This window comes from Cellulomonas sp. P2_F12, assembly GCF_056403775.1.
Window position 1 is genome coordinate 165046 of record NZ_JBFUEV010000003.1, and the last position, 55602, is coordinate 220647.

Genomic DNA, 55602 nt, shown 5'->3' on the forward strand with positions numbered 1-55602 from the left:
GACGGAGCGCCCGACGCGGCAGACGGCCCCCCACAGGCCGTCGGTCGGATGGAGAACCGGCACCTGTGGGTCGACGTGGTGATCGACCAGGCGATCGCCCGCGGGGAGTTCGACGACCTGCCGCTGGCCGGCAAGCCGATCCCCGGCATCGGCACCCAGCACGACCCGGACTGGTGGCTCAAGGCGCTGATCGCCCGCGAGCAGATCACGGGCGTCCTGCCCGAGGCGATCCAGCTGCGCAAGGACGACGCGGCGCTGGTCGGGCGGCTCGACGGGCTGCGGTCCGAGAAGGACGTGCGCGAGGCGCTGGCGGAGTTCAACGCGCGGATCGTCTCCGCGCGACGGCAGCTGATGGGCGGCCCGCCCGTGGTCACCCCGCTGCGCGACGTGGAGCTCGAGGTCAGGCAGTGGCACGCGCGGCGGACGCCGGCGGCGCCGGTGGTGGAGCCGGTCGAGCCGACCGTGCGGCGCCGGTGGTGGCGCCGGGCCGACTGACGGTCAGCGGTCCTCGAGGGCCGGCAGGATCGTCGTGGGGATGGCGAAGGCCAGCGTGATCGACAGGATGCCGCCGGCGAAGACCCACGGGCCCCAGTCGCCGACGTTGAAGGCCACCGTGAACAGCGCGAGCCCGAGCAGGAACAGGATGGCCGGGAAGACGACGGCCAGGGCGCGGCCGCCGGGGGCGCTGGACCCCTCGCGACGCTCGATCACCGGGTAGCTCATGGGACGTCCTCCTGGGGTGCTGCGGCGGCCCCCGGCGTCGGATCCACCGGGGGCCACCAGCGTAGCCAGTGCTAGACGACCTGCGCCGCCTCACCCGCCAGGATCTCGTCCGACGCCTCGTCCGGGGAGCCGTGCGGCGACGGGGCCGCCCGCACGAAGAACGCCGCCGGGATGGCCGCGAGCGAGATGAACGCGCCCACCAGGAACGCCGAGTGGATGCCCCCGGCGGTGGCGTCGAGGACGTCCGCGCCGCCGGCCGCGAGCGTGGCGCTCTGGGCCGTGAGGACCGTGATGAACAGCGCCGTCCCCGCCGCACCGGCGACCTGCTGGACCGTGCCGACGACCGCGCTGCCGTGCGAGTACAGGTGCGCGGGCAGCGACCCGAGCGCGGAGGTGAACAGCGGCGTGAACATCAGCGCGAGACCGATGCTGAGCAGCACGTGGGACGCCAGCAGCAGCCACGACGAGCTCGTCGTGCCCAGCATCGTGAAGCCCCAGGCGCCGGCGCTGACCACGACGGCTCCCGGCACCAGCAACGGCCGCGGGCCGTACCGGTCGTAGGCGCGCCCGACGCTCGGCGCGAGGACGCCCATGAGCAGGCCGCCGGGCAGCAGGAGCAGGCCCGTCTGCAGCGCCTCCAGCCCGAGCACGGTCTGGGCGTACAGCGGGACCAGGATCAGCGTGCCGAACAGCGACATCATGCTGATCGCCATGACGCCGACCGAGACGCGGAACGTCGACGACGAGAAGGTCCGCAGGTCGAGCAGGGCGTCGTCCACCTTCTGCAGCTGGATCTGGCGCCAGATGAACACCGCGAGGGACACGGCGCCGACCCCGAGCGAGACCCACGTGACGGTCGAGATGCCCGTCGTGGCCGCGGCGCCGAGCCCGCTGAGCCCGTAGACCAGGCCGCCGAACGCGAACGCCGAGAGGATGACCGAGCCGACGTCGACGCGCGCGAGCTTGGGCTCGGTGAGGTTCGGCAGGCGCATGGCACCCAGCGCGAGGGCGCCGACCGCGATCGGCAGCACCAGGGCGAACAGCCACCGCCAGTCGAGGACGCTCAGCACCAGGCCGGAGATCGTCGGACCGATGGCCGGGGCGACCGAGATGACGATGGAGATGTTGCCCATCGTGCGACCGCGGCTGGCGGGCGGGGTGACGGTCATGACGGTGGTCATGAGCAGCGGCAGCATGATCGCGGTGCCGCCGGCTTGCACCACGCGGCCCGCGATGAGCGTCCCGAACCCGGGCGCCAGCGCGCAGATCGTCGTGCCGACGCTGAACAGGGTCATCGCGGCGATGAACGTGGTCCGCGTGGTGAACCGCTGGATCACGAAGCCGGTGACCGGGATGACGACCGCCATCGTCAGCATGAACGCCGTGGTGACCCACTGGGCCGTGCTCGCGGGGATGTCCAGGTCGGTCATCAGGTGGGGCAGGGCGACGCCCATGATCGTCTCGTTGAGGATGACGACGAACGTCGAGATGAGCAGCAGGCGCACGGCCAGGCGGTCGCGCGGGCCGTTGTCCGGCACGGCGTCCTCGGGTGCAGCGCCCGACGGCGGATGGGTGGTGGTCAGGGTCTCGTCGGTCACAGCGGTCACCTCAGGGTGCGGGAGGAAGGATGTGGCGCGGCCGACGTGGTCGGCGCGGACGGTGTGCACAGTCTGTGCGGGCCGACCCTGCGGGGTCGACGTCTTTCGCGTTCAGGAGAACTGGACTCGGGGTCGTGCTCAGAGCCCCAACGGCCAGGTCGCCCGGACCTCGATGCGCCCGGCGTGGGCCATCGGGTGGGCGGCGGCCCGCGCCAGCGCCTCGTCGAGGTCCTTGCACTCGAGGACGTCGAAGCCGGCGATGAGCTCCTGCGTCTCGGCGAACGGGCCCTCGGTCACCAGCAGCCTGCCCGAGCGGACCCGGACGGTGCGGGCGTCCTCGACCGGCCGCAGGCGGTCGCCCTCGACGGTCAGGCCGCGCCGGTCGTTCTCGGCCACCCAGTCGCGGATGTCGTCGCCGGGGTCGGTGTCGGGCTCGGTGTCCGTACAGATCAGCAGCAGGAAGCGCATGGGTCCTCCGGTTCGGGGAAGGTCGGGCTGTCATCTGTTGGACGAACCCGGTGCGCCCGGATCGACACTCGCGGGCGACCAATCTCAGTGCAACGGTCGCGCGCGGGGTGCGCGCGGCCCGAAGCGGGGGGCGTTCGCCGCGCCGGTGATCTCGATCAGGCGGATGACGCGCTGCCGATGACCGGCCCACGGCTCGAGCAGGCGGAGCATCCCGGCGTCGTCGGTACGCCGGCCCGTCAGCGCCCAGCCGACCAGGTGGGCCAGGTGGAAGTCCCCGACGGAGACCGCGTCCGCGTCACCCAGCGCGCGCGACGTGATCTCGGCGACGGTCCACGGGCCGATGCCGCGCACCGTGAGCAGGCGTCGCCGCGCCTCGTCGATCGGCAGGTCGACGCCCTCCTGGAGCCGGTGGGCCACGGCGGCGGCCCGCGCGACCGTGCCCGCGCGCTGCTCCTCGACGCCGGCCCGTCGCCAGTCCCACACGGGGACCGCGCGCCAGGTCTCGGCCGTCGGGGGCACCCGCAGCGTCCGCGGGGCGGGTCCGGGAGCGGGCGTGCCGTGCTGCAGGACCAGCCGGCGCCAGGCAGCCTTCGCGTCGAGGCCGACGACGCGCTGCTCGAGCACGGCCGGGACGAGCGCCTCGAGCACGTTCGCCGACCGCGGGATCCGCAGCCCGGGCAGCCGGTGGTGGGCCTCGCGGACGACCGGGTGCAGGGCGGCGTCGAAGCCCGTGGGGTCGTCGTCGGCGCCCAGCAACCCGGGCACGCCGGCCAGGGCACGCTCGGCGCCCGGTCCCCAGGCGGTCGCGTGGATCCCGTCGGCGCGGCGCACCAGGTGCCGGGTGGCCGGGCCGTCGGGGGTCGACGTCGCCTGCCACACGGACCCGTCCGGGGCGAACCACCACGCCGGGTCGCCCGCACCGCGCCGCAGCGGCCCGAGGGTGAGCCGGACGTCGACCGGCGCCGCCGGACGGTAGACCGACGCGAGCCACGCGTGCTCGTCTGTCGGCGCGGGGATCACGCCTCCACTATGCGCCGCCGTCCCCGCGCGACGAAGCACGGCACACTGCCTGCATGACGATCCGCACCGGGATCTCCGGCTGGCGCTACCCACCCTGGCGCGGCGTGTTCTACCCGGCCGACCTGCCGCAGCGTCGCGAGCTCGAGTACGCGTCGCGCGCGCTCACCTCCATCGAGATCAACGGCTCGTTCTACGCGCTCCAGCGCCCCGAGAGCTACCGCAGCTGGGTCGCCGAGACGCCCGACGACTTCGTCTTCTCGGTCAAGGGTCCGCGGTTCGTCACGCACCTCAAGAAGCTCGCAGACGTGCGCGTGCCGGTGGCCAACTTCTTCGCCAGCGGAGTCCTCGCGCTCGGACCCAAGCTCGGCCCCGTCCTGTGGCAGCTGCCGCCGAACCTCGGCTTCCACCCTGACCGGCTCGCGGCCTTCTTCGAGCTCCTCCCGCGCAGCACGGCCGCCGCGGCCGAGCTGGCCACCGAGCACGACGAGCGGCTCGACGACCGGGCGTTGACCAGCACCGACGAGGACCGGCCCCTGCGGCACGTCCTCGAGGTCCGGCACGCCAGCTTCGAGGACCGGCGGTTCGTCGAGCAGCTCCGGGAGCACGGCATCGGGCTGGTGGTCGCGGACGCGGCCGGTCGGTGGCCCGTGATCGAGGACGTCACCGCCGACCTGGTCTACGTCCGCCTGCACGGCGAGACCGAGCTGTACGCCAGCGGGTACGACGACGAGTCCCTCGACCGGTGGGCGGCGAAGGTCCGGGCGTGGGCCGCCGGCGACGAGCCGGCGGGCGCGCGGACGCTCGCCGGGCCCGGTCCCGCGGCGGCCGGACGGGACGTCTTCGTGTACTTCGACAACGACACCAAGGTCCGCGCGCCGTACGACTCGATGGCGCTCGCGCGCCGGCTCGGGATCGCGCCGCAGGTCAGCGGCCCTTGAGCCGCTGGATCAGGCGCCGGTCACGCTTGGTCGGACGGCCCGCGCCGCGGTCCCGCTCGCCCGGGACCACGTGCTCCTTCGGCAGCGGCGCGGGGGAGCGGTCGAGGTAGCAGGCCACCGCCACCGGCGCGCCGACCCGCTTCACCACCGTGCGCTGCACGACGACGATCCGCTCGCGCTCGCCGCCGCGGACGTGCACCTCGTCGCCCGGGACCACCATCGTCGCGGGCTTGGCGCGCTCGCCGTTGACGCGCACGTGCCCGGCGCGGCACGCCGCCGCGGCCGCGGACCGGGTGGCGAACAGCCGCACCGCCCAGGTCCACGCGTCCACGCGCGCACGCGTCACCTCAGCCACGGCCCGAGCCTCTCACGACCGCCGACGGACGCTGAGGCCCCCGTCCGACCGAGGCGGTCGCCGGCCCCCCGTCGGCGCGACACCCGTCGACCATGTCGTTATCGACCTCATTCGGCCCGATGGCGTCGATAGGCACATGCTCGGGCGCTCGGGCGCGCGCGACGGCCGTCCGCCGGTCGTCATACGGTGGAGCGATGACCTCCTCCTCGCAGATCGTCGCCGTGACCGGCGGCTATGTCGTGCCCGTCGCCTCCGAGCCCATCGAGGGCGGCACCGTGCTCGTCGTCGACGGGCGCATCACGGCGGTCGGGGCGGACGTCGAGATCCCCGACGGCGCGCGGATCGTCGACGCCACCGGGCGCTGGGTCCTGCCGGGGTTCGTCGAGTCGCACGGGCACGTCGGCCTGCACGAGGAGGGCGAGGGGGCGGCGGGCAACGACACCAACGAGATGACGACCCCCAACGCGGCAGCGGTCCGCGCGATCGACGCGATCAACATCGACGACGAGGGGTTCCGCGACGCGCTGAGCGGCGGCGTCACGTCGATCGTGGTGAAGCCGGGCTCGGGCAACCCGATCGGCGGGCAGTCCGTGGCCATCAAGGCGTGGGGCGGGCGGACGGTCGACGAGCAGGTGATCTCGGCCTCGGTGAGCGTGAAGTCGGCGCTGGGGGAGAACCCGAAGCGGGTGTACGGGGAGCGCAAGCAGACGCCGTCGACCCGGCTGGGCACCGCGCTGGTCATCCGCGAGGCGTTCACGCGGGCGCAGCACTACCGGGCCGCGCGGTCGGCGGCGGCGACCAAGGGCGAGCCTTTCAAGACGGACCTGGCGATGGACACCCTCGCGCGCGTGCTCGACGGCGAGCTCGCCTGGGACCAGCACACCCACCGGCACGACGACATCGCGACGGCCCTGCGGCTGGCCGACGAGTTCGGGTACCGGCTCGTCATCAACCACGGCACCGAGGCGCACAAGATCGCCGACGTCCTCGCCGAGCGCGACATCCCGGTGATCTTCGGTCCGATGTTCACCAGCCGGTCCAAGGTCGAGCTCCGCGACCGGGCCATCGCCAACCTGGCCACGCTCGCCGCCGCGGGCGTCCGGGTCGCCATCACCACCGACCACCCCGTGGTGCCCATCAACTTCCTGGTCCACCAGGCGACCCTCGCGGTGAAGGAGGGGCTGCCGCGCCAGACCGCCCTGGAGGCGCTGACCGTGAACCCGGCGACGTTCCTGCGCCTGCACGAGCGGGTCGGAGCGCTCGCGGCCGGGCTCGACGGCGACATCGTCGTGTGGTCGGGCGATCCCCTCGACGTGACCTCACGCGCCGAGCACGTGCTCATCGACGGGAAGACCGTCTACACGTGGGACGCCGAGGCCGGCCACGGCGTGGTCGTGGAGCGCTCGGCACGCTTCGCGGAGTAGCCGCGCGCCGCCGGCCGCGCGGGTGCGAGGCAGCGGTTCTCGTCAGTCGCGGAGCTCGAGGTACTTGCTGATCAGCGCGCGGGTCGACGGGTCCTGTGCGGCGAGCGCGGCGGCGTCCCCCTGCACGGCGGGGGCGATCTCGAGCGCGAGCTTCTTGCCCAGCTCGACACCCCACTGGTCGAACGAGTCGATGCCCCACACGACGCCCTGCACGAACGTGATGTGCTCGTACAGCGCGATGAGCTGGCCGAGGACGCTCGGGGTGAGCGACGAGGCCAGGATCGACGTGGTCGGGCGGTTCCCGGAGAACACGCGCGCGGCCACGATGTCCTCGGCGGTCCCCTCGGCGCGGACCTCGTCGGCGGTCTTGCCGAACGCCAGGGCCTTGGTCTGCGCGAAGAAGTTGGCCAGGAAGAGGCCGTGTACGTCGACGCCACCGTCGGTGAGCGGGTGCGCCGGGTTGGCGACGGCGATGAAGTCGGCGGGGATCAGCCGCGTGCCCTGGTGGATGAGCTGGTAGAACGCGTGCTGGCCGTTGGTGCCGGGCTCGCCCCAGAACACCTCGCCGGTCTGCGTGGTGACCGGGGTGCCGTCCCAGCGGACAGACTTGCCGTTCGACTCCATGGTCAGCTGCTGCAGGTACGCCGCGAACCGGTGCAGGTACTGCGCGTACGGCAGCACGGCGTGCGTGTGCGCGCCGAGGAAGTTGACGTACCAGACGTTGAGCAGCCCCATGAGGACGGGCACGTTCTGCGCGAACGGCGTCGTGGCCACGTGCTCGTCGACCGCGTGGAAGCCGGCCAGGAAGTCGCGGAAGCCGTCGGGCCCGATCGCGATGGCCAGCGACGTGCCGATGGTCGAGTCGACCGAGTACCGGCCGCCCACCCAGTCCCAGAAGCCGAACGCGTTCGCGGGGTCGATGCCGAACGCGGCGACCTTGTCGAGCGCCGTGGAGACCGCGACGAAGTGCTTGGCGACGGCGGCGTTGCGGGACTCGTCGTCGTCGGCCGTGCGCAGCTGCTCCCAGAGCCAGTCGCGGGCCAGGCGCGCGTTGGTCAGCGTCTCGAGGGTGCCGAACGTCTTGGACGCGACGATGAACAGCGTGGTCGTCGGGTCGAGGTCCTTGACGGTCTCCGCGAGGTCGCTGGGGTCGATGTTGGAGACGAACCGCACCTCGAGCCCGTCCTGCACGTACGGCTTGAGCGCCTCGTACGCCATGACCGGACCCAGGTCGGAGCCGCCGATGCCGATGTTGACGACGGTCCGGACGCGCGACCCGGTCACGCCGGTCCACTCGCCGGAGCGGACCTTGTCGGCGAACGCGAACATCTTGGTCAGCTCGGCCTGCACGTCGCGGTCGATGTCCTGGCCGTCGACGGCGAGCGACGGCGAGGCGCCGGGCGGGCGGCGCAGGGCCGTGTGCAGCACCGCGCGGTCCTCGGTCACGTTGATGTGGTCGCCCCGCAGCATGGCCTGCAGCCGGTCGGCCAGCCCGACCTCGTCGGCGAGCCGGACCAGCAACGCCAGCGTCTCGTCGGTGACCAGGTTCTTCGACAGGTCGACCGTGAGGTCGGCCAGCGGGAGCGTGAGTCGGGTGGCGCGCTCGGGGTCGGCGGCGAACCAGCCGCGCAGGTCGGGCGACAGCGTCGACTCGTGGACGCTCAGCTCCTGCCAGGCGGTCGTGGTCGTGGCGTCGATGGGCTGCGTGGACACGGTGTTTCCCTCTCGAGCGGGTCGGGGTGCGCGCGCGGTGGTCGCGACGGCGCCGGGTCCACCGTATTGCGCGGGCGGGACCGCTCGCACCGCGGTCCGTGGCCACGCGTCCGACGACGGCATCGTGCCCGGTTAGGTTGTGGCGCATGTCCCGCGTCCCCACCGCCGTCATCGCCGCCCTGACCCTGGTGGTCGGTTTCGCCGTCGCCGAGCTCACCGACGTGCGCGCCCTCGGCGGCGTCGTGCTGGTGGCGGGCGTGGTGTGGTGCGCGGTCCGGGCCCGGTCCGCCGGCTGGTGGCGGGTGTCCGCCGTGGTCCTGGTCGGGGCCGTCTGCTTCGCCGGATCGCACCTGCTCGGGCACGTCATCGGCGCCTGGCCCGCGGTGGTCGTGGCGGCGCTGGTGCTCGGTGCCGCGACGTTCCTGCTGGTGGACCGCCCGGTCGTCGCGGAGCGCGTCGCCTGAGATGAGCGCCCTCCTCGTGTGCTGCGGCCTGGCGACGCTGGACGTCGTGCAGGTGGTCGACCGCCTCCCGGGTGCCGACGAGAAGGTGGTCGCGCGCAGCCTCGAGGTGACGTTCGGCGGCCCGGCGGCCAACGCGGCGGCGACCGCGGTCGCGCTCGGGGTCCGCACCCGGCTCGTGACGGCGCTCGGGGCGGGACCGGTGGCCGACCTGGTCCGCGACGGGCTCGTGAACGCCGGCGTCGAGGTGGTCGACCTGCTCGACGGGCTGCCGGGGTCGCCGGCCGTCTCGACCGTGCTGGTCACCGCGGCGACGGGGGAGCGGGCCGTCGTGTCCGTCAACGCGACCGGCACCGCCGACCTGCCCGCGCCGGCGGCCGGCGTGCTCGACGGGGCGACCGCGGTGCTCGTCGACGGGCACCATCTCGAGGCCGGTGCTGCGCTCGCGGCGGAGGCGCGTCGACGTGGGGTGCCGGTCCTGCTCGACGGCGGCAGCTGGAAGCCGGGGCTGGACCGCCTGCTGGCGGTGGTCGACCACGCGGTGCTCTCGGCGGACTTCGGGCTCCCGGGGGAGCCGACGACGCAGGACGAGCTGCTCGGGCGGGTCGCGGCGATCGGACCGCGGGTGGTCGCCCGCTCGTCGGGCGCGGGTCCGGTGCGGGTGCGGGTCGCGACGGACGACGGCGACGTCTCGTGGTCCTCGATCGAGCCGCCGACCGTCGAGACCACGGACGTCGTCGACACCCTCGGCGCCGGGGACGTGCTGCACGGCGCCACCGCCGCGGCGCTCGCCGCCGGTCAGCCGTTCCTCGTGGCGCTCGCCGAGGGGATCCGGTGCGCGAGCGACTCCGTCCGCCACCGCGGCGCGCTGGGCTGGGTTAGGGAGTAGGCCGTTCGGCCGACCCGCCGGAGTGCGGGCGGTGCCTAGGCTGCCTGCGTGATCCCCGACGCCCTCCGTCCGCTGTGGACGGCGCCCCGACCCCCGGGCGCGCCGGCGCGCGTCTGGCGGGACTGGGTGCTGGTCGGGCTGCTGGTGCCGGCCGCGGTCCTCGAGACCGTGCAGCGCCAGGACGTGACGTGGAAGGCCGCGTCCACGGTCGTCGCGGTCGTCACCGTGCTCGCGCTCCTGTGGCGGCGGACGCACCCGCTCGCCGTCGCGGTCGTCGTGTTCGGCGGCCTGGCCGTGGTCGATGCGGCCGCACTGGTGGCCGGCGCGGGCGAGTGGGGCCTGTACACGTCGGCGTGCATCCTGCTGGTGCCGTACGCGCTGGTCAGGTGGGGGAGCGGACGCGAGGTCGTGCTCGGGCTCGCCGTCGTGGTGGTCGCGCTGGCCCTCGGCGTCGCCGGGCACTGGACCGGCATCGGCGACGCGGTGCTCGAGATCGTGTTCCTGCTGTCACCGGCCGCGATCGGCGCCTGGGTGCGGTTCGTCGCGACGTCGCGGCTGCGCGAGCAGGACCAGGTGCGCCTGCGGGAGCGCGAGCAGCTCGCGCGGGAGCTGCACGACACGGTCGCGCACCACGTCTCGGCGATCGCCGTCCGGGCGCAGGCGGGCCGGGTGGTGGCGGCCACCGATCCCGACGCCGCGGTCGACGCCCTGCGACTCATCGAGGCCGAGGCCTCGCGGGCGCTGACCGAGATGCGGCTCATGGTCGGCGCGCTGCGCGACGGTGGCGCCGCCGCGGAGCTGGCCCCGCAGCAGGGGATCGCGGACATCGAGCGGCTGGCCAAGGCCGTGGACGGGCCGCCGCGCGTCGAGCTGGAGCTGTCCGGGGAGCTGGACGACCTGCGTCCCGCGGTCGGCGTCGCCGTGTACCGGCTCGCGCAGGAGTCGATCACCAACGCCCTGCGCCACGCACGCCACGCCTCCCGGATCCGGGTGCTCGTCGCCGGTGACGACGACTGCGTGCGCCTGACGGTGTCCGACGACGGCGAGGTCCAGGCGCGGGGCGGGACCGGGTACGGGTACGGGATCGTCGGCATGACCGAGCGGGCGGCGCTGCTCGGGGGGACCCTGGACGCCGGCCCCGGCGCCGAGCGGGGCTGGACGGTCGAGGCCGTGCTACCGAGGGTCGGGGCGGCGCGATGACAACCGACGAGCGGGGCGGCGCGATGACGACCGAGGAGCGGGCGGCGCGATGACGATCCGGGTGCTGGTGGCCGACGACCAGGAGATCGTGCGGACCGGCCTGGCCATGATCCTGGCGGCGCAGCCCGGGATCGAGGTGGTCGCCCAGGTCGGCGACGGGCGTCAGGCGGTGGCACTGGCCCGCGAGCTGCGGCCCGACGTGTGCCTGCTCGACATCCGGATGCCCGAGATGGACGGCATCGAGGCGACGCGGCGGCTGGCCGGACCGGACGTCGCGGACCCGCTGGCGGTCGTCGTCATCACCACGTTCGACCTCGACGAGTACGTGCACGGGGCGCTCAAGGCGGGTGCGCGCGGGTTCCTGCTCAAGGACGCGGGGCCCGAGCTGCTGGTCCAGGCGGTGCACGCGGCCGCCGCCGGCGACGCCTTGATCGCCCCGAACGTCACGGTCCGCCTGCTCGCGACGTTCGCGGCCGGCGGCGACGGGCGGCCCGCGGCGCAGCCGATCGCCCCGCTGACGGGCCGCGAGGAGGAGGTGCTGCTCACCGTGGCGCGGGGGCGGACCAACTCGGAGATCGCCGACGAGCTGCACATCAGCCTCGGCACGGTGAAGACGCACCTCGGCAGCCTCATGGACAAGCTGGGGGCGCGGAACCGGGTGGAGCTCGCCATGTGGGCGTTCGAGACGGGCCGGATGGGCCGCTAGCTAGCCGAGGGCCTCGCGGACCAGCGGGGCGACCCGGGTGCCGAGCAGCTCGATCGACCGCAGCGACTCCTTCTGCGGCACGCCGGACAGGTCCATCTGGAACGACTGCCGGTCGTGGTGCAGGACCTCGTGCAGCGCGACGATCCGCTCGGCGATCTGCTCGGGCTCGCCGACGAAGTACGCGCCGCCGCGGGCCGCCTGCGCCTCGTAGGAGATGCGGTTGGGCATCGGGAACCCGCGCTCGGAGGAGATCCGGCGCATCGACTCCAGCCAGTACGGGTAGAAGAAGTCGCGGGCCGCCTTGCCGTCCTCGGCGAAGAAGCCCATGCCCGCGACGGAGACGAAGCGGTCGCTCGCCTCGTGCCCCGACTCGGCGTGCGCGCGCCGGTACAGGTCCACCAGCGGCGCGAACTGGGCGGGCTGCCCGCCGATGATCGCGTAGCTGATGGGCAGCCCGAGCACGCCCGCGCGCACCGACGACTGGGGGTTGCCGCCGGTGGCGACGGCGATCCGCAGGTGCTGCCCGCGACCGGGGTGGTCGAACGGGCGGGGGAGGACCAGGGCGTCGTCGAGCGCGGAGCGGAACCGGCCGCTCCACGTCACGCGCTCCGACTCGTCGAGCCGCAGGAGCAGCTGGATCTTCTCGTCGTAGAGCTCGTCGTAGTCGTCGAGCGATGCCCCGAACAGCGGGTACGACTCGATGAACGAGCCCCGACCGGCCAGCAGCTCGACCCGGCCCTCGGAGAGCAGGTCCATCGTCGCGAACTGCTGGAAGACGCGGACGGGATCCTCGGTCGACAGGACCGTCACCGCGCTGCCGACGGTGAGCCGGGACGTCTGCGCGAGGGCCGCGGCGATCACCGTGGACGGCGAGGAGATCGCGTAGTCCGGGCGGTGGTGCTCACCGATCCCGACGTAGTCGAGGCCCACCTCCTCGGCCAGCCGGACGCGCTCGAGCACGTCCCGGATGCGCTGGCCGGGGGAGACCTGGGCCCCGGTGACGGGGTCGGGGTGGACGTCGCCGAACGTGTACAGGCCGAGTTCCATGACCATGCGAACGCATCGACCGCGGCGCCTGTTCCCGGCGTTCCCGCAGGTGGGAGCGTCGCTGCACGTCATCGGCGTGGACGCGTTCCCACCGGGGCGGACTGAAACGTCACAACGAGATGACGGGATGAGTCCCCGGTGTGAACGTCCGGTCACGATGTGGTCACGGTCACAGAAGTGAGTTGACTTCGATTAGTAAGGAAGGTCTACTAACAAACGTGACAGCGACCACGCAGCCCCTCGCGGCAGCACGCGGAGTCGGTCGGGCACTGCGCCCGACCGGCAAGGTGCTGCCCGAGCACGCTCGTGCGCACAACCGGTCGCTCGTGCTCGCCCACCTGTTTCACATCGGCCCGGCGTCCCGCGCCGACATCGCCCGCAGCACCGGCCTGACCCGCGTGACGGTGTCCGGTCTGGTGGCGGACCTGATCGCCGAGGGCCTGGTCGAGGAGCTCGGGGTCCGCGCCGAGGGCAAGGTGGGCAAGCCCGCCACCCTCGTCGGCATGCGGACGTCGGACTTCCAGATCGTCGCGGTGGACCTCACCGACGACTCCCGGCTGCTGGGTGCCGTGATGACGCTCGTCGGCGGCGTGGTCGTGCGCCGCTCGGTCGCCCTCGAGGGCCGCACGGGTGCTGCCGCCGCGGAGCTCGTCGAGGAGCTGTGCCGCGAGCTGCTGGCCGCGGCGACCCGCCCGGTCATCGGCGTCGGCATCGCGTCCCCGGGTGTCATCGACCTCGCGGGCACCGTCGTCCAGGCGCCCAACCGCGGCTGGTACGACCTCCCGCTCGCCGCGGACCTCACGCGGGCGCTCGGCGTGCCGGTGCACGTGGCCAACGACGCCAACACCCGGGCGCTGGGGGAGTTCACCTACGGCGCCGCCGCCGGGTCGGGCTGCATGGTCGTCACCATCGGCCAGGGCGTCGGAGCGGGCATCGTCGTCGACGGCGCGCTCGTGCTCGGCCGGCACCACGCCGCGGGCGAGATCGGCCACGTCACCGTGGTGGACGGCGACGTGCGCGACGAGCCCCCGCTCGACTGCGCGTGCGGCCGCTCCGGATGCCTCGAGACCGTGCTCAGCGTCCCGGCCCTGCGCCGCCGGACCGTCGGTCTGTCCCCCGAAGACTCCGACGCCGCCCTGGCGTCGGTCGGACGGTTGCTGGGCATCGCCCTGGCACCCGTCGTCAGTGCGCTCGACCTCGCCGAGGTCCTGCTCTCCGGTCCGCCGGAGCTGCTGGACGGACCTCTGCGCGACTCGGCGCTCGCCACCGTCCGCTCCCGGACCATGCCCGTCATCGGGCACGGGCTGGCGCTGCGGATGGGATCCCTCGACGAGGACGGGGCTCTCGCTGGTGCGGCAGTCCTGGTCCTGTCAGGCCAGCTGGGGGTCTCGTGACGACCCCCAGCCGGCCCACTGCAGGTCGGAAGAACCACCCGGCGACGCCACCCGGTGCTCGCCTCGCTCACGGGAGGAACCCCAACGTGAAGATCCTACGTTTCGCGGCCGTCGGCGTGGCGGCCGCGCTCACGCTCGCGGCCTGCGGCAACGGCGACGACGCCGGTGACTCGGCCAGCACGCCCGCCGGCACGCCCGAGCCCGCCACGATCAAGCTGTGGCTCAACGGCACGGACACCCCGGACGCGCTGCGTGAGTACCTCACGACGACGTTCGAGTCCGAGAACCCGGGCTCCAAGCTCGTCATCGAGCAGCAGGACTGGAACGGCCTGGTCCCGCGCCTGCAGACCGCGCTGGCCTCCGAGGACCAGACCCCCGACGTGGTCGAGATCGGCAACACGCAGTCGCCGACCTTCACCTACGCCGGCGCGTTCGCCGACATCACCGACATGTACGACGAGCTCGGTGGCGACAAGCTGCTCCCCGGCTTCGTCGCGGCGGGCAGCGCGGACGACAAGTTCTACGCCGCTCCGTACTACTCCGGTGCCCGTGCCGTGTTCTACAACAAGGACGCGTTCGCGGCGGCCGGCGTCGAGGTCCCCACGACGCTCGCCGAGTTCACCGAGGTCGCCAAGAAGCTCCAGACGGACACGCAGTCCGGCTTCTGGCTGCCCGGCCAGGACTGGTACAACGGCGCCGCGTGGATCTACACCAACGGTGGCGACCTCGCGGTGAAGGACGGCGACACCTGGAAGGGTGCCCTGTCCTCGCCCGAGTCCATCAAGGGTCTCGAGGAGGTCCAGGACCTCTTCAAGAACGCGACGCACGCCCCGGCCGACAGCGACTCGAACGAGCCGTGGGTCCCGTTCAACGCGGGCCAGGCCGCCATGTTCTCCGCGCCGACGTGGGCCCGGTGGAGCATCGACCTGCCGCAGTGCAACCAGGGTGTCGCCGCTGACGACAAGTCGGACGCCGCCAAGGCCAAGCTCGCGGACCAGCAGAAGTGCAACGAGGAGCACACCGGCATCTTCCCGCTGCCGGGCATCGAGGCCGGCTCGTACGCGAACGGCTTCGCCGGTGGCTCGAACATCGCCATCGCGGCGAAGTCCAAGCACCCGGAGCTGGCCAAGAGCCTGCTGAAGATCATGTTCACGGAGGACTTCCAGAACATGCTCGGCCAGAACGGCCTGATCCCCGGCAACACGGACTACGCCGCCTCCATGGGTGACGACGTCTACGCCAAGGCCGCCGTCGCCGCCGCCCTCAACGCCAAGCTCACGCCGGCCGCCGAGAAGTGGGCGGACGTCGAGGGTGACCGCATCCTGGAGGACTTCTTCCAGAAGCTCGCCACCGGTGCGGACGTCAAGGAGACTGCCGCTGCGACGGACAAGCTCATCGAGGACGCGCTGAACTGATCCCGGCTCCGGCCGGCCGCCTCCCCMCCCGGGGTGCGGCCGGCCGGGACCAGACCGGTCGGACGACCTCCGACCGATCGACCGCACGACGATCACGGTCGACCGATCCCCGATCGTCCGACCACCTGATCCGGGCGCGACCGGGCCTGCCCACGCAGGCCGGCCCGGTCGCGCCACCAGACAGGAGTTCCCCATGGCAGCCTCTGCCCCCGCGCTGCAGACGGACGACGTCGCCGTCGCCTTCCCGCGCCGCCGCCGCCGCAAGCTCGGCGTGTACGGCCTGCTCGTCCCCGCCGCGATCCTCATGGGCGTCGCGCTCGGCTACCCGCTGGTCCGCCAGTTCGTCATCTCCTTCCAGGAGTACGGCCTGCGCCAGCAGTTCGGCCAGCCCGCCGAGTGGGTCGGCCTGCAGAACTACGTCGACCTGCTGACCGACCCGTACGTGTGGGCCGTCATCGGGCGCTCGATCGCCTTCTGCCTGGTCAACGCCGCCGTGACGATGCTCATCGGCATCGCGTTCGCGGTCCTCATGTCGCGGATCAGCACGTTCTCGCGCATCACGCTGCAGGTCTCGCTGCTGCTGGCCTGGGGGACCCCGGTGCTCGCCTCGATGACCGTGTGGCAGTGGCTCTTCGACTCGCAGTACGGCGTCATCAACTGGGTCCTGGCCCACGTCTTCGGCCTCGACGACATGGCCGGCCACTCCTGGATCATCCAGCCGCTGTCCTTCTACTTCGTGGCGACCGTCATCGTCGTGTGGATGTCCGTGCCGTTCGTCGCGTTCTCCGTGTACGCCGGGCTGCTGCAGGTCCCCGAGGAGACGATGGAGGCCGCCCAGCTCGACGGCGCCTCGTCGCGCCAGCGGTTCTGGAACATCACGATCCCGATGATCCGGCCGGTCCTCTCGATCGTGCTGCTGCTGCAGGTCATCTGGGACCTCAAGGTCTTCACGCAGATCTACGTGCTCCAGCGGGCCGGCGCGCCGACGCGCGAGACCAACCTGCTGGGCACCCTCATCTACTCGTACGCCAAGGAGTTCTCCATGGCCGGCGCGCTCGCCACGATCATGCTGGTGCTGACGCTCGCCCTGACCGGCTTCTACATCCGGCAGATGCTGAAGGAGGACGAGCTGTGAGCACCGTCGACGTCCCGGCACCCGCGCCGCAGGCCACCCCGAGCGAGATCCCGCTCGGCAAGCAGCCCACGTCGTCCGAGGCCGGTCGCGCGCAGTCCCGCGGTGGCCGCCGCGCCCTCGGCGCCCTCGCCGTCGTCCTGGCCGTGGTGTGGGTCTTCCCCATCTACTGGATGATCAACAGCGCGTTCCTGCCGCTGAACAAGCTGCAGACGCCGAACCCCACGTTCTTCCCGCTGGGCGGCACGCTGTCGAACTTCCGGCGCGTGCTGAACGACCCGACGTTCTGGGCCGCGATGCGCGTCTCGCTGGCGGTCGTCGTCATCGTCCTGATCGCCGCCCTGATCTTCGCGTTCCTCGCCGCGCTCGCCGTCAGCCGGTTCCGGTTCCGCGGGCGCAAGGGCTTCATCCTGACGATCCTCGTCGTGCAGATGATCCCGGCCGAGGGTCTGTTCATCTCGCAGTACCAGATGCTCGACGGCTGGAACCTGGTGAACAAGGTGGCCGGCCTGGCGCTGGTCTACACCGCGGCGATCCTGCCCTTCACCATCTGGATGCTGCGCGGGTTCGTGGCCGGCGTGCCCATCGAGCTCGAGGAGGCCGGGATGGTCGACGGGCTCTCGCGCACCGCCGCCTTCTTCCGGATCACGTTCCCGCTGCTCGCCCCCGGTCTGGTCGCCGCAGGCGTCTACGGGTTCCTGCAGGCGTGGAACGAGTACACCCTGGCCCTCGTCGTCATGACCGACCCCGCGCAGCGCACGCTGCCGCTGTGGCTGCAGGGGCTCGTCGAGTCCAACCGCGCCACCGACTGGGGCGTCGTCATGGCCGGCTCGGCGCTCATCGCGATCCCCGTCATCGTGTTCTTCTTGTTCGTGCAGAACAAGATGACGTCCGGGCTCGTCGCGGGTGCGGTGAAGGGCTGACGTGAACGCGCAGGGGATCCCGACGCCGCACGAGCTGGTGTCGGACGGGGGAACGCGCCCGTGGTCGGTCGGGCTGGACGTCGGCGGCACCAAGGTGCTCGGGGTCCTCATGGATGCCGGGGGCGTCGTGCGGCACCAGCTGCGCTCGGCCACGGTCGGCGGGGCGGACGGGGTGGTCGACACGGTCGTGTCCGTCGTCGAGGAGCTCGCCGCCAGTGCGGGTGTGCCCGTCGCCGAGCTGGCCGGGGTGGGCATCGGCCTGCCGGGCGTCGTCGACGCCGCCGACGGCACGGTCGAGCACGCGGTCAACCTCGGCATCGAGCAGCGCACGCCGCTGGCCGCGCTGGTCGCGGCCCGGCTCGGGCTGCCGGTGCGGGTGGAGAACGACCTCACCGTGGCGGTCGTCGGCGCGGCCCACACGGTCGACGGCCAGCACGCGGCGTCCGACGCCGACGTCGTGCACGACCTCGCCTTCCTCGCGCTCGGCACCGGTCTTGCCGCCGGGCTGCTGCTCGAGGGCCGGCTGCGCCGGGGCTCGACGGGCGGCGCGGGGGAGATCGGTCACCTGACGCTCGTGCCCGACGGTCTGCCGTGCAAGTGCGGGCAGCTGGGCTGCCTGGAGCAGTACGCCTCGGGGTCGGCGCTCGACGCCGCCTGGCCCAGCCGATACGGGCGGCCCGCGCCCGAGGAGCTCTTCGTCGCGGCCGAGGCCGGTGACCCGCAGGCGATCGAGATCAGGGACCGGTTCGCCTGGGCCGTCGCCGCGGCCGTGCGGATCCTGGTCCTCACCTGCGACGTCGAGCTCGTCGTCATCGGGGGTGGCGTCAGCGCCCTCGGGCAGCCGCTGCTGCGCGCGATCACCGCGGAGCTGGAGCGCGAGGCCCAGGCGTCGCCGTTCCTGGCGTCCATGGGGCTCGCGCGGCGCGTGAGCCTCGCGCCTGCCGACATCCCGGTCGGCGCCGTCGGTGCGGCGCTGCTGGGCAGAGGGGAGTACGTCTGATGGAGGTCGTCATCGCGCCCGGCCCCGAGCTGGGCCGGCTCGCCGCCGCCGCGATCGAGCAGCTGGTGCGCGCGCAGCCCGACGCGGTGCTGGGCCTGGCGACGGGCTCGAGCCCGCTGGCCGTCTACGACGAGCTGGCCCGCCGGCACGTCGAGCACGGGCTGTCGTTCGCCCGCACCCGCGCCTTCATGCTCGACGAGTACGTCGGTCTCGCGGCGGACCACCCCGAGCGGTACCGCAACGTCATCGAGCGGGAGATCGCCTCCCGCGTCGACTTCGCCCCGGGTGCCGTGCAGGGGCCGGACGGGCTCGCCGACGACCTGGTCGCGGCCTGCGCCGCGTACGAGGACGCGATCGCCGCGGTCGGCGGCGTCGACCTGCAGATCCTCGGCATCGGCACCGACGGGCACATCGCGTTCAACGAGCCGGGCTCGTCGCTGGCCTCGCGCACGCGCATCAAGACGCTGACCCGCCAGACCCGCGAGGACAACGCCCGCTTCTTCGGCGGGGACATCGACCTGGTCCCGCAGCACTGCCTCACCCAGGGGCTCGCCACGATCATGGCGGCGCGGCACCTGGTGCTCCTGGCGACGGGCAAGGGCAAGGCCGAGGCCGTGCACCAGCTGGTCGAGGGGCCGGTCAGCGCCATGTGGCCGGCGACGATCATGCAGCACCACCCGCACGTCACAGTGCTCGTCGACGACGCGGCCGCGAGCCGCCTCCAGCTCGCCGACTACTACCGCGAGACGTTCGCCGCGAAGCCCGACTGGCAGGGGCTCTGAGCCTGCGCGGTGAGGTTCCGCACGCCGGACTCACCCGGGGAGCGTCGGACCCCCGACGTACACTCGTCGCCATGAGCGAGCCCCTGCCTCCGAGCACCGGACCCGACGACCCGTTCTCCTCCGACCCGGGTACGTCGACCAGCGTGCTGGAGCGCGAGGAGACCGTCGAGCAGGTCGAGCCGGGTGACCACGAGCGCTTCGCGCACTACGTGCGCAAGGAGAAGATCCTCGACTCCGCGCTGAGCGGCAAGCCCGTCATCGCGCTCTGCGGCAAGGTCTGGGTGCCGGGCCGGGACCCGAACAAGTTTCCGGTCTGCCCGGTCTGCAAGGAGATCTACGAGGGTCTGCGCGAGCCGCAGGACGGCGACAAGAACGAGGGCGGCAAGGGCTCGGGCGGCGGTCGCAAGTGGGGCTTCGGCCGTAACCCCGGCAGCGGCGGCGCGTGACGGCCGCCCCGCGTCCGTCGTCCCTCCCGTCCACCCACGCCTCCTCGTCGGCGGCCTCGCAGCTCCCGCCGGCGTTCCCCGCGCGTGCGCCGTGGGGGACCGCGGGCAAGCTGCGCGCGTGGCAGGCCGAGGCGATCGAGCAGTACCGCATGGCGAACCCGCGGGACTTCCTCGCGGTCGCCACGCCCGGAGCGGGCAAGACGACGTTCGCCCTGCGGATCGCCACCGAGCTGCTCGAGGCGAAGCTGGTCCGGCGCGTGACCGTCGTCGCGCCCACGGAGCACCTCAAGCGGCAGTGGGCCGACGCCGCCGCGCGGGTGGGCATCACGCTCGACCCCAACTTCAGCAACGCGCAGGGCCGGCACGGCCACGGGTTCGACGGTGTCGCCGTGACGTACGCGCAGGTGGCCAGCAAGCCCGCGCTGCACGCGGCCCGCACGGCGGCGGCGCCCACCCTGGTGATCCTCGACGAGGTGCACCACGGCGGTGACGCGCTGTCCTGGGGCGACGCCGTGCGCGAGGCGTTCGAGGGGGCCACCCGACGGCTCGCGCTGACGGGAACGCCGTTCCGGTCCGACACCGCGGCCATCCCGTTCGTGCGTTACGACCGCAGGAGCGACGGCATCCGGCGCAGCGTCGCCGACTACACGTACGGGTACGGCGACGCGCTGCGCGACCACGTCGTGCGCCCGGTGATCTTCCTGTCCTACAGCGGCTCGATGCGCTGGCGCACCAAGGCCGGCGACGAGATCAGCGCGCGACTGGGGGAGCCGCTCACCAAGGACATCACCGCGCAGGCGTGGCGGACGGCGCTCGACCCCAACGGCGAGTGGATTCCCAGCGTGCTGGCGGCGGCGGACAAGCGGCTCTCCGAGGTCCGCCGGGCGATCCCCGACGCGGGCGCGATGGTCATCGCGACCGACCAGACCGACGCCCGCGCCTACGCCGGCCACCTCGCCCGGATCACGGGGAGGTCGCCGACCATCGTGCTGTCGGACGACGACGGCGCGAGCGACCGGATCGACGAGTTCTCCGCGGGCGACTCCCGCTGGCTGGTCGCCGTGCGGATGGTGTCCGAGGGGGTCGACGTGCCCCGGCTGGCCGTCGGCGTCTACGCCACCAGCACGGCGACGCCCCTGTTCTTCGCGCAGGCCGTGGGCCGGTTCGTCCGCGCCCGGCGGCGGGGCGAGACCGCCTCGGTGTTCCTGCCCAGCGTCCCGCAGCTGCTCGCCCTGGCCCACACGCTCGAGCTCGAGCGCGACCACGCCCTCGACCGCCCCAAGACGCTGGAGGAGCAGGGCGTCGACGTCGGCCTCGACGACGACGCGCTGGCCGAGGCGAACCGCGAGCGCAACGGGCCGGACGAGGTCGGCCCCGACGGCAAGCAGGGGGCGTTCGAGGCCCTCGAGGCGCAGGCGTCGTTCGACCGCGTGCTGTTCGACGGCGGCGAGTTCGGCACCGGGGCGGAGATGGGCTCCGAGGAGGAGCTCGACTTCCTCGGGCTGCCCGGGCTGCTCGACGCCGACCAGGTCTCGGCGCTCCTGCGGCAGCGGCAGGCCGACCAGATCAGCGGTCGCAGGAAGGCGGCCGAGCCCGTGGCGGAGATGGACCACCGCAAGCAGGCGGAGCTGCGCAAGGAGCTCTCGCAGCTGGTCGGGGCGTGGGCGCGCAAGAGCGGGCAGCCGCACGGGTCCGTGCACAACGAGCTGCGACGGCGGTGCGGCGGGCCCGAGGTGGCGCTGGCCGACCCCGACCAGCTCACCGCGCGGGTCGCGATGGTCCGCGGGTGGTTCGTCGGCAAGCGTTGATCCGCCGGCGGGCGAGTCGGCTACTCGGGTTTCACCCGGTGCCGCAAGGCCCGTCTCAGCATGTGGTCACTCCCACAAGAGGGTAAAGCCGCAGGTCACGGCGCTGGACGCGCGCCCACATAGCATTGCGGTTCTCCCGCGCAACTTTTCGTTCGACGTGCCGAGGGGGTCCGACGCTGCCAGATTTGATCTGTTGCACACGGCGCCGGGTACCCCCGGATGCCCGATAGGTGACCACAGATCGAAAGGGTCAACCCATGCCTACCTGGCTCATCCTCATCCTCGTCGGTGTCGTCCTCGTCATTCTCGGCGTCGCGACCACCATCGGACACTGGCTCATCTGGATCGGCGTGATCGTGCTCGTCGTCAGCCTGATCCTCGGACTCGTCGGTCGGCGCGGCTCGCGGGTCTAGCCAGGCCGGGTAGCGCCCCCGCGTGTCCGTGACCGCGGACCGCTCCCGGCCACACCGCCGCGGCGCCGACGCCTGACGACGTCGGGCGCCCGCGGCACCAGCAGCACGGCAGCCGACGCTGCGGCTCGAGCCCTCTCAGTCCTCGAGCCGCAGCGTCACCGTCGGCACCGCTGCCTCGTCGGCAGACAGTCGTCGCGCCCCGCGCGGCAGCTCGTCCCGCGAGGCGCGGTGCCGTTCTGCTGCCACCCGGACGGCGTCGGCGCCGACCCAGCGCGGATCGACGACACCGTCGGCGACCAGAGGGACCAGCAACGGCCGCAGGGACGGGTCCGTCGGCGCCCAGGCGCGCACGTCGGCATCGGCACCGGTGACCAGCACCTCCTCGACCGCCCGCCCGTCGCCGTCGCGCCGGCGGGCCGCCGACTTGCGGCCGCCCACGCTGACCTTGCCGCGCGCCGCCTTGGCCACCGGGGCGAGCGCGCCGTCGGCCCCCTCGCGGGCGACGAGCTTGTAGACCATCCCGCAGGTCGGGGCGCCGGAGCCCGTCACCACGGACGTGCCGACGCCGTAGCTGTCGACCGGCGCGACTGCGAGCGCGGCGATCGCGTACTCGTCGAGGTCGGACGTCACGACGATCTTCGTCGCGCGGGCGCCCGCCTCGTCCAGCTGGGCGCGGACCTCGTGCGCGAGGACGCCGAGGTCGCCGGAGTCGAGCCGCACGGCCCCCAGCTCGGGGCCGGCAGAGGCGAGCGCGTTCTCGACCCCGCGGCGCACGTCGTACGTGTCGACCAGCAGGGTCGTGCCGACGCCCTGCGCCGCCACCTGGGCCGTGAAGGCCTCCTTCTCGTCGTCGTGCAGGAGCGTGAACGCGTGCGCGGCCGTGCCGATCGTCGGCAGGCCGTAGCGCCGCCCCGCCTCGAGGTTCGACGTCCCGGCGAAGCCTGCGACGACCGCGGCTCGCGCGGCGGCGACGGCGGCCTCCTCGTGCGCGCGGCGCGAGCCCATCTCGAGGCACGGCCGCTCGAGGGCCGCGCTGGTCATGCGGGACGCGGCCGACGCGACGGCCGAGTCGAAGTTGAGGATCGAGAGCACCAGCGTCTCGAGCAGGACCGCCTCGGCGAACGTGCCCTCGACCACCATGACCGGCGACGACGGGAAGAACACCTCGCCCTCGGCGTACCCGGCGATCGAGCCGCCGAACCGATAGCCCTCGAGGTAGGCGAGCGTCGCGTCGTCGACCACGCCGCCCTGCGCGAGCCAGTCGAGCTCCGCGGCGCCGAACCGGAACCGCTCGAGCGACTCGAGCACCCGGCCCGTCCCGGCCAGCACCGCGTACCGCCGGCCGTGCGGGAGGCGGCGCGTGAACACCTCGAAGACGCACCGGCGCTGCGCGGTGCCGTCGGCCAGCGCGGCCTGCAGCATCGTGAGCTCGTACCGGTCGGTCAGGAGCGCGGCGCTGGGCGCCTGCGGGGCCGTCATGGCCCCAACGTAGGCGGACCGCCGCGACCGCGCGTGCCCACCCGACACATCTCCCACCTACAGTGGACGGCGTGCCAGTGCAGACCCTCCCCGACGCCGACGTCGAGGAGGCTCAGGAGGCGGCGGTCGCCGATCCGTGGGTGACCATCGTGTGGAACGACCCGGTCAATCTCATGAGCTACGTGACGTACGTGTTCGAGTCGTACTTCGGTCACTCGCGGCAGAAGGCCGAGCGACTGATGCGCCAGGTGCACGAGCAGGGGCGGGCCGTGGTCTCGACGGGTTCGCTCGAGGCGATGGAGGTCGATGTGCAGGCGATGCACGGGTTCGGTCTCTGGGCGACCCTCCAGCGCAGCGGGCAGTGATGCGGGCGTTCAAGCGTCGTCGGGGGATGTACGCCGCGCGCCTGGACGACGACGAGCGCGGGGTGATCGCCGCGCTGGTCGCGGACGTGGCCGAGCTGCTGGGTGCAGGGCGGCTCGAGGCGCCCGACCCGGCGACGGTCCCCGCGGCGGACGGCACGCCCCGCATGAGCCTCGAGCCCATCACCCCCCCGACCGACCCCGCGGTGCGCCGGCTGCTGCCGGACGCGTCCCGGGACGACCCGGAGGTCGCCGCCGAGTTCCGTCGCCTCACCGAGGACGACCTGCGGGCCGACAAGATCGCGCGGCTGACCAGGCTCTGGACCGCCCTGACGACGCCGACGGAGGGCTGGCGGGCCGACGCGTTCGTCGTCGACCCGCTCGACGCCCGGGACGTCGCCGGGGCCCTGACCGACCTGCGCCTCGTCCTGGCCGAACGCCTCGACATCCGCACCGACGAGCAGGCGGAGCGGCTGTACGACTCGCTCCTGGTCTCGCCGCAGGCGCAGATCCACGACGCCGTGCCCGAGGAGCTGGACCCCGCCGCCCGTCGCTACCTGGTCGCGGTCTACGGTGCGCTGAGCTGGCTGCAGGAGTCGCTGGTCGAGATGCTGCTGCACGACCTGCGCGCCTCCGGGCGTCCGGCGGGACCGTGACCGCGCAGCCGTTAGGCTCGTCCGCGTGAACGACGCCCCGATCGGCATCTTCGACTCCGGCGTCGGGGGGCTCACCGTGGCACGGTCGATCCTCGACCAGCTGCCCCAGGAGTCCACCCTCTACATCGGCGACACGCTCAACACGCCCTACGGCAGCAAGCCGCTCGCCGCGGTGCGGGCGCACGCGCTCGAGGTCATGGACGACCTGGTCGACGCCGGCGTGAAGCTGCTGGTCATCGCGTGCAACACGGCGTCGTCGGCGATGCTGCGCGACGCCCGCGAGCGGTACACGCTGCGCCGCGGGATCCCCGTGGTCGAGGTGATCCTGCCGGCGGCCCGCCGCGCCGTGTCCGCCACCCGGTCCGGGCGGATCGGCGTCATCGCGACGAAGGCCACCGTCGAGTCGCGGTCCTACGACGACGCGTTCGCCGTCGCCCCGGGGATCGAGCTGACCACGCAGGCGTGCCCGCAGTTCGTGCCGCTGGTGGAGGCGGGGATCACCTCCGGCCCCGAGGTCCTGGCACTCGCGCACGAGTACCTGGACCCGGTCCGGGAGGCGGGCGTCGACACCCTCGTCCTCGGGTGCACGCACTACCCGCTGCTCACCGGCGCGATCTCGTACGTCATGGGCGAGGAGGTCACCCTCGTGTCGAGCGCCGAGGAGACGGCCAAGGACGTGTACCGCACGCTGGTCGCCCACGACCTCGAGCGGGACCCGGCCGCCGGGGCGCCCGTGCACCGGTTCCTCGCCACCGGCGACCCGGCGCAGTTCCGCACCCTCGCGCGGCGGTTCCTCGGCCCCGAGGTCGAGAGCGTCGAGTCCAGCGCGGCGCTGCGATGAGGCTGACGGTCCTCGGCTGCGCCGGTTCGTTCCCCGGTCCGGACTCCGCGGCGTCGGGCTACCTCGTCCAGGCCGACGACGCCGAGGGGCGCACGTGGACGGTCCTGCTCGATCTCGGCAACGGTGCGCTCAGCGCGCTGCAGCGGTACGGCGACCCGACCCGTCTCGACGCGATCGGGCTGTCGCACCTGCACGCCGACCACGTGGCGGACCTGGCGGTCCTCAACGTGCTGCGGCGCTACCACCCCGACGGCCGGTGCGACCCGGTCGCCGTGCACGGTCCGGCGGGCACCACCGAGCGGCTCGCCCAGCTGTCCGGCAAGGACCCGGCCACCAGCACCGACGGCCAGTTCGACGTCGTCGAGTGGCAGGCGGGGTCGCCGGTCGCGGTCGGCCCCCTGACCCTGGAGCCGGTGCCCGTCGAGCACCCGATCCCGGCGTTCGGCGTCCGCGTCACCGGGCCGAGCGACCTGGACCCGGCGCGGACCGTGACGCTCGCCTACACCGGCGACACCGACGCGTGCGCCGGCCTCGACACCCTCGCCGCCGGCGCCGACCTCCTGCTCTCCGAGGCCGCGTACCTCGAGGGGCGCGACGACGCCCTGCGCGGCGTCCACCTGACCGGCCGGCGGGCGGGCGAGGCCGCGGCGCGCGGAGGCGTCGGACGGCTGGTGCTCACGCACATCCCCGCCTGGAACGACCCCGCGACCACGCGGGCGGAGGCCGCCGCGGTGTACGACGGCCCGATCGACCTCGCCGCACCGGGCGGCGTGCACGTCCTGTAGCCCGGACGCCGTCGGGGCCTGTCGGGCGGCGCGGTTAGGCTCCTCGCCATGACTTCTGCTCCGTCCACGTCCTCCCTCGCGCGCGTCCGGGCCGACGGCCGCGCCCCCGACGAGCTGCGCCCGGTGACCCTGACCCGTGGGTTCCTCGAGGCCGGGGAGGGCAGCGTGCTGGTCGAGTTCGGCGGCACCAAGGTGCTCTGCGTCGCCTCGTTCACGCCCGGCGTGCCCCGCTGGAAGAAGGGGTCCGGCGAGGGCTGGGTCACCGCGGAGTACTCGATGCTCCCGCGGGCCACGAACAGCCGCTCCGACCGCGAGTCGGTCAAGGGTCGCATAGGCGGGCGCACGCACGAGATCTCGCGCCTGATCGGCCGGTCGCTTCGGGCGATCATCGACGTCTCGGCGCTGGGGGAGAACACGATCGTGCTCGACTGCGACGTGCTGCAGGCCGACGGCGGCACGCGCACGGCGTCGATCACCGGCGCGTACGTCGCGCTCGTCGACGCGGTCGCGTGGGCCGTCGAGAACAAGCACATCCCGAAGAACAAGGTCGTGCTGCGCGACTCGGTGGCGGCGGTGAGCGTCGGCATCGTCGACGGTCAGCCGGTGCTGGACCTGCCGTACGTCGAGGACGTCCGCGCCGAGACGGACATGAACGTCGTGGTCACCGGCTCGGGCACGTTCGTCGAGGTCCAGGGCACGGCCGAGCACGCGCCGTTCGACCGCGCGGAGCTCGACTCGCTGCTGGACCTCGCCGTCGCCGGCACCGCGCAGCTCACGGCGCTGCAGGTCGCGGCGCTCGCGGCTCAGCGCGGTGACGGCTCGGCCACCCGGCTCCCGCGGTGAGCGTGCCGACCGGCGCCCGGCTGGTGCTCGCCACCCACAACGGGCACAAGGTCGGTGAGCTGCGCGCGATCCTGGCGCCCGTGCTGCCCGGGCTCGACCCGGCGTCGGTGGTCGGGGCCCGGGACGTCGGCGCTCCCGAGCCGGTCGAGGACGGCGTGACGTTCGCCGAGAACGCGCTGCTCAAGGCGCGTGCGCTCGCGGCGTTCACGGGTCTGCCGGCGGTCGCGGACGACTCCGGGCTGGCCGTCGACGTCCTCGGGGGCGCCCCCGGAATCTTCTCGGCCCGCTGGGCCGGGCGGCACGGCGACGACGCGGCGAACCTCGACCTCCTGCTCGCGCAGCTGGCGGACATCGCCGCCCCGCACCGCGGCGCCCGCTTCGTCTGCGCCGCCGCGCTGGTCACGCCCGACGGCTTCGAGCACGTCGAGACGGGCACGCTCGAGGGCGTCCTGGCGGACCGGCCTCGCGGCACGGGCGGCTTCGGGTACGACCCGATCCTGGTGCCGACGGGTGAGACCCGGTCGTGCGCCGAGCTGACGCCCGAGGAGAAGAACGCGATCAGCCACCGCGGCACCGCGTTCCGTGCCCTGGTGCCCACGCTGGTCCGGGTGCTCGGCGGATGACCTGCGGTGAGTGAGACCGTCCAGCTCGTCGCGGAGGCCGTCACGTACGGCTACCCCGGGCACCCCGTGCTCGACCGCGTCGACCTGACGGTCAGCGCGGGTGACCGGGTCGGCGTGGTCGGCGAGAACGGCGCGGGCAAGACGACCCTGCTCCGGCTGCTCGCCGGCGAGCTGGCCCCGCATGCCGGGAGCGTGCGGCGGTCGGGCTCGCTGGCCTCCGTCGAGCAGGAGCTCGACGCGCCCGGGGGCGCGACGGTCGGCACGTTCGTCGGCGAAGCGCTGGCCGGGGTCCGCGCCGCCGCGGGCGAGCTCGAGGCGGCGATCGCCGCGTTCGACCACGAGTCCGGCGACCTCGCGCGCCTGACGGGAGCGGTCGCGCGCTACGAGAACCTGGCCGCCTGGGACGCCGACCGGCGCGTCGACGAGGCCCTCACGCGCTTCGGCGCCCCGCGGGACCCGGAGCGGCGACTCGACCAGCTGAGCGTCGGGGAGCGGTACCGGGTGCGGCTGGCGTGCCGCGTGGGTGAGCGCGCCGACGTGCTGCTGCTGGACGAGCCGACCAACCACCTCGACGCCGCGGGGATCGACTACCTCACGTCGCAGCTGCGCCAGTGGCCCGGCGCCGTCGTCATCGTCACCCACGACCGCCGGCTGCTCGACGACGTGATGACCGCGATCCTCGACCTCGACCCGGCGATGGACGGCCGACCCGCGCTGTACGGGGCGACCAGGTACTCGGACTACCGGTTCCTCAAGAGCCAGATGGTCCGCAGGTGGCGGGCGCGGCACCGGGCCGAGCGCAAGCGCGCGCTGCAGCTGGCCGAGCGGCTCGACTCGACGTACGAGAACCTCTCCGACGAGTGGCGGCCGCCCAAGGGCTCGCAGGCGCACCGACGGGCCACCCGGGCGCGCGGCCACGTCAAGGCGGCGGACCGGTTGATCCAGAAGCTCGAGGCCGAGGCGGTCGAGGTCCCCACGCCGCCGCTCGTCCTCACCTTCCCGGACCTCCCCTCGCTGCCGCCCGAGCCGCAGCCCGGGCCCCTGCTCGACCTGCGCGCGCCGCTGGTGGTCGGTCGGCTCGACCTCGCGGGCGTCCGCATCGACGTGCCGGCGTGCGGGCGCCTGCTGGTCACCGGCCCCAACGGCTCCGGCAAGTCGACGCTGCTCGCCGCGCTCGCGGGATCCGTACGCCTCGACCGCGGGGCCCGCACGATCGCACCGGGCGTCCGGCTCGGGGTGCTGGCGCAGGAGGGGCCGACCGAGCACGCCGCGGCCGTCATCGCCCACCCGCGCGCCGCCGGTGTGGCCGAGCAGCTCTCGGGGTTCGACGCCTACGCCCGCCACGCGCTGACGCTGCTCGACGCCGGGCTGCTCGACCCGGGTCAGCTGGTGCCCGTCGCGGCCCTGGGCCTGCTCACCGAGGACGACCTGGACCGCCCGTTGCGCGAGCTCTCCGTCGGCCAGCGGCGCCGGTTCGACCTCGCGTGCGCGCTCCTGGCCGCGCCGCACGTGCTGATCCTCGACGAGCCCACCAACCACCTGTCCGTCGGGCTGGTCGACGAGCTGACGGCCGCGCTGCGGGCCACCTCGGCCGCGGTCGTCGTCGCCACCCACGACCGCCGGATGCGCACGGACCTCGCGGACTGGCCCGAGCTCACCCTGGGCTGAGGCTCCGCCGTCAGGTCGTGGCGGTCACCGGCCGGGGGGCCGGGGGCAGCACCCGTTCGAGCGCGAGGGCACCGAACGCCAGGGCCAGGAAGATCACGGCGACCACACCGGTGCGCACGAGCGCGTCGGCGAGGCCGATCTCCGACACGTCGAGGAACGGGTACGGGTACCAGTCGACGATCGCCCCGTGGACGAACGTGTACGCGATCCAGGCGAGCGGGTAGACGATCGACCAGCCGACCGCCGCGAGCGTGGTCCGGGGTCGAGGGCCGACGAGGAGCCACGCCAGCACGGCGAAGACGGGCGTCACGGTGTGCAGGAGGAAGTTCGAGACCGCGCCGGCCGGAGTGAGGTCCCGCAGCCCGGTGAGCACCGTGTGGAAGACGATCCCCGTGACCGCGATGCACAGGAGCCCGTCCAGGCGCAGCACGGCGAAGAACCGTCCGCTGCGGTCCGGGCGCAGCACCATCAGCACGGCCGGGATCGCGGCGACGATGTTGGCCTGGATGGTGAAGTAGCTGAGCACGCGCACGAGCCGCGTGCCGGGGTCGTCGCTGGTGAGGGCGGTCACCACCTCCATGGACACGCCGACGGTCGCGGCGAGCGCGACGACGGCGTGCAGGACCCGCGCGAGCACGAACCGTGGCGGCCGCGCGTCCGTCACGGCAGCCGGCCGACGTGCCCCATCGCCTGGCGCAGCAGCAGGCCCTGGCCGCCGTTCATCTCGAACTGGATCTGCTCGGAGCACGCCTCCTCGGGCGTCATCCACGCGAGGTCGATCGCGTCCTGCTGCGGCCGGCAGTCGCCGAGCACCGGCACCACGTACGCCAGCGACACGGCGTGCTGGCGGGGGTCGTGGTACGGCGTCACGCCGGGCGTCGGGAAGTACTCGGCCACGGTGAACGGCTGCGGCGACGCGGGGATCTGGGGGAGCGCGACCGGCCCGAGGTCCTTCTCGATGTGCCGCACGAGGGCGTCGCGCACCCGCTCGTGGTACATCACGCGGCCGGAGACCAGCGCGCGGGACATCACGCCCTCCTGGGTCACGCGCAGGAGGAGGCCGACCTGGACCACGTCCCCGGAGTCGTCCACCCGCACCGGGATGGCGTCGACGTAGAGGATGGGCAGCTGGGTCCGGACGCGCGCGATGTCGTCTGCGCTCATCCAGCCGGCAGGGCGCTGCGGGCCGCGGGGGAACTCGGCGGAAGCGGTCACTGACCAGTTCTACCCCGTCGCCCCCGCCGACGCCGCCGCGGCGCGCTCACCCACCGGGATCCCTCGGGATGTGCGTCCCGCCAGCCTCGGGAATAGTCGTCGGTGGTTGCGTGCTCTACCTCGCAGCAACTGGCAGCAACCGAGACTGGAGGAACGTCATGGCGACGACAGAGCTGACCGGCAGCACGATCGGCCAGACCATCAAGGACAACGAGATCGTCCTGGTCGACTTCTGGGCGGAGTGGTGCGGACCGTGCAAGCGCTTCGGGCCCGTGTTCGAGGACTCCTCGGAGAACCACCCGGACGTCGTGCACGCCAAGGTCGACACCGAGGCCGAGCAGGAGCTGGCCGCCGAGCTGCAGATCTTCTCGATCCCGACCCTCATGGCCTTCCGCGACGGGATCCTGGTGTTCAACCAGGCCGGCGCGCTGCCCGCTCCCGCGCTGGAGCAGGTGGTCGAGGCCGTGAAGGCGCTCGACATGGACGAGGTGCGCGAGAAGATCGCCGCGGCCGCCACCACGGCCTGATCGGCACGCACGACGGGCCGGTCCCCCCGAGGGGGACCGGCCCGTTCGTCGTGCGGGAGACGGGAGTCGAACCCGCACGCCCTCTCGGGCACCAGGACCTAAACCTGGCGTGGCTGCCGTTTCACCACTCCCGCGCAGCGGAAGTTTCCCACACCGGTCAGGCGACCTTGAGGTCCCGGCGCAGCTTGGCGACGTGGCCGGTGGCCTTGACGTTGTACTGCGCGAGCTCGACGCGGCCCTCGGCGTCGACGACGACGGTCGAGCGGATGACGCCGACGACGGTCTTGCCGTAGTTGAGCTTCTCTCCCCAGGCGCCCCACGCCTCGAGCACCGTGTGCGCCGGGTCGGAGCCCAGCGGGAAGGTCAGGTGCTCCTGCTCGACGAACTTCGCGAGCGCCTCCGTGCCGTCCGGGGAGACGCCGACGACGGCGAACCCGGCGGCCTGCAGGGAGGCGAGGTTGTCGCGGAAGTCGCACGCCTGGGTGGTGCAGCCGGGGGTCATCGCGGCGGGGTAGAAGTACACGATCACGCGGCGACCGCGCAGGTCGGACAAGGTGACGGACCCCCCGTCGGCGGTCGGCAGCGTGAAGTCGGGGGCGAGGTCGCCGACGGCGAGGCGGGGCACGGTGTCTCCAGGCGCGTGAGGGGGATGGGCTGCCGCCAGCCTACGTCGGCACGCGAGGTAGCGTCGGGCGCGTGAGCACCTCCGAACCCGCCGCCGGCGAGCTGCCCATCCGCATGCTCAACGACCGCCTGCTCGTGTCCCTCGACGGCGAGCAGGGCGAGCGACGCTCCTCGGCGGGGATCGTCATCCCCGCCACGGCCGTCGTCGGCAAGCGGCTCGCGTGGGCGGCCGTCGTGGCCGTCGGGCAGCACGTGCGGCAGGTCCAGGTGGGCGACCGGGTGCTGTTCGACCCCGAGGACCGGGCCGAGGTCGAGCTCGCGGGCGCGACGTACGTGCTGCTGCGCGAGAAGGACGTGCACGCGGTCGCGGAGCCCCACGGGCCCGGCGAGGGAACCGGCCTGTACCTCTGAGCGTTCCCTCCACGCGACGACCGCCAGTCCCGGCGGCGTCGGCGTAGCGCCTTGCACCATGCCGATCCTGGTGGTGCCATGAACGGATGGGGCATCTCGGACGCGCGTCCGGGTGGCCCCCGAGGAGGTCGACCATGAACGACACGACGAAGGTTCCCGACGACGGCGAGAGCACCCAGCCGGTCCGCGACCTGCTGGCGGAGCACGTCCCGCTCGCGCTCATCGTCGACCTGGTGACCCCCGAGGCGACGTCGGAGGAGATCCTCGAGTCCGAGGGGCTGCCCGCCGATGCGTGGTGGGATCAGGCACCGGACGCGAAGGACGCGTGACGGTCGTCACGACGGCGGTTCTCGATTGGCAGATCGGGCGTCCGGCCTGCTAGCGTTCTCAACCGCGCGCCATTAGCTCAATTGGCAGAGCAGCTGACTCTTAATCAGCGGGTTCGGGGTTCGAGTCCCTGATGGCGCACCACCGGAAGGGCCCCTCATCTGCGGAAACGCGGGCGAGGGGCCCTTCTCTCCGGGATCACCGTGCCGCCCTGTTGCGCGGCAGACCGATGCCGCCTCCATCCCATCGTGCCCGTGCTAGGGTGCCCGCCCGTCCTTGCTCCACGTCGGGTGGTCTTGTCGAAAGGCATCCGCGTTGAACCACCTCCGACTCCGAGCGTTCGTCGCGGCGCTCATGGTCACCACAGTCGCGCTGGGGCTGTCGTCCACGAGCGCGGCTCCCGCGCAGGCCGCCGACATCCCGCGGATCACGAACGTGAGCCCCTCGTTCGGCTCGGCCGACGGAGGCGATCTCGTGACGCTCACCGGGACCGGGTTCACCGGGGCCGTCGAGGTCGAGGAGCATCTCGGCGCGTCCGTGTACACGTACTCGGACTTCACGATCTTGTCGGACACGACGATCCAGCTCGTGACGCAGCCGGGCCGTGGGGTGGCGTACTTCAGCGTGACGCGTGCGGGCTCGGGGACCTACAGCGAGCCGTTCTGGTTCCGACCGATCCTCTCCGACGCTCCGGTCCGGGTCCTTCCGCGCACCCAGCTCGCACCGGATCAGCCGTTGTGTGTGAGGTGGGAGGACTGGCCCGGGATCCCCCAGGCGCACGGGCAGGTCCAGACTGCCGTGCTGAACGTGACGACCGTTCAGCCGCAGGCTCCGGGGCACGTGATCGTGTACCCCTACGACAGCATCCTCGGGATCCCGACCGCCTCGACCGTCAACTACCTGCCCGGTGCCGACGTCGCGAACGTGACCGTCGTTCCCCTCTATCCCGGCGTGCCGATCTGCGCGGTAGCGCGAGCGGCGGCGGTGGGTCTGATCCTCGACGTCGTCGCGGTGCACTCGAGCGGTGAGCTCAGTGCCCACCGTCCGGAGCGTCGTCTGGACACCCGCCCCGGCGGGTTCGGCGACGTGCACGGCGCGCTCCCGGCGAACGTGCGAGTGCCCGCGAACATCCCCTACGGGGGGCCGGGCATGTCGGCGTACCTCGCGAACGTGACGGTGCCGAGCGCACCGGCGCCCGGCAACCTGCGGATCTTTCCGCGCGGTGCGCCGCTGCCGACGGCGTCGACTGCCAACTACCTCCCGGGGAACGACCGTGCGACGGCCGCGGTGGTCATGGTCGACGAGTCCAGGGCCGACCTCTTCTCCGCGAGCACCTCGAGCCGGGGCACGGACGTGATCGTCGACGTGTACGGAGGCATCGCTCTGCATCCGACGATCTTCGTCCCGGCCGTCACCCGGGTGGTCGACACGCGAACGGGGCTCGGGGCTCCCAGGGCGGCCCTCCCGGCGACCAAGGGCGGTAGCTACGTGCGGCTGGCGGTGAGCTCGCTCGATCGCCCGGCGACCGCGTACGGCGCGATCCTCAGCGTCATCGTCTCGAACCCGACCGCCCCCGGGCACCTCCGCGTGCACTCCGAGCGCACCCCGGGTGGGTCGCCGCCGCCCGACACCTCGAACGTCAACTACGTCCCCGGGGTCGACTCGTCCAACCTCGTCTGGGTCGACCTCTGGAAGGGCGGCGACGTCGCGTTCTCGAGCTGGCAGGCCACCGGCAACGTCAACGTCGTCGTCGATGTCGTGGGCTACTTCACGACGCCGGACTGACGTCACTTCGCCCGCTGGAGACCGACCGTCCGGCCGCCGACTGACGACGACGGGGCGGACCCGGCTCGCTCCGCCCCGTCGTCACCGTGTCAGCTGTCGGCGGCGAGGGACCCGTCGCTCGAGAGCACCAGGCCGATGGCCGCCTCACCCTGGCGGACCGCCTGGCCGATCAGGCCGAAGTCGTACGACTTGAAGTCGGCGAACTCGATCCCGTACGTGTCCTCGAGGCCCATCTGGCAGAACGGGCGCTCGGGGCACTCGGCCGGGCCGGCCAGGACGAGGCCACCGCACTTGGCGGCGAGCTCGCTGAGCGTCTTGACGTCGTACTTCGACGCGAACTCCGTGGTCACCGCGAACGCGTTCTGGTCCTGCGCCGCGGACGGCTTGCCCATGACCAGGCCGGCGGCGTCGGCGAGCGGTGTCAGCGCGGTCACGGTGGCGTCCACGTCGTCCGAGGCGACCGACGCGGCGTCGCTGCCGTTCTGCTGCGCGTTGAGGAAGTCGGCGAGCGTGGCGGCGTACTCGGGGACCGCCGTGAGCGTGCCGTCGGTGAGGGCCGGCAGGTACGTCTCGCGGTTGCCGATGGTCTGTACCTCGACCGTGTACCCCGCGGTGCGCAGGACGGCGGCGTAGATCTCCGCCAACGTGGCGTTCTCGGAGAAGTTCGCTGCGCCGATGACCAGCGACGTGCCTGCGCCGGGCGTGTCCTGCGCGGCCAGCTTCTCGTCCTCGACGAACTGCTTGGCCACCTCGCTGGAGGTCTTCCGGTCGATGTCGACGGCCTTGTTGAGCTCGATGAGCTTGTCGGTGTCGAGGGCCGCGGAGACCTTGTCCAGGAGCTCGATCACGGACGGGTTGGCCGCGGCCGCCGCCTTGTTGACGGCCGGGATGATGTTGTCGGCGTTCTGCAGGCCCTTGTCGTCCTCCAGGACGACCAGCTTGTCGCCGGCGACCGGGTCGCAGGTGGCAAGCCCGGAGCTGCTCGACGACGTCGGCTCGGCCTCGCCGCCGCCCGAGCCGGGTGCGCCGCAGGCGCCGAGCGCCAGGGCCGCGAGGGCGATGAGGGTCAGGGTGGTGGAGCGTCTCGCTCGCATGGTGCTCTCCTCGGGGAGTCAGCAGGGGGCGGGATGGGGATCCCGGTTGACGGACGGGGCCGTCGACGAGGTCAGGAGGATGGGCCGGACCTATTCGATCCGGTCGCCGCGGGCTCGGCAACCCCTGGCGACATGGCAGTTGACCGGCGCGTTCGCCGGGTGGGGCCGTCCGCGGTGTCCCGGGCGAGCGCCCGCAGGCCGCGGGGGGTCATCAGGTGCTGGGCGATCGCCAGCAGGCCCTCGGCCACGAGGCACAGCGCGGCGACCAGGATGCCGCCCGCCAGGACCTCGCCGTAGTTCTGGGTGGCGAAGCCCGTGACGACGATCGTGCCGAGGCTGCTGCCGCCGACCAGTGCCGCCAGGGGGACGGTCGCGAGCACCTGCACGGAGCCGGTGCGCACCCCCGCGGCGATCAGCGGCACCGCGAGCGGGAGCTCGACGGCCCAGAGGCTCCGACGGCCCGACATCCCGACCCCGCGCGCCGCGTCCCGGACGTCGGCGTCGACCCCGCCCAGGCCCGTCACCGTGTTGGTGAGCAGGGGCGGGACCGCGAAGACGGCGCAGGCCAGCACCGTGGCGGTGTTGCCGAACAGCCCCCCGGCGGCGAGCAGCGTCAGGAGCGCCAGCGTGGGCAGCGCCCTGGTCGTGTTCGCGACGACCACGCCGAACGTCCCGCCGCGCTCGCGGTGCCCGAGCCAGAGGCCCAGCGGCAGGGCGACGACGGACGCGAGCAGGACGGCCAGCACCGACACGACGATGTGGTCCCGCGTGAGGGCGAGCACCCCGTGGGGGCCGGTCCAGTTGAGCGGGTCGTTGAGCCAGGCGAAGGCCTCGGTCAGGACGTTCACGTCACACCGGCCTCTCGACGCGCGCCCACGGCGTGAGCCGGCGTCCGACGAACGCGATGACCAGGTCGCAGACCAGGGCCAGCAGCAGGCAGAGCACCGTCGCGGTCATGATCTCGGCGTGGTAGTTGCTGCGGAACCCCCGGAACATCAGCTGCCCGAGCCCGCCGTAGCCGACCACCACCCCGACGGTGACCAGGGCGACCGTGGTGACGGTGGCCAGCCGCAGCCCGGCGACGATGCTGGGCAGCGCCTGCGGGAGCTCGACCGAGAACAGCATCCGGGTCCGTCCGAAGCCCATGCCGCGCGCCGCGTCCCGCACGGCGGGGTCCACGCCCTGCAGGCCGACCAGCACGTTCCGCGTGAGCACCAGCAGCGCGTAGGAGACGAGGCCGATGAGGACGGTGGTGCGGCCGATGCCCGTGTAGGGCGCGAGGATGGCGAACAGGGCGAGCGACGGCACCGTGTACAGGACCCCGGCGACTCCGAGGACCGGGCCGGCCAGGCGCGGGCGCAGGTGGGCGAGCGCGCCGAGCGGCAGGGCGAGCACGAAGGCGATGACGACGGCCTGGAACGTCAGCGAGGCGTGCTGCTCGAGGTAGCGCGTGATGTCGGCGCTGTTGTGCTGGACGTACTCCCACGAGAACCACGGGTTGGGCGGAGCCTGGGCCAGACGCATGCCGCGAAACTACCCGGGCCCTGTGACACGCGCCCTCCCGGAGGGGATGAGGTTGCCGCCCGGCGGTGCGGGTGTCGGACGCAGGCACTAGCGTCCGGGAGGTGGCAGACGACCCGGCGATCGCCTTCGAGCACGTCAGCAAGTCGTACGCGTCGAGCCCGGAGAGCGGCGCCGCGGTCGACGACCTGAGCCTCGCGGTCAATCCCGGCGAGGTGCTCGTGCTCGTCGGACCCTCCGGCTGCGGCAAGTCGACGACGCTGCGGATGGCGAACCGGCTGGTGGAGCCGACGTCGGGTCGCATCCTGCTCGAGGGTGAGGACGTGACGAAGGTCGACCCGGTCGCCCTGCGCCGCCGGATGGGCTACGTGATCCAGAACGTCGGGCTCTTCCCGCACCGGACCGTCGCGCAGAACGTCGCCACCGTCCCCAGGCTCGTCGGCTGGGACCGCAAGCGCACGGCGGCGCGGGTGCAGGAGCTGCTCGACCTCGTGGGCCTCGACCCGGACCGGTACGCGAAGCGCTACCCGCACGAGCTCTCCGGTGGCGAGCGCCAGCGCGTCGGCGTCGCGCGGGCCCTGGCCACGGACCCGCCGGTGCTGCTCATGGACGAGCCGTTCGGCGCGGTCGACCCCGTCGGCCGGCGGCGCCTGCAGAACGAGTTCGCCCGCATCCAGCGCACGCTCGGCATCACGGTGATGCTGGTGACGCACGACATCGACGAGGCCGTGCGCATGGCCGACCGCGTGGCCGTGCTCAGCCCCGGCGCCCACATCGAGCAGCTCGCGTCGCCGCTGGACGTGGTGGCGCGCCCCGCCACCCCCGCGGTGGCGGACCTCGTCGGGCGCGGCCGCACGGCCCGGCTGCTCGCGCTCGGGCGCCTGGAGCAGGCCGACCTCGACCCCGTGTCGCCGCAGAGCGTCGGGTCGATCGCGGCCGGCAGCGAGCTCGGTGACGTGCTCGCCGCGTTCGTGGGTGCGGACGGGCCGCTGGCGGTGCTCGACGAGCGGGGACGCGTCGTCGGCAGCGCCACGCCGGCCACCGTGGTGCGCGCTCTCGACCGCCTGACGGAGCCGTCGGAGGAGACGCACGCCACAGAGGCCGACGACGCCCCCCTCGGTACGCTGCGCACGTGACCACGACGACGACCGCCCGCCTCGCGCTCGCCACCTGTGCGGAGCTGCCCGATCTCGACTCCGACGACCTCGCCCTGCGCGAGGCCCTCACCGAGCGCGGCATCGCCACCGACGTCGTCGTGTGGGACGACCCGACCATCGACTGGGGCACCTACCCGCACGTGCTGATCCGCTCGACGTGGGACTACACCGACCGCCCGGCCCAGTTCGCCGACTGGACCCGCAAGGTCGAGCGCACCAGCACGCTGCTCAACCCGGCGTCGGTCGTCGGCTGGAACATCGACAAGACCTACCTGCGGGACCTCGAGACGGCCGGGCTGCCCATCGTCCCGACCATCTGGCTGGACCCCGAGCGCAACCACGACTCCCGGGCCATCCACACGCGGTTCCCGGCGTTCGGCGACTTCGTCATCAAGCCGACGGTGAGCGCCGGCTCGCGGGACACGGGCCGGTACGACGCCGGGGTCACCCAGCAGCGCTCGCTGGCGATCACGCACGCGAAGAACCTGCTCAGCGTCGGGCGCCGCGTGATGATCCAGCGGTACCTGCGCAAGGTCGACACCGTCGGCGAGACGGCGCTCGTGTTCATCGAGGGCGAGTTCAGCCACTCGGTCCGCAAGGGTGCCCTGCTCGACGGGCCGTACCGCGAGAAGCTCGCGGACGAGCTGTACCGCCAGGAGATCATGACGCCGCGCGACGCCAGCGATGCCGAGCGCGAGGTGGCCGACCGCGTGGTGGCCGCGCTGCCGGGCATCGTCCCGGGCATCGACGGACCCCTGCTGTACGCGCGCGTCGACCTGATCCCGGACGACGAGGGCAACCCCGTGGTGCTCGAGGTCGAGCTGACGGAGCCGTCCTTCTTCTTCGCGCACGCCGAGGGCTCGGCGGCGCGGTTCGCCGACGCGGTCGTCGCGCGGCTCTGAGCTCGCGGGCAGTGGCCCAGGCCACTGTCCGTCGGTTCCAGAAGTGGTCCCCGGCTCGGGTACACTTCTGGACGCCCCGACGTCCGCGTCGGGGGATCGTGGTGGCTATAGCTCAGGTGGTAGAGCACCTGGTTGTGGTCCAGGGGGTCGCGGGTTCAAGTCCCGTTAGCCACCCCATCGCGTCGGGCGTCGACCATCTGGTCGGCGCCCGTCGCCGTTCCCGGGTGCCCCTCGCCGCCTAGGCAGAGCCGCGCGACCGGGCCGCCCAGTCGCGCCGAGAGTGCCGCGGTGTCGTCGAGGAACAGGCCGACCCACGCCAGCTGCAGCTCGCGCCGTGCCACGGCCTCGCTCCGGGGACGCCGCGCCGCGGCGAGCAGCCCGACGACCAACGACTGGGTGTCGGAGGGCAGAGCGTCCGGGACGGGCCCGCCCCGGTCCACGAGGGCGCCCGCGATGCCGTGGAACCAGCCCTGGGCGCCGGCCGACCGGCTGAGCAGGAGCGCGGAGATCTCCTCGTCGTGCTCGGGCGGCAGGGGATCGGGCCGCGGGAGCTCGTCGATGGCCTCGGCAGCCAGGCGCAGGCGACCGACACCGTTGATCACCGCCGTGACGTTCTCCAGGCTGTCGGGCTGCACGCCACGCTCGGCCAGGTACTGCCGGAGCGCGCCGTCGAGCCGCAGCGACGCCGACGCCGCCCCGAGCGCGTCCGTGGGCGGCAGCTCGGGGCTCAGCGTGCGGCGGACGGTCTCCGCGAGCAGGTCGGACGTCGAGCGGTACGCCTCCGCCAGGGCGTGCCGCACGCGCCCTCCGGCACTCCCCGGCCACAGCAGCAGCCCGACGACGAGCGCCGCGGCACACCCGATCGCGACGTCCTGCACGCGCAGGAGCCCCACCTCCCAGCCGACGGGCTGCAGGATGTTGAACAGGATGACGACGGCGACGGTGAAGGCCGCCTGGCCGGCCGCGAACGAGACGGTCTGCGGCGCGAACCCCGCCACCAGCACCGCCAGCGGGAGCAGCACCCACAGCGTCGCCGGCCCGGTGCCGACCAGCACGATCAGGCCGCCGCCGACGACGAACCCCGCGAAGGTGCCCAGCAGCGCCCGTAGGACCGTCGACGTCGTGGTCAGCGCGGAGGTCCGCAGCACCGACATCGCGCCGAGGGCCACCCAGAACCCGTGCTGCACGTGGCTCAGCTGAGCGACGAGCACGGCGATCGCGAGCCCCGCGCCGGTCCGCAGGCTGTTCTGCAGCCAGACCGAGTCGCGGTGCACCTGCTGCGCCGCGAGCCGTCCGGCGGCGGTGACCGGGCCGACGGCGAGCGGTGTCGCACCTCGCCCGAGCAGCCGGTCCACCAGGGGGCGTGCGTCGGCCGCGGCCGATGCCGCCGCGGTCCGGCCCGCGAGCTCGGCCGCGTAGGCCCAGGCGTGCGCGCGCTGCGTGTGGTGGTCCAGCTGGTCGGCCGTGGGGGGCACGCCGCGCACGAGCTCGTCCGCCAGCTCGTCGGCGGCCGCCCGGCGGTCGGCTGCCAGGGCGGCGAGCGCGACGTCCAGGTGTCGGCGGGCCTCGACGGCGGCGGGGGAGTGCGGGTCGCGGCGCAGCGCGCCGCCCGAGGCCACCAGGACGGCCGCGCACGAGCGGACCACCTGGCGGCTCCACGGCGGCCACCCCGCGACGGCCGCGGGGTCGGACACGCGGACCAGCTGGTGCAGCCACTCGAGCTCGTCGGCGAGCCGCAGCAGGAGGCGGCTGCCGGTGGTGAGGGTCACCGGGCGGTAGGCCGTGCCGCGCAGGGCGCGCCGCAGGTCGTCGACCGCCGGGTCGACCTCGCCCACGGGCCGGGCGTCGCACAGCGCCGAGAGGCGGGCGCCGAGCGCGGCGCAGACGGCCGCCGACGTGGACCGCAGCCGGTCGTGCTCCCGCGGCGGCCACAGCAGCAGCGCGGCGGGTACGCAGACCACCGCCGCCAGACCCCAGCCGAGCAGTCGCGGCGGGATCTCGGAGGCCTCGCTCGATACGGTGACCGGCAGGACGAACAGCAGCAGCGCCGCGTTGCGGGCCGACGCGACGGCCGCCGACACCGTGCCGGCGAACGCGACGAGGGTGCCGACGACCAGCATCCCGAGCGTCGCCGTCCACCACGACCGCGAGACGAGGGTGCCGAGGCAGATCAGCGCGCCCCCGACGACGACCAGGCTCGCGTACGAGCCGAGCCGGCCCGCCGGGCTGCCGGGGAAGTCGACGAACAGCAGCAGCGCGAACGACCCGAACACGCCGAACGTGACCAGCTGGGGGTCGTGCAGCAGCAGGTCGGAGATCGCGAGGACGATGGTCGCCGCCAGTGCGACCCGGACGGCCCGGTGCTGGGCGTAGGACTCCGGGTCGTGGCGGCGCAGCCAGCGTCGCAGGCGTCTCACCGTCACCTCCGTCGGCGCAGGTCCAGCAGCACGCTCAGCCTTCGAGCAGGGCGCCCTTCACCGACGTCGCGACGACCTCTGCGGCGATCTTCTTAGCGGCCGAGGAGTCGGGGCCGGGCTGGGCCGGCAGGAGCGCCGCCCGGTAGTAGCGCAGCTCGTCGATGCTCTCGAGGATGTCCGCGAGCGCGCGGTGCCCGCCGTTCTTGCGCGGCGAGGCGAAGTACACCCGCGGGTACCAGCGGCGGGCCAGCTCCTTGATCGAGGAGACGTCGATCACCCGGTAGTGCAGGTGGCCGACCAGCTCGGTCATGTCGCGGTCGAGGAACGCCTTGTCGGTGCCGACCGAGTTGCCCGCCAGCGGGGCCTTGCCCGGGTCCGGCACCCACGTCCGGACGTACTCGAGCACCTTCGCCTGCGCGTCCTCGAGGGTGGTGCCTCCCGCCAGGCCCTCGAGCAGCCCGGACGTCGTGTGCATGGTCCGCACGAAGTCGTTCATCTGCTCGAGCGACTCGGCCGGGGGAGCGATGATGACGTCGACGCCCTCGCCCAGCACGCGCAGCTCGGAGTCGGTGACCACGGCGGCCACCTCGACCAGGGCGTCGGCACCCAGGTCCAGGCCGGTCATCTCGCAGTCGATCCAGACGATGCGGTCGGCGCTCTCGTTGCCGGGGGTGGCGGGCGCGGGAGTCGGCGTGCTGGTCACGGGGGTCAGCCTAGGGGGCGGTGCGCCCCGACGCCGGATAGCGTCGGCGGATGTCCGACGACGAGGCACCCGTGCCGCGGCCCCTCGCCGCCCTCCGAGCGCGCCCCGTGCTCTGGGCCCTGCTGCCCGGGCTGGTGCTGGTCGTCGCAGGCGTCGCGGTGTTCCTCGGGGTGCTGGACGCCGTCCGGGAGAAGGACGACCTGTGGAACCTCGACCAGCCGGTGCTCGACTGGATGGTGGCGCACCGGTCGGCGGGCTGGACGGCCGTGCTGGCGACCATCACGTTCGTGTCCGGTCCGGTGGTGCTGCCGATCCTCGTCGGCGTCGCGTGCCTGGTCTGGGGGCTGGTCCGGCGGGAGTGGTGGCGGCCGGTGCTGCTGGCGGCGGCCATGCTCGGGTCGTCGCTGCTGGGCCTCGCGGTGAAGGGACTCGTCGACCGGCCCCGGCCACCCGCGGACACGATGCTGGTGCCCGGCGCCGAGCACACGGCCTCGTTCCCGTCCGGCCACACCCTGGGCACGGCGACGTTGCTGCTGGTCGCGGGCTACCTCGTGTGCAGCCGCAACCCGTCGGTCTGGCGGATCGTCGCGTGGGGCGTGGCGGCCGTCGTCGGCACCGCGCTCGTGGCCCTGAGCCGGCTGTACCTCGGGTACCACTTCCTCACCGACGTGGTGGCCGCCGTGGGGCTCGCGGTCGCGGTGCTCGGCGTGGTGTCGATCGTCGACCGGCTGCACACGGGACCGCCCTCGGGCTGAGCCCTACGCGTGGCCCTGGTCGTGGCCGGGGACCGTCGAGGCGAGCCACGCGGCGACGGGGACGACGACCGCGATCGCGCCGGCGATCCAGAGGCACGCGGTCCACGAGGTGCCCGCCCAGCGCAGCACGCCGAGGGTCCCCGCGCCCGCGGCCAGGCCGAGGCCGATCCGCTCGAGCCAGAGGACGGCGTGCCGCACGACACGCTGCTGCGGGGGCTGCTCGGCGGCCGGGTCCGGGGTGGAGTGCCGACCCATCAGCGCCGGGTCGACCGGGGACGGGGGTGCGGCTGCATGGCGACATGGTGGCACGCACGACGGCGGGCGCGGACCAACCCGGCTGTGCGGGTCGGTCCGCGCCCGAGGGGTCAGGCTGCGGTGCGGTGGAGCAGGGCGCCGAGGACGTCGGCGACGTGCATCCGGTGCGGCGTGGTGCGCCGCGGATCCGGGGGCCGACCGATGTTCTCGGACGGCTGTCTGGCCTCGCGCGCCGCCTCGACGACGCGCTCGTGGTGGGACGCGGCGAGCCGGTGGGCGTACTCCTGGCGCGCGAGGTCCTGGGACATGTTCTGATACACGGGGTTCTCCTTGGGCATGACGGTGTCAGGGCCCGAAGCCCTGGCTCTTGGTGGTGTGGGAGTACTCGACCACGTCCCCGTGACCGCCGTCACGTGATTAATCCGCCGGTTTCGCCCGCTTCTCCGCGCCTGGCGGGATCTCGACGGCCGACGCCTGTCTGCCGCATGGACGGCCGCCGCCGACCGGGAGAGGCTGCGGCGTGACCGCGTCCACGAGCCTCGCCACGGCGTCCCAGGTCGACCACCGACCCCGGATCGGTCTGGCTCTCGGCTCGGCGCTCTACGTCGCCTCGGTGCTCGGGACGGGCATCCTGCTGCTGCCCACGCTCGCGGCCCGCGCGGCCGGCCCCGCGTCGCTCGTCGCGGTCGTCGCGGTCCTGCTCGCCTCCGTCCCGCTGGCTGCGACGTTCGCCGCCCTGGCCACCCGGCACCCGGACTCCGGCGGCGTCGCGACGTACGTCCGGCTGGCCCTCGGTCCGACCGCCGCACGGATGACGGGCTACTGGTTCTTCTTCGGCGTCTGCGTCGGCTCGCCCGTCGTGGCCCTGCTCGGGGCGCAGTACGTGGTCGCGATGCTCGGCGGCTCCCAGACCCAGGTGTACCTCGTGGGCGCGGCGCTCCTGGTGCCGCCGCTGGTGGTGAACGCGGTGGGCCTGCGGCTCGCCGGGCCGGTCCAGCTCGCGCTGACCGCCGCGCTCGTGCTGCTCGTCGTCGGCGTCGTGCTCGTCTCCCTGCCCGCCGCCCACCCGGCGAACCTGGTGCCGTTCGCGCCGCACGGCTGGGCGGGGATCGGCACCGCCGCGAGCCTGTACGTCTGGGCCTTCGCCGGGTGGGAGGCGGTGACGCACATGGCGGGGGAGTTCCGGCACCCGAGACGGACCATCCCGCGGGCGACGGCGATCGCGCTCGTCGTCGTCGGCGCCGCGTACCTCTCCCTCCAGTACGTCACCGTCAGCGTGCTGGGCGACCGGGCCCCGACCTCCGACGTGCCGCTGATGGACCTGGTCGACGTGGGTCTGCCGGGCGTCGGACGCGTCGCGGTGGCGGTCGTCGCGGCCATCGTCACCCTCGGGGTGCTCGGCACGTACCTCGGGGCGTTCGCCAAGCTCGGCGCCTCGCTCGGCCGCGACGGTGACCTGCCCCGATGGGTCGCCCGCGGTGCGCAGCCGGGCGGGGTCCCGCGGCGGGCGCTGCTCGTCGTCGCGGTCCTGGCCGCCGTGTACTTCGCGATCGCCGTGGCCACCGGCGGGGACCTCGAGCCGTTCGTTCTCGTGCACACCAGCTGCATCGTGGCGATCTACGTGCTCGGGGCCGCGGCCGCCGTCCGGCTGCTCGCGCGCGGCACGCCCGGGTGGTGGTCCGCCGTCGTGGCGTGCACGCTGGCGGTCGTGCTCGCCGTGCTGGCAGGGTCGCACCTGCTGGTGCCGCTCGGGCTGGCGGTGGTCGCCGTCGTGGTCGGCGTGGTGCGTCGGTCGGGCTCCGCAGGAGCATCCACCAGGCGCCCCCGGCAGGACTCGAACCTGCAACCTACGGATTAGAAGGCCGTTGCTCTATCCGTTGAGCTACGGGGGCTGGGCGTGCGTCCACAGCCTAACGGCGGGCCGCGGGGTCCTCGGATCCGACGAACCGGGTGCAAACGCCCCGCGTGGCGCGTTTTGCCAGGTCAGGTGACACCGCGACAATGGGCGCGTGAGCGCGCAGCCCGGCACCGCGCCAGTGCACCCCGCGCAACCTGTGCGGCCGCTGGCTGCACCGGCGCGCCATGCAGCCGTCGACCCGCGGGACGTCCTGGCCCGCCCCCTCGCCGCGACGTCCCTGCTGGACGCCGTCCGGGACCTGCGCCGCGACGTCGAGGCCACCGGGTTCCCGCTCGAGATCGACGGCATCGCCTCGGCCCGTGCCTCCCGGGCGCGCCTGGTCGACCAGCTGGGGGAGCACCTGGTCCCGCGGCTCACGGAGCTGTCCGCGCCCGCGGTCGTCGTGGTGTCGGGGTCGACCGGCGCGGGCAAGTCGACGCTGGTGAACTCGTTGGTCGGGGCCGAGGTGAGCACCGCGGGCGTGCTGCGACCGACCACCCGCCGGCCCGTCCTCGTGCACCACCCGCTCGACGCCGAGCTCCTCTCGCACCACCCCGTCCTCGAGTCCGTGAGCGTGGTGGCCGACGAGCACGTGCCGCGCGGCATCGCCCTGCTCGACGCCCCCGACCTGGACTCCGTGCTGGAGTCGAACCGGGAGTCGGCGCACCGGCTGCTCGAGGCGGCGGACCTCTGGCTCTTCGTCACCACCGCCGCCCGCTACGGCGACGCCCTGCCCTGGCAGGTGCTGCAGGGGGCCGTCGAGCGCGGCGCGTCCATCGCGATGGTGCTCAACCGCGTGCCCCCGGCCTCGCTGCCGACCGTGCGCGGCGACCTGCTCGACCGGTTGCGCGGCCACGGTCTGCAGGGGTCGCCGTTGTTCGTCGTGCCCGACCTGGGACCCCACGAGGGCATGCTGCCCCCGGCGGTCGTCGCGCCGATCCAGCGCTGGCTCGCGATGCTGGCCGGCCCGGACCGCGCGCGCACCGTCATCGGCCGCACGCTGCGCGGGTCGCTGGCGGCCCTGCGGCCGTGGGTCGACGAGCTGGCGGAGGCGGTGCAGGCGCAGGCCGACGCCGCGAGCCGGATCGACGCGCTGCTCGACGAGGTGATCGTGGCGCCGACCACGCAGGCGGCGGCGTCGATCCGCGGCGGGGCCGTGGCCGACGGGGCCGTCCGCGCGCGCTGGGCCGAGCTCACGGCCGACGGCGCACCGCTCGCGGGCATCGTCCGCTCCTCCGGTCGGGTCCGGGGCTCCTCGCGCGAGGGCCGGGCTCGTGCGGTCGCCGTCGAGCCGCTGGTCGAGGACCTCACGCGCTCCGCGACCGCGACTCTCACGGCAGCCGGTGCGCACACCGAGGAGGTCCTGCGCGCGGCCCTCACCGGACCGGACCGGCCCGAGGGCGGTGCCTCGGTCGATGCGGCGTGGGTGGGGACGGGCCTGCGCACGGGTCGCCGCAATGCCGCCGAGCTGGCCGCCCGAGCGTGGACGGCGCAGGGCCCCCGGGTCGTGCGTGCCGCCCTCACCGTCGGTCCCGCGGAGGTCTCGCCGGACGGCGCCGCGCGGTCCCGCCGGGACGTCGCGCGCGAGTCTCGCCGACGCCGCAAGGCCGAGCACGCGCTGGGCGACGAGGGCCTCGCCGCGGTGGCGCTCGCCGCGGCGGCGGGGGTGCGGGAGGCGCGTGAGCTGCTGGTGGACCTCGTCGACAGCGCCGGAGAGCGCGCGGTCGAGGAGCTGCGCGCCGACCTGGTCGCGCGCGTCGCCGGCCAGGTGGCCGTCGAGCGTGCCGCCGTGGGCGACGTCCTCGCCGACCCCGACCTGGCCGAGGACGCCGCGTCCCGGCTCCGGCTGCGGCTCGCCGTGCTGAAGGGACTGACGTGACCGCGACGCCCGACGGACCGCTGCACGGCGACGACACGGCCGCCCTCGGCGCTCGCGTCGACGCGCTGGACGAGGCGCTCGCGATCGGTGGCGCGCGCCTGGCGCCGGCCGTCGTGACGAGCGTGGTCGCGACCGTCGACGGTGTGCGGGAACGGCTCGCCCTCGGTGTGGACCACACGGTCGTCGCGCTCGTCGGAGGCACCGGCTCCGGCAAGTCGAGCCTCTTCAATGCGATCTGCCGGCTCGACTTCGCCGACGTCGGCGTGCGGCGGCCGACCACCTCCGAGATCACCGCGTGCGTGTGGGGTGGCGACGGGGGCCCTCTGCTGGACTGGCTCGGCGTCGTGCCGGACCGCCGCATCGAGCGCGAGAGCCTGCTCGACGGTGAGTCGGAGGCCGCGCTGCGTGGCCTGGTCCTGCTGGACCTGCCCGACCACGACTCGATCGCGCCGGAGCACCGCGAGGTGGTCGACCGGCTGCTGCCCCAGGCGGACCTGCTCGCGTGGGTGGTGGACCCGCAGAAGTACGCCGACGACGCCCTGCACAGCGGCTACCTGCGCCGGCTCGTCGGGCACGAGGCGTCGATGGTGCTGGTCCTCAACCAGGTGGACACGGTGCCCGAGGACGTCCGGGCCGAGCTCGTCGCGGACGTCGAGCACCTCCTGGTCGACGACGGGCTCACGGGGGTGCCGGTCCGCGAGGCCTCGGCCCGCACGGGCGAGGGGATCGGCGTGCTGCGCGAGCTGTTGGCCACCGCCGTCAGCTCGCGCTCGCTCGCGGCCCGGCACGCCGGTGCAGAGCTCAACGACGCCGCCGCGCTGCTCGCGGCCGAGGTCGCCGCCCGCGAGCCGGCTCCGGCCGCCCTGTCCGTCACCGACGTGGTCGACAAGCTCTCCGCGGCGGTCGGGCTCCCGTCCGTCGCCGCCGGCGTCGGTGCGGCCGTCCGCACGGGCTCCACCGCCGCGCCCGGGTTCGGGGCGGTGCAGGAGGACACCGTCGGGCTCGCGCGCGCCGCCTGGCTCGACGCGGTCACGGCCGGGCTGCCGCGCCGGTGGGGGCAGGACGTCGCCGAGCGGGTCGCGTCGACCGTCGAGATGCGGCTCGCGGTGACCGACGCCCTCACGCAGCTCACCGTGTCGACCCGTCGCTCCGCGCTGTCGCTCTGGCTCCTGGTCGCGTCCGTCGTGCTGGCCGGAGCCGCGGTGCTCGTCGCCTCGGTCGCGGTCGGCTCCCTGCTCGGCGGCACGCGCGCGAACGTCTGGGCGCCGGTCGCGGCGATCGTGCTGGTCCTGGCCGCCGTGGCGGCGGCCGTCGGGTCCGTCGCGGCCCGTCGGTCCGCGGCCCGCAGGCGCTCCGCCGCCGTGCTGCAGGACGGGCGGGCGGCACTCGAGAACGTGGCGCGCGCCCGGCTCGCGGTGCCCACCGAGGCGGTCCTGGCCGAGCACCGGGCCGTGCGCGAGCTCATCGCCGCCGCCCGGACCTGAGCCGCCCACAGCCCCTCGCGTCGGCGTCCCCGTCCACGGCCTCCCCGGTCGCGCCGTGCCAGCAGCCCGTAGCCGTCCAGCCTGGTCGCACGAGCCCCGCACCCGCCGGGGCGCACGCACTGGAGGCATCGCATGAGTACGCAGACCCTGGACCTGACCGTGGTGGGGTGGATCGGCACCGAGGTGCGGATCTTCCACGAGACCGACGGCGGCGTCCCGTACGCGACGTTCCGCCTGGCCAGCACGCGTCGCTGGTTCGACAAGCAGGCCGGCGCCTGGAAGGACGCGCAGACCGAGTGGTTCCACGTGAAGGCGTTCCGCACCATGGCGATCAACGCGGCGCGGTCCCTGCGCAAGGGCGACCCGGTCATCGTGCAGGGTCTCCTGTCGACCGAGGAGTGGGCGGGTCCCGAGGGTCCGCGCACCACGCTGGTGCTCGACGCCAGCGCCCTGGGCCCGAACCTGGCGTTCGGCAGCAGCCACTTCGCGCGGACGGTGAGCGCGTCCGCGACGACGGGTGCCGACGAGGAGCCGGCGGACGTCTCCGAGCTCGAGGTGCTCCCCGACGACGAGGAGGAGGGCCTGGCGCCCGCACCCGACCCGGAGCAGGAGCTCGCGCTAGCCACGGCCGGGTGATCGCCTAGGCTGGGGCACCGGCGACCCGACGACGCGACAGGTCGGACCGCGCGCACGCGTGCTGCGCGGTCGGCCCGCCGTCGCCGGTGCCGCCCAGACAGCAGTGCCCCCAGCCGCTTCGAGCAAGGTCAGCGCCGGGGCGACCCCACGATCACCGAGGCGGACGAAGAGCCAGTGGCTGAGTTCATCTACACCATGTACAAGACGCGCAAGGCGCACGGCGACAAGGTCATCCTCGACGACGTCACCCTGAACTTCCTGCCCGGCGCCAAGATCGGCGTCGTCGGCCCCAACGGCGCCGGCAAGTCCACCATCCTCAAGATCATGGCCGGTCTCGACCAGCCGTCGAACGGGGAGGCGCGGCTGAGCCCCGGCTACACCGTCGGCATCCTGCAGCAGGAGCCGCCGCTGAACGAGGCGAAGACCGTGCTGGGCAACGTCGAGGAGGGCGTCGCCGAGATCAAGGGCAAGCTCGACCGGTACAACGAGATCTCCGTGCTGATGGGCGAGCCCGACGCCGACTTCGACGCGCTGCTCGCGGAGATGGGCGTCCTGCAGGAGGCCATCGACGCGGCCGACGCGTGGGACCTCGACGCCCAGCTCGAGCAGGCGATGGACGCGCTGCGCTGCCCCCCGCCGGACGCCGACGTGACCGTGCTGTCCGGTGGTGAGCGCCGCCGGGTCGCCCTGTGCAAGCTGCTCCTGGAGAAGCCGGACCTGCTGCTCCTCGACGAGCCCACCAACCACCTGGACGCCGAGAGCGTGCTCTGGCTCGAGCAGCACCTCAAGGACTACGCGGGCGCCATCCTGGCCGTCACCCACGACCGGTACTTCCTCGACCACGTCGCGGAGTGGATCTGCGAGGTCGACCGCGGCCGCCTGTACCCGTACGAGGGCAACTACTCGACGTACCTCGAGAAGAAGCAGGAGCGCCTGGCCATCCAGGGCAAGAAGGACCTCAAGCTCGCCAAGCGCCTCAAGGAGGAGCTGGAGTGGGTCCGGTCCAACGCCAAGGGCCGCCAGACCAAGTCGAAGTCGCGTCTCGCGCGCTACGAGGAGATGGCTGCGGAGGCGGACCGCACCAGGAAGCTGGACTTCGAGGAGATCCAGATCCCGCCGGGTCCGCGCCTGGGCGCGATCGTGCTCGAGGCGAAGAGCCTGGAGAAGGGCTTCGACGGACGCGTGCTGATCGACGGCCTGAGCTTCACGCTGCCGCGCAACGGCATCGTCGGGGTCATCGGTCCGAACGGCGTCGGCAAGACCACGCTGTTCAAGACGATCGTGGGGCTCGAGCCGCTGGACGCGGGCGATCTCAAGGTCGGCGAGACCGTGAACATCTCCTACGTCGACCAGTCGCGCGGGGGCATCGACCCGAAGAAGACCCTGTTCGAGGTGGTCTCCGACGGGCTCGACTTCCTCAAGGTCGGCAACGTCGAGATGCCGTCGCGGGCCTACGTCGCCGCGTTCGGGTTCAAGGGGCCGGACCAGCAGAAGCCGGCCGGCGTCCTGTCCGGCGGCGAGCGCAACCGCCTCAACCTCGCGCTGACCCTCAAGCAGGGCGGCAACCTGCTGCTGCTCGACGAGCCCACCAACGACCTGGACGTCGAGACGCTCGGCTCGCTGGAGAACGCCCTGCTGGAGTTCCCGGGCTGCGCCGTGGTCGTGTCCCACGACCGGTGGTTCCTCGACCGGGTGTCGACGCACATCCTGGCCTACGAGGGCACGGAGGAGAACCCCGGCAACTGGTACTGGTTCGAGGGCAACTTCGCCTCCTACGAGGAGAACAAGGTCGAGCGGCTCGGCGCCGACGCCGCCCGCCCGCACCGGGTGACCTACCGCAAGCTGCGGCGCGACTGACGCTGCCTCGCGACGCCCATCGGACCCTGTCCGGTGGGCGTCGCGCGCTTTCCGGACCGGGCCCCGCCCGCTCGTCCGCGGTCACCGCACCTTCGCGGACCTGCGCAGATACGCTCGCTACGACGTGGGAGAGGCGGGTGCGGCGATGGAGCACGACGAGCTCGCCGGCGCGTTGCTCGCGCTGCGCAGCCAGGTGGCCGACCTGCGCCTCCCGCTGGAGACCCCGTCGGCTGCCCCGGCCCGGGCGGACCGGACGCGCGTGCTCGACCAGCTCGACGACTACCTCCTGCCGCGGTTGCGCGACCCGGGCGCCCCGGTCCTCGTCGTCGTCGGTGGGTCGACCGGCGCGGGCAAGTCGACGGTGGTCAACTCGCTGGTCGGCGCCGAGGTCAGCCCGTCCGGGGTGCTGCGGCCGACCACCCGGTGGCCGGTCCTGGTGCACCACCCGCTGGACGTCCGCTGGTTCAGCTCGGACCGGGTGCTGCCGTCCCTGACCCGCGCGGACTCGGCCGAGGACCGCGCGCCGGCCGGCGCCCGCCCGGGGCTGCGGCTGGTCGGGTCCGAGGCCCTCCCGGTCGGTCTGGCGCTGCTGGACGCCCCGGACGTGGACTCGGTCGAGGAGGGCAACCGCATCCTGGCCGCCCAGCTGCTGGGCGCGGCGGACGTGTGGCTGTTCGTCACCACCGCCGCGCGGTACGCGGACGCGGTCCCGTGGGAGCTGCTCGCGGACGCCGCTCGTCGCGGGACGCACCTCGCCCTCGTGCTGGACCGCGTGGACCCGGGCGCGCAGGACGCCGTCAGCGACCACCTGCGCCAGATGCTCGCCGAGGCGGGCCTGGGGTCGGCCACCGTGATCGTCGTGCCGGAGGTGGCGCTCGAGGACGGGCTGCTGCCCGAGGTGGCGATCGGCCCGATCGCCGACTTCCTCACGACCACGGCCACGGACCCGCAGGTGCGTGCGGCGGCGCTCGCGGAGACGTGGGACGGGGCGGTCGTCGACGTCTCGCGGCGCGCGCTCGGCCTGGCGACGGCGGCCGACGACCAGCAGGCGGCGGACGCGCGCCTGCGGGGGGCGGTCACGGCGGCGTACGCGACGGCGGCCGCGCAGGTGGCGGCCGCGACGTCGGACGGCTCGCTGCTGCGCGGCGAGGTGCTGTCGCGGTGGCAGGACGTCGTCGGCACGAGCGAGTGGTTCCGGTCCCTGGAGCAGGGCGTCTCCCGGCTGCGCGACCGGGTCGTCGGGTTCGTCCGCGGGCGTCGGCCCGCCGAGCCGGCGCTGGTCGAGGCCGTCGCCCACGGGCTCGCCGCCGTCATCCAGGACGCGGCCGAGCAGGCCGCCGAGCACGCCCATGCCGTCTGGCGGCACGACCCCGCCGGGCTCGCGCTCCTGGACGGACTGGCCCTCTCACGGGCGTCGGGGGACCTGCGCACCCGGACGGCCGAGCAGGTGCGCGCCTGGCAGAGCGACGTGCTGGGGCTGGTGGAGACCGAGGGAGCCGGGCGCCGGACGGCCGCGCGGGCCTACTCCTACGGCATCAACGGCCTGGGAGCCGTGCTCATGGTGGCGGTGTTCGCCTCGACCGGCGGGCTGACGGGCGCCGAGGTGGGCATCGTCGGCGGGACGGCCCTGCTGGCACAGCGGGTGCTCGAGGCGGTCTTCGGCGACGAGGCCGTCCGGCGGCTCACGCTGGAGGCGCACGAGCGGCTCGCCGAGCGCACGGACGCGCTGCTCGAGGAGGAGTCGGTCCGGTTCACGCGGCAGCTCGACGCCGTAGGCGCGGCGGGCCGGGACGGCGACGAGCTGCGGGCGGCAGCCGACCGGGTGCGGGCGGCCATGAGCGCTCGACCGGCAGCGCCCGCCTGGGGTGCGGGGGAGCTGCCCGCCGGCGGGCACGGCAACCTGCGCGGGACGGGGGCGGTCGAGCGGTCGGTGCACGACGCGGGCGGCGAGCCCCAGCCCGCGGTGCACGCCCGCTGGTGGAACCGCTGGCGCCGGGGGCCCGGGTGAGCGGGGGCCTGAGCACACGGGTCGCCGCGCTCGACGAGGCCGTCGGCCTGGCCCGGGGCCGGCTCCCCGACGCGGCCCTCGAGACCCCGGCGGCGGTCGTCGCCCGGGCGCGCGACCGTGCCGCCCTGTCCGGGGAGTACACGGTCGTCGCCCTCGCGGGGGCCACAGGGTCGGGCAAGTCGTCGCTGCTCAACGCGCTCGCGCAGGAGCGCGTCGCGGAGCCCGGCGTCCGACGGCCGACGACGGGCCGGCCGGTCGCGGTGATCGTGCCGGCCCGCGGCGCCCGGACGGACGCGCACGGCGCCGACGAGCTCCTCGACTGGCTCGACGTCCAGGAGCGGCACGTGGCGGGCAGCCGCGCGCTGCAGGAGGCCACGGGCCTGGTGCTGCTGGACCTGCCCGACCACGACTCGGTGGTCACCGAGCACCGCACGATCGCCGAGCGGCTGTACGACCGCGTCGACCTGCTGGTCTGGGTGGTCGACCCGCAGAAGTACGCCGACGCCGCCCTGCACGCGCGCTACCTGCGCGGGCTCGCCGACCACGCGAGCGTCGTCGTGCTCGTGCTCAACCAGGCGGACCGGCTCAGCGCCGCGGAGCAGCGCGCGATGGTGGCCGATCTGCAGCGACTGGCCACCGACGACGGGCTCGTGGGGTCGCCGGTGCTGGCGGTGAGCGCGACGACGGGCGCCGGTGTGACCGAGCTGCGGGACCTGCTGTCCCGGGCGGCGCAGCGCCGGCTCGCGGCGACCGAGCGCGTCACGGGCGACGTCCGGCACGCGGCGCGAGCCCTGGTGGACGCCTGCGGCAGTCCGCCGAGCACGCGGCGGGAGGTCGGCGCCGCGGCGGCGCTGGTGCGCTCCTGGGAGGCGGCGGCCGGGATCGACCAGGTCGCCGACGCCGTGCGCCGCTCGACCCACCGGACGGCGCGGGCGACCACGGGCTGGCCGGTGACGCGCTGGGTCGCCCGCCTGCGCCCGGACCCGCTCCGCCGCCTCGGGCTCGGGCGCGAGCGCACCCGGGCCGGCCAGGACGACCTGCTGCGCTCCTCCCGCCCGGCACCCGCCGCCGGGGAGCGGGCCGCGGCCGTCAGCGCTGTGCGGACCTACGTCGATGCGGCGACCGCGGGCGCCCCGGACGACTGGGTGCTGGCGGCCCGCAGCCGTGCCGCGGACGTGGACCTCGACGACGTGCTCGACCGGACCGTCGTGCGCGTGCCCGTCGGGGCCGCGCGCGTCCCCTGGACGTGGCGGGGGCTCGCCCTGCTGCAGTGGGTGCTGCTCGCCGTCGCCGCCGCCGGTCTGGTCTGGCTGCTGCTCCTGGCGGGACTGGGCTGGCTCCGGCTGCCCGAGCCGGAGACCCCGACGTGGTGGGGGTTCCCGGCGCCGACGTTCCTGCTCCTCGCGGGCATCCTCGCCGGGCTGCTGGTCGCGGGGCTCGGGTGGGTGCTCGGCCGTCTCGGGGGTCGGCGGCGTGCCGCGCAGGCCCGGCGCAAGCTCGGCGCGTCCGTGTCGCTCGCGGTGACCGACCACGTGATCGGCCCGGTCGCGGCCGAGATGGACGCACTGGCCCGGTGCCGTGCCGCGGCGGCGAGAGCGGGGGCCTGACCGCTCCTAGGATCGTCGGCATGACTCGCCTCGAGGTTCCCGTCCAGCTGCGCTGGTCGGACATGGACGCCTACCAGCACGTCAACAACGTCGAGATGCTGCGGCTTCTCGAGGAGGCCCGGATCGAGGCGTTCTGGAGCCATCCCGCCGCGCCCGACGGCAGCCGGGTCGAGAGCGCCTGGCCGACCGCGGTGCTCGATGCCGGACCCGGCGCCGAGCTGTCGACGCTCGTCGCGCGGCAGGAGATCGAGTACCTGCGGCCGCTGGGCTACCGGCGCACCCCCGTGATCGTGGAGATGTGGATCGGGCACCTCGGCGGCGCGAGCCTCGACGTCTGCTACGAGGTGCGCGACGCGGGGGAGCCCGGACCCGACCGGGTCACCTACGCGCGCGCCCTGACCACGTTGGTGCTGGTCGACGCCGCGACCGGTGTGCCGCGCCGCATCGACGCCGAGGGCCGGGCTGCGTGGACCCCGTTCCTGGAGGACCCGGTCGTCATCCGCCGGCGGCGCTGACCCGCCGGTCGGTCCGCGCCCGCTCGGCGGTCTCGGCCGCGCGCGCGATGTTCCGCTGCATCCCGCCGAACACCACGCCGTGGAAGGGGTACACGGACCACCAGTAGAGCTGACCGAGCAGGCCCTTCGGGTGGAAGAGGGCGCGCTGCGCGAACGCGGTCCCCGCCCCCTCGGACGGTTCGACCCGCAGCTCCAGCCACGCCAGTCCCGGCACCCGCATCTCGGCGCGCAGGCGCAGGAGGCTGCCCGGCTCGATCGCCTCGACCCGCCAGAAGTCGACGGCGTCGTCCACCACGAGCAGGCGGGGGTCGCGACGACCGCGGCGCAGACCAGGGCCCCCCACCAGCCGGTCGGCCAGCCCGCGGACCCGCCAGGCGAGCCCCCACGAGTACCAGCCGCGCTCGCCGCCGACCGCCTCGATCACGCGCCAGAGCGCCTCGGGGGAGGCGTCGACCGTGACGCGGCGCTCGTCGACGAACAGCGAGCCGCCGGCCCAGTCGGGGTCGCTGGGCAGCGGGTCGCTGGGCGCCCCGGGCACGGCCGCCGACGACCACCGGGTCGTGACGGCGGCGTCGTGCACCCGCTGCAGGGCGAGGCGGACCGCGCGGTCGAACCCGATCAGGCCGCCGGGCGGGTCGGGCACGTGGTCGGCGATGTCGTGCTCGTCGCACACCACCTCGTGCACGAGGGACTCGACGAGCGGGCGCGCCAGACCCGACGGCACCGGGGTCACCAGCGACACCCACAGGCTGGAGAGCCGCGGCGTCAGCACGCCGACGCCGACGATGACCCGCCGGTGCAGGCCCGCGGCCTGCGCGTAGCGCTGCATCATGTCCCGGTACGTCAGGACGTCCGGGCCGCCGATGTCGAACCCTCGGCTGATCTCGGGAGGCATCGCCGCGGAGCCGACGAGG

Annotated in this window: 57 protein-coding genes and 4 tRNA genes (2 of these 61 cut by a window edge); 40 read left to right on the forward strand and 21 right to left on the reverse strand. The window is 73.8% G+C overall.

Features of this window, described 5'->3' with window-relative positions; all coding sequences use genetic code 11:
• Positions 1-495, forward strand: partial view of a DnaJ family domain-containing protein gene (locus AC1DWH_RS08840; RefSeq protein ID WP_477093370.1) — the 3' portion only. Its footprint begins 63 nt before the window's first position; only the last 495 of its 558 coding nucleotides appear in the window; its start codon lies off the left edge, out of view; its stop codon occupies positions 493-495.
• 3 nt (positions 496-498) lie between these two features.
• Here the strand turns inward: AC1DWH_RS08840 and AC1DWH_RS08845 are convergent, their stop codons facing one another.
• The 4 genes from AC1DWH_RS08845 to AC1DWH_RS08860 form a co-directional block, all read right to left on the reverse strand.
• Positions 499-723: a hypothetical protein gene (locus AC1DWH_RS08845; RefSeq protein WP_456844620.1), complete on the reverse strand. Its 225-nt coding sequence runs from the start codon at positions 721-723 to the stop codon at positions 499-501.
• Between the two features lie 71 nt (positions 724-794).
• Positions 795-2321: an MDR family MFS transporter gene (locus AC1DWH_RS08850; protein ID WP_477093371.1), complete on the reverse strand. Its 1527-nt coding sequence runs from the start codon at positions 2319-2321 to the stop codon at positions 795-797.
• Positions 2322-2459: 138 nt separating this feature from the next.
• Positions 2460-2789 (reverse strand): YciI family protein, encoded by a 330-nt coding sequence (locus tag AC1DWH_RS08855; protein ID WP_477093372.1) that lies wholly within the window; start codon positions 2787-2789, stop codon positions 2460-2462.
• Between the two features lie 84 nt (positions 2790-2873).
• Positions 2874-3809, reverse strand: coding sequence for a DNA-3-methyladenine glycosylase family protein (locus AC1DWH_RS08860; protein ID WP_477093373.1), 936 nt, complete (start codon positions 3807-3809; stop codon positions 2874-2876).
• A 53-nt stretch (positions 3810-3862) separates the two neighbouring features.
• On the opposite strand from AC1DWH_RS08860, the gene AC1DWH_RS08865 reads away from it, so the two are divergent.
• Positions 3863-4747, forward strand: a complete 885-nt coding sequence (locus tag AC1DWH_RS08865) for a DUF72 domain-containing protein (protein WP_477093374.1) — start codon at positions 3863-3865, stop codon at positions 4745-4747.
• On the opposite strand, the gene AC1DWH_RS08870 is transcribed toward AC1DWH_RS08865, so the two are convergent.
• A complete protein-coding gene (locus AC1DWH_RS08870; RefSeq protein WP_477093375.1) occupies positions 4734-5102 on the reverse strand; it encodes an RNA-binding S4 domain-containing protein in 369 nt (122 codons plus the stop codon). The genes AC1DWH_RS08865 and AC1DWH_RS08870 overlap by 14 nt on opposite strands.
• A gap of 194 nt (positions 5103-5296) precedes the next feature.
• Here AC1DWH_RS08870 and AC1DWH_RS08875 point away from each other — a divergent pair, with 194 nt between their 5' ends.
• A complete protein-coding gene (locus AC1DWH_RS08875) occupies positions 5297-6526 on the forward strand; it encodes an amidohydrolase (RefSeq protein WP_477093376.1) in 1230 nt (409 codons plus the stop codon).
• A gap of 42 nt (positions 6527-6568) precedes the next feature.
• On the opposite strand, the gene pgi is transcribed toward AC1DWH_RS08875, so the two are convergent.
• Positions 6569-8239, reverse strand: coding sequence for a glucose-6-phosphate isomerase (pgi, locus tag AC1DWH_RS08880; RefSeq protein WP_477093377.1), 1671 nt, complete (start codon positions 8237-8239; stop codon positions 6569-6571).
• 146 nt (positions 8240-8385) lie between these two features.
• Between pgi and AC1DWH_RS08885 the strand changes: the two genes are divergently transcribed.
• The 4 genes from AC1DWH_RS08885 to AC1DWH_RS08900 are packed head-to-tail and all read left to right on the forward strand — an operon-like array spanning position 8386 to position 11495.
• Complete coding sequence (locus AC1DWH_RS08885; protein WP_477093378.1) at positions 8386-8703, forward strand: hypothetical protein; 318 nt, start codon at positions 8386-8388, stop codon at positions 8701-8703.
• A gap of 1 nt (position 8704) precedes the next feature.
• The gene (locus tag AC1DWH_RS08890; protein WP_477093379.1) at positions 8705-9589 is read left to right on the forward strand and encodes a PfkB family carbohydrate kinase; all 885 of its coding nucleotides are present in this window, start codon (positions 8705-8707) and stop codon (positions 9587-9589) included.
• A gap of 48 nt (positions 9590-9637) precedes the next feature.
• Complete coding sequence (locus AC1DWH_RS08895; protein ID WP_477093380.1) at positions 9638-10789, forward strand: sensor histidine kinase; 1152 nt, start codon at positions 9638-9640, stop codon at positions 10787-10789.
• A 49-nt stretch (positions 10790-10838) separates the two neighbouring features.
• Complete coding sequence (locus AC1DWH_RS08900; protein WP_477093381.1) at positions 10839-11495, forward strand: response regulator; 657 nt, start codon at positions 10839-10841, stop codon at positions 11493-11495.
• Here AC1DWH_RS08900 and AC1DWH_RS08905 read toward each other — a convergent pair whose 3' ends face one another.
• Entirely contained in the window at positions 11496-12542 is a 1047-nt protein-coding gene (locus AC1DWH_RS08905; protein ID WP_456844608.1) for an LLM class flavin-dependent oxidoreductase, read from the reverse strand.
• A 218-nt stretch (positions 12543-12760) separates the two neighbouring features.
• On the opposite strand from AC1DWH_RS08905, the gene AC1DWH_RS08910 reads away from it, so the two are divergent.
• The 9 genes from AC1DWH_RS08910 (at position 12761) to AC1DWH_RS08950 (ending at position 21855) form a co-directional block, all read left to right on the forward strand.
• Complete coding sequence (locus AC1DWH_RS08910; protein WP_477093382.1) at positions 12761-13936, forward strand: ROK family transcriptional regulator; 1176 nt, start codon at positions 12761-12763, stop codon at positions 13934-13936.
• 86 nt (positions 13937-14022) lie between these two features.
• Positions 14023-15351: an extracellular solute-binding protein gene (locus AC1DWH_RS08915; protein WP_477093383.1), complete on the forward strand. Its 1329-nt coding sequence runs from the start codon at positions 14023-14025 to the stop codon at positions 15349-15351.
• 193 nt (positions 15352-15544) lie between these two features.
• On the forward strand, positions 15545-16486 hold the full coding sequence (locus AC1DWH_RS08920) for a carbohydrate ABC transporter permease (RefSeq protein ID WP_456844571.1): 942 nt from the start codon (positions 15545-15547) through the stop codon (positions 16484-16486).
• A gap of 47 nt (positions 16487-16533) precedes the next feature.
• Entirely contained in the window at positions 16534-17406 is an 873-nt protein-coding gene (locus tag AC1DWH_RS08925; protein WP_477093621.1) for a carbohydrate ABC transporter permease, read from the forward strand.
• A 1-nt stretch (position 17407) separates the two neighbouring features.
• The gene (locus tag AC1DWH_RS08930) at positions 17408-18406 is read left to right on the forward strand and encodes an ROK family protein (RefSeq protein ID WP_477093384.1); all 999 of its coding nucleotides are present in this window, start codon (positions 17408-17410) and stop codon (positions 18404-18406) included.
• A complete protein-coding gene (nagB, locus tag AC1DWH_RS08935; RefSeq protein ID WP_456844569.1) occupies positions 18406-19188 on the forward strand; it encodes a glucosamine-6-phosphate deaminase in 783 nt (260 codons plus the stop codon). The genes AC1DWH_RS08930 and nagB overlap by 1 nt, the downstream gene beginning before the upstream one ends.
• A 71-nt stretch (positions 19189-19259) precedes the next feature.
• Positions 19260-19634: a DUF3039 domain-containing protein gene (locus tag AC1DWH_RS08940; protein WP_456825908.1), complete on the forward strand. Its 375-nt coding sequence runs from the start codon at positions 19260-19262 to the stop codon at positions 19632-19634.
• Positions 19631-21442: a DEAD/DEAH box helicase gene (locus AC1DWH_RS08945; protein ID WP_477093385.1), complete on the forward strand. Its 1812-nt coding sequence runs from the start codon at positions 19631-19633 to the stop codon at positions 21440-21442. The genes AC1DWH_RS08940 and AC1DWH_RS08945 overlap by 4 nt, the downstream gene beginning before the upstream one ends.
• A 257-nt stretch (positions 21443-21699) precedes the next feature.
• Positions 21700-21855, forward strand: coding sequence for a hypothetical protein (locus tag AC1DWH_RS08950; RefSeq protein WP_456844566.1), 156 nt, complete (start codon positions 21700-21702; stop codon positions 21853-21855).
• Between the two features lie 135 nt (positions 21856-21990).
• Here AC1DWH_RS08950 and AC1DWH_RS08955 read toward each other — a convergent pair whose 3' ends face one another.
• The gene (locus tag AC1DWH_RS08955; protein ID WP_477093386.1) at positions 21991-23334 is read right to left on the reverse strand and encodes a nicotinate phosphoribosyltransferase; all 1344 of its coding nucleotides are present in this window, start codon (positions 23332-23334) and stop codon (positions 21991-21993) included.
• Positions 23335-23405: 71 nt separating this feature from the next.
• Here AC1DWH_RS08955 and clpS point away from each other — a divergent pair, with 71 nt between their 5' ends.
• Genes clpS through AC1DWH_RS08990 form a run of 7 tightly spaced genes read left to right on the forward strand, consistent with a single transcriptional unit; the run spans position 23406 to position 29112 of the window.
• On the forward strand, positions 23406-23699 hold the full coding sequence (gene clpS / locus AC1DWH_RS08960) for an ATP-dependent Clp protease adapter ClpS (RefSeq protein WP_456844564.1): 294 nt from the start codon (positions 23406-23408) through the stop codon (positions 23697-23699).
• Positions 23699-24352, forward strand: coding sequence for a DUF2017 domain-containing protein (locus AC1DWH_RS08965; protein WP_477093387.1), 654 nt, complete (start codon positions 23699-23701; stop codon positions 24350-24352). Before clpS ends, AC1DWH_RS08965 begins: the two co-directional genes overlap by 1 nt.
• Positions 24353-24377: 25 nt before the next feature.
• The gene (gene murI, locus AC1DWH_RS08970; protein WP_477093388.1) at positions 24378-25193 is read left to right on the forward strand and encodes a glutamate racemase; all 816 of its coding nucleotides are present in this window, start codon (positions 24378-24380) and stop codon (positions 25191-25193) included.
• On the forward strand, positions 25190-25978 hold the full coding sequence (locus AC1DWH_RS08975; RefSeq protein WP_477093389.1) for an MBL fold metallo-hydrolase: 789 nt from the start codon (positions 25190-25192) through the stop codon (positions 25976-25978). Before murI ends, AC1DWH_RS08975 begins: the two co-directional genes overlap by 4 nt.
• 48 nt (positions 25979-26026) lie before the next feature.
• Entirely contained in the window at positions 26027-26821 is a 795-nt protein-coding gene (rph, locus tag AC1DWH_RS08980; RefSeq protein WP_477093390.1) for a ribonuclease PH, read from the forward strand.
• A complete protein-coding gene (gene rdgB, locus AC1DWH_RS08985; protein WP_477093391.1) occupies positions 26818-27444 on the forward strand; it encodes an RdgB/HAM1 family non-canonical purine NTP pyrophosphatase in 627 nt (208 codons plus the stop codon). The genes rph and rdgB overlap by 4 nt, the downstream gene beginning before the upstream one ends.
• A 6-nt stretch (positions 27445-27450) precedes the next feature.
• Entirely contained in the window at positions 27451-29112 is a 1662-nt protein-coding gene (locus AC1DWH_RS08990) for an ABC-F family ATP-binding cassette domain-containing protein (protein ID WP_477093392.1), read from the forward strand.
• 10 nt (positions 29113-29122) lie between these two features.
• On the opposite strand, the gene AC1DWH_RS08995 is transcribed toward AC1DWH_RS08990, so the two are convergent.
• Both AC1DWH_RS08995 and AC1DWH_RS09000 read right to left on the reverse strand, forming a co-directional pair.
• Positions 29123-29776: a Pr6Pr family membrane protein gene (locus AC1DWH_RS08995; RefSeq protein ID WP_477093393.1), complete on the reverse strand. Its 654-nt coding sequence runs from the start codon at positions 29774-29776 to the stop codon at positions 29123-29125.
• Positions 29773-30327 carry an NUDIX hydrolase family protein gene (locus AC1DWH_RS09000; protein WP_456844556.1) on the reverse strand — a complete coding sequence of 185 codons (555 nt, stop codon included), beginning with the start codon at positions 30325-30327 and terminating at the stop codon, positions 29773-29775. Before AC1DWH_RS09000 ends, AC1DWH_RS08995 begins: the two co-directional genes overlap by 4 nt.
• A 158-nt stretch (positions 30328-30485) precedes the next feature.
• Between AC1DWH_RS09000 and trxA the strand changes: the two genes are divergently transcribed.
• The gene (gene trxA, locus AC1DWH_RS09005) at positions 30486-30854 is read left to right on the forward strand and encodes a thioredoxin (protein WP_370503817.1); all 369 of its coding nucleotides are present in this window, start codon (positions 30486-30488) and stop codon (positions 30852-30854) included.
• A 51-nt stretch (positions 30855-30905) separates the two neighbouring features.
• Here the strand turns inward: trxA and AC1DWH_RS09010 are convergent.
• Both AC1DWH_RS09010 and bcp read right to left on the reverse strand, forming a co-directional pair.
• Positions 30906-30988 (reverse strand) — tRNA-Leu (locus AC1DWH_RS09010).
• A 23-nt stretch (positions 30989-31011) separates the two neighbouring features.
• On the reverse strand, positions 31012-31479 hold the full coding sequence (gene bcp, locus AC1DWH_RS09015) for a thioredoxin-dependent thiol peroxidase (protein ID WP_477093394.1): 468 nt from the start codon (positions 31477-31479) through the stop codon (positions 31012-31014).
• A gap of 113 nt (positions 31480-31592) precedes the next feature.
• On the opposite strand from bcp, the gene AC1DWH_RS09020 reads away from it, so the two are divergent.
• The 4 genes from AC1DWH_RS09020 to AC1DWH_RS09035 all read left to right on the forward strand — a co-directional run bounded on the left by AC1DWH_RS09020 (position 31593) and on the right by AC1DWH_RS09035 (position 34001).
• The gene (locus AC1DWH_RS09020) at positions 31593-31889 is read left to right on the forward strand and encodes a GroES family chaperonin (protein WP_456844572.1); all 297 of its coding nucleotides are present in this window, start codon (positions 31593-31595) and stop codon (positions 31887-31889) included.
• Positions 31890-32023: 134 nt separating this feature from the next.
• A complete protein-coding gene (locus AC1DWH_RS09025; RefSeq protein WP_456844554.1) occupies positions 32024-32218 on the forward strand; it encodes a hypothetical protein in 195 nt (64 codons plus the stop codon).
• A 66-nt stretch (positions 32219-32284) separates the two neighbouring features.
• A tRNA-Lys gene (locus AC1DWH_RS09030) sits at positions 32285-32360 on the forward strand.
• Between the two features lie 171 nt (positions 32361-32531).
• Positions 32532-34001 carry an IPT/TIG domain-containing protein gene (locus tag AC1DWH_RS09035; protein WP_477093395.1) on the forward strand — a complete coding sequence of 490 codons (1470 nt, stop codon included), beginning with the start codon at positions 32532-32534 and terminating at the stop codon, positions 33999-34001.
• Positions 34002-34090: 89 nt separating this feature from the next.
• Here the strand turns inward: AC1DWH_RS09035 and AC1DWH_RS09040 are convergent, their stop codons facing one another.
• The 3 genes from AC1DWH_RS09040 to AC1DWH_RS09050 all read right to left on the reverse strand — a co-directional run bounded on the left by AC1DWH_RS09040 (position 34091) and on the right by AC1DWH_RS09050 (position 36619).
• Complete coding sequence (locus AC1DWH_RS09040) at positions 34091-35095, reverse strand: glycine betaine ABC transporter substrate-binding protein (protein WP_477093396.1); 1005 nt, start codon at positions 35093-35095, stop codon at positions 34091-34093.
• 71 nt (positions 35096-35166) lie between these two features.
• Positions 35167-35943: an ABC transporter permease gene (locus tag AC1DWH_RS09045; RefSeq protein ID WP_477093397.1), complete on the reverse strand. Its 777-nt coding sequence runs from the start codon at positions 35941-35943 to the stop codon at positions 35167-35169.
• A 1-nt stretch (position 35944) separates the two neighbouring features.
• Positions 35945-36619, reverse strand: a complete 675-nt coding sequence (locus tag AC1DWH_RS09050; RefSeq protein WP_477093398.1) for an ABC transporter permease — start codon at positions 36617-36619, stop codon at positions 35945-35947.
• 101 nt (positions 36620-36720) lie between these two features.
• Here AC1DWH_RS09050 and AC1DWH_RS09055 point away from each other — a divergent pair, with 101 nt between their 5' ends.
• The 3 genes from AC1DWH_RS09055 (at position 36721) to AC1DWH_RS09065 (ending at position 38852) form a co-directional block, all read left to right on the forward strand.
• Positions 36721-37752, forward strand: a complete 1032-nt coding sequence (locus AC1DWH_RS09055; protein ID WP_477093399.1) for an ABC transporter ATP-binding protein — start codon at positions 36721-36723, stop codon at positions 37750-37752.
• Complete coding sequence (locus tag AC1DWH_RS09060) at positions 37749-38675, forward strand: ATP-grasp domain-containing protein (protein ID WP_477093400.1); 927 nt, start codon at positions 37749-37751, stop codon at positions 38673-38675. Before AC1DWH_RS09055 ends, AC1DWH_RS09060 begins: the two co-directional genes overlap by 4 nt.
• A 101-nt stretch (positions 38676-38776) precedes the next feature.
• Positions 38777-38852 (forward strand) — tRNA-His (locus AC1DWH_RS09065).
• On the opposite strand, the gene AC1DWH_RS09070 is transcribed toward AC1DWH_RS09065, so the two are convergent.
• Positions 38831-41092 (reverse strand): FUSC family protein, encoded by a 2262-nt coding sequence (locus tag AC1DWH_RS09070; protein WP_477093401.1) that lies wholly within the window; start codon positions 41090-41092, stop codon positions 38831-38833. The genes AC1DWH_RS09065 and AC1DWH_RS09070 overlap by 22 nt on opposite strands.
• 34 nt (positions 41093-41126) lie before the next feature.
• Positions 41127-41795, reverse strand: coding sequence for an oligoribonuclease (gene orn / locus AC1DWH_RS09075; protein WP_477093402.1), 669 nt, complete (start codon positions 41793-41795; stop codon positions 41127-41129).
• 50 nt (positions 41796-41845) lie between these two features.
• Here orn and AC1DWH_RS09080 point away from each other — a divergent pair, with 50 nt between their 5' ends.
• Positions 41846-42550 carry a phosphatase PAP2 family protein gene (locus tag AC1DWH_RS09080; RefSeq protein WP_456844545.1) on the forward strand — a complete coding sequence of 235 codons (705 nt, stop codon included), beginning with the start codon at positions 41846-41848 and terminating at the stop codon, positions 42548-42550.
• A 3-nt stretch (positions 42551-42553) separates the two neighbouring features.
• On the opposite strand, the gene AC1DWH_RS09085 is transcribed toward AC1DWH_RS09080, so the two are convergent.
• The gene (locus AC1DWH_RS09085; RefSeq protein WP_456844544.1) at positions 42554-42805 is read right to left on the reverse strand and encodes a hypothetical protein; all 252 of its coding nucleotides are present in this window, start codon (positions 42803-42805) and stop codon (positions 42554-42556) included.
• 110 nt (positions 42806-42915) lie between these two features.
• Positions 42916-43125 carry a hypothetical protein gene (locus AC1DWH_RS09090; protein ID WP_477093403.1) on the reverse strand — a complete coding sequence of 70 codons (210 nt, stop codon included), beginning with the start codon at positions 43123-43125 and terminating at the stop codon, positions 42916-42918.
• Positions 43126-43418: 293 nt separating this feature from the next.
• Between AC1DWH_RS09090 and AC1DWH_RS09095 the strand changes: the two genes are divergently transcribed.
• Positions 43419-44663, forward strand: a complete 1245-nt coding sequence (locus AC1DWH_RS09095; protein WP_477093622.1) for an APC family permease — start codon at positions 43419-43421, stop codon at positions 44661-44663.
• On the opposite strand, the gene AC1DWH_RS09100 is transcribed toward AC1DWH_RS09095, so the two are convergent.
• Positions 44625-44697, reverse strand: a tRNA-Arg gene (locus tag AC1DWH_RS09100). The genes AC1DWH_RS09095 and AC1DWH_RS09100 overlap by 39 nt on opposite strands.
• A 117-nt stretch (positions 44698-44814) precedes the next feature.
• Here AC1DWH_RS09100 and AC1DWH_RS09105 point away from each other — a divergent pair.
• The 7 genes from AC1DWH_RS09105 (at position 44815) to AC1DWH_RS09135 (ending at position 54688) form a co-directional block, all read left to right on the forward strand.
• Positions 44815-46581 carry a dynamin family protein gene (locus AC1DWH_RS09105; RefSeq protein WP_477093404.1) on the forward strand — a complete coding sequence of 589 codons (1767 nt, stop codon included), beginning with the start codon at positions 44815-44817 and terminating at the stop codon, positions 46579-46581.
• Entirely contained in the window at positions 46578-48065 is a 1488-nt protein-coding gene (locus tag AC1DWH_RS09110; RefSeq protein ID WP_477093405.1) for a GTPase, read from the forward strand. The genes AC1DWH_RS09105 and AC1DWH_RS09110 overlap by 4 nt, the downstream gene beginning before the upstream one ends.
• Before the next feature lie 132 nt (positions 48066-48197).
• A complete protein-coding gene (locus tag AC1DWH_RS09115) occupies positions 48198-48701 on the forward strand; it encodes a single-stranded DNA-binding protein (protein WP_477093406.1) in 504 nt (167 codons plus the stop codon).
• Positions 48702-48875: 174 nt separating this feature from the next.
• On the forward strand, positions 48876-50558 hold the full coding sequence (ettA, locus tag AC1DWH_RS09120; protein WP_456847470.1) for an energy-dependent translational throttle protein EttA: 1683 nt from the start codon (positions 48876-48878) through the stop codon (positions 50556-50558).
• Between the two features lie 145 nt (positions 50559-50703).
• Positions 50704-52566: a dynamin family protein gene (locus AC1DWH_RS09125; protein WP_477093407.1), complete on the forward strand. Its 1863-nt coding sequence runs from the start codon at positions 50704-50706 to the stop codon at positions 52564-52566.
• A complete protein-coding gene (locus tag AC1DWH_RS09130; protein ID WP_477093408.1) occupies positions 52563-54173 on the forward strand; it encodes a GTPase in 1611 nt (536 codons plus the stop codon). The genes AC1DWH_RS09125 and AC1DWH_RS09130 overlap by 4 nt, the downstream gene beginning before the upstream one ends.
• A gap of 20 nt (positions 54174-54193) precedes the next feature.
• Positions 54194-54688 carry an acyl-CoA thioesterase gene (locus AC1DWH_RS09135; RefSeq protein WP_477093409.1) on the forward strand — a complete coding sequence of 165 codons (495 nt, stop codon included), beginning with the start codon at positions 54194-54196 and terminating at the stop codon, positions 54686-54688.
• Here the strand turns inward: AC1DWH_RS09135 and AC1DWH_RS09140 are convergent.
• Positions 54669-55602, reverse strand: partial view of an SDR family oxidoreductase gene (locus AC1DWH_RS09140; protein WP_477093410.1) — the 3' portion only. The gene runs 668 nt beyond the window's last position; only the last 934 of its 1602 coding nucleotides appear in the window; its start codon lies off the right edge, out of view — the gene reads right to left on this strand; its stop codon occupies positions 54669-54671. The genes AC1DWH_RS09135 and AC1DWH_RS09140 overlap by 20 nt on opposite strands.

Excerpts from the sequence above, each read along its gene's own strand:
- AC1DWH_RS08845 (WP_456844620.1), bottom strand. The coding sequence starts at position 723 with ATGAGCTACCCGGTGATCGAGCGTCGCGAGGGGTCCAGCGCCCCCGGC.
- AC1DWH_RS08855 (WP_477093372.1), bottom strand. The coding sequence starts at position 2,789 with ATGCGCTTCCTGCTGCTGATCTGTACGGACACCGAGCCCGACACCGAC.
- AC1DWH_RS08865 (WP_477093374.1), top strand. The coding sequence starts at position 3,863 with ATGACGATCCGCACCGGGATCTCCGGCTGGCGCTACCCACCCTGGCGC.
- AC1DWH_RS08875 (WP_477093376.1), top strand. The coding sequence starts at position 5,297 with ATGACCTCCTCCTCGCAGATCGTCGCCGTGACCGGCGGCTATGTCGTG.
- AC1DWH_RS08885 (WP_477093378.1), top strand. The coding sequence starts at position 8,386 with ATGTCCCGCGTCCCCACCGCCGTCATCGCCGCCCTGACCCTGGTGGTC.
- AC1DWH_RS08890 (WP_477093379.1), top strand. The coding sequence starts at position 8,705 with ATGAGCGCCCTCCTCGTGTGCTGCGGCCTGGCGACGCTGGACGTCGTG.
- AC1DWH_RS08900 (WP_477093381.1), top strand. The coding sequence starts at position 10,839 with ATGACGATCCGGGTGCTGGTGGCCGACGACCAGGAGATCGTGCGGACC.
- AC1DWH_RS08905 (WP_456844608.1), bottom strand. The coding sequence starts at position 12,542 with ATGGAACTCGGCCTGTACACGTTCGGCGACGTCCACCCCGACCCCGTC.
- AC1DWH_RS08920 (WP_456844571.1), top strand. The coding sequence starts at position 15,545 with ATGGCAGCCTCTGCCCCCGCGCTGCAGACGGACGACGTCGCCGTCGCC.
- nagB (WP_456844569.1), top strand. The coding sequence starts at position 18,406 with ATGGAGGTCGTCATCGCGCCCGGCCCCGAGCTGGGCCGGCTCGCCGCC.
- AC1DWH_RS08940 (WP_456825908.1), top strand. The coding sequence starts at position 19,260 with ATGAGCGAGCCCCTGCCTCCGAGCACCGGACCCGACGACCCGTTCTCC.
- AC1DWH_RS08950 (WP_456844566.1), top strand. The coding sequence starts at position 21,700 with ATGCCTACCTGGCTCATCCTCATCCTCGTCGGTGTCGTCCTCGTCATT.
- AC1DWH_RS08955 (WP_477093386.1), bottom strand. The coding sequence starts at position 23,334 with ATGACGGCCCCGCAGGCGCCCAGCGCCGCGCTCCTGACCGACCGGTAC.
- AC1DWH_RS08965 (WP_477093387.1), top strand. The coding sequence starts at position 23,699 with ATGCGGGCGTTCAAGCGTCGTCGGGGGATGTACGCCGCGCGCCTGGAC.
- AC1DWH_RS08975 (WP_477093389.1), top strand. The coding sequence starts at position 25,190 with ATGAGGCTGACGGTCCTCGGCTGCGCCGGTTCGTTCCCCGGTCCGGAC.
- rph (WP_477093390.1), top strand. The coding sequence starts at position 26,027 with ATGACTTCTGCTCCGTCCACGTCCTCCCTCGCGCGCGTCCGGGCCGAC.
- trxA (WP_370503817.1), top strand. The coding sequence starts at position 30,486 with ATGGCGACGACAGAGCTGACCGGCAGCACGATCGGCCAGACCATCAAG.
- AC1DWH_RS09020 (WP_456844572.1), top strand. The coding sequence starts at position 31,593 with ATGCTCAACGACCGCCTGCTCGTGTCCCTCGACGGCGAGCAGGGCGAG.
- AC1DWH_RS09025 (WP_456844554.1), top strand. The coding sequence starts at position 32,024 with ATGAACGACACGACGAAGGTTCCCGACGACGGCGAGAGCACCCAGCCG.
- AC1DWH_RS09040 (WP_477093396.1), bottom strand. The coding sequence starts at position 35,095 with ATGCGAGCGAGACGCTCCACCACCCTGACCCTCATCGCCCTCGCGGCC.
- AC1DWH_RS09050 (WP_477093398.1), bottom strand. The coding sequence starts at position 36,619 with ATGCGTCTGGCCCAGGCTCCGCCCAACCCGTGGTTCTCGTGGGAGTAC.
- AC1DWH_RS09080 (WP_456844545.1), top strand. The coding sequence starts at position 41,846 with ATGTCCGACGACGAGGCACCCGTGCCGCGGCCCCTCGCCGCCCTCCGA.
- AC1DWH_RS09085 (WP_456844544.1), bottom strand. The coding sequence starts at position 42,805 with ATGGGTCGGCACTCCACCCCGGACCCGGCCGCCGAGCAGCCCCCGCAG.
- AC1DWH_RS09115 (WP_477093406.1), top strand. The coding sequence starts at position 48,198 with ATGAGTACGCAGACCCTGGACCTGACCGTGGTGGGGTGGATCGGCACC.
- AC1DWH_RS09125 (WP_477093407.1), top strand. The coding sequence starts at position 50,704 with ATGGAGCACGACGAGCTCGCCGGCGCGTTGCTCGCGCTGCGCAGCCAG.
- AC1DWH_RS09135 (WP_477093409.1), top strand. The coding sequence starts at position 54,194 with ATGACTCGCCTCGAGGTTCCCGTCCAGCTGCGCTGGTCGGACATGGAC.